The following is a 57,671-nucleotide window of genomic DNA, read 5'->3' as shown; positions in this document are numbered from 1 at the left end:
CTTCTATACCAGATACATTTTCTGGCAAGAAAATAGAATCAAAACCAGCAATCGGAATAATTATCTCTGCTTGCTCAATGTTGTTAAGCCTTGCAACCGCTGCACCTGTATTCACAAACTGACCTAGGCCAACGTCTCTAGATACAACAAGCGCATTAAATGGGGCAACGACTTCACAGTTGTCTAAATCACGCTGTGCTCGGCTCAATGCAGCTTGAGCGGATTTAACCGCAGCCTTCGCGCTCAGGAGTTGGGGCTTGCGAAGGAACAGGTCGGTGTGTTTTTTGTTAGGAAAGCGTTTGGCCTCATCGGCTGCAACATCCGCTAATGCTTGCTCTTCAATCAATTGCGCCTGTGCACTAGAAAGCGCTGCCTCAGCTTGTAATACAGCGGCTTGATAATTGTCTGTTTCTATTTTTAAGAGCACATCGCCTTTGTTGATCACACCACCGGCGACAAAGTTTGGATGCCAATAGTCTATTTCACCTGAAACCTGCACTGACAGCATGGTTTGCTCTAAAGGCTGTACTTCGCCATAACTGTTAATCACCACTTGGTGATCTTGAGCTTGTAAAGCTTCAACCTCAACGATAGGCCTTGTGTCAACGACATCCGACTCTTCATCGCCTTTTGCCACGGCATTTATTCCCATAAACCCAGCGATACCGATACCCAACGCAACGAAGGGTAATATCCATTTTAGTGTGTTTGCTTGCATGACCGCACCTATTGATAATTTCCTACTGCTATCTTATCAAGATTTGTGTCATGCAGGGTGTGACATTTGTAAGAATCTGTTACAACTCTTCAATCTTTTTTAAACTGTCGATAGACATGGTGTATATCTATAAAAAACAGTAAGCTAAAGATAATGAGCAATGCCAATAAGTAGCAAATTAATAATATTGGCACCGTATTTGATATAACACTGGCAACCATTAAAATTACACTTGTTGCCATCAGTGTTGCTAGCAAAAAATGCCTCAATCGAAGTAACACTTGCTCACGCATCAAATGCTTACCTTTCGCGCCTAATTGCTGCTTAATACGCAACACAGGACGCTCACTGTGAGCAAGGTTACCAAGCAATCCATATAAACCTACAACGACTTGAACGATAATTAAAAAACACAACCCAACGCCGCCGAATAAGCTGAGCTTCGCAGACTTATTAAGCTCTGCGACTTGGGACGCAAGCGCATCAAACCGACTGATGTTTTGTGTGATTTCTTGACGTTTCAGTACATGAACAACCTCTTCTTTGCGCATAACGTGACCGGCTCTGAGTTTTATCAGTAAATTGGTCTCATAGTAGTTATGTGGGAAATACACGGTTGCAGGAGCCCCCGTTTTATGCGTGAAGATGTTATCCACTATACCAAGTAAACGTACTGGTGCTTGATTTCCTTGATAAATCCATTTCCCAATATCTGTCTCACCCAGTGCGAGTAGGTGCGCTGCCGTGCGATTTATAATTGCTCCATTGCGTGCATCTATATCCTGCTGATTAAAATCACGCCCAGCTAAGAGTTGCATGGATAGCAAGTCAAAATAGCCAGCACCAACAAGCTGCGAATTCATCGCAATATGTTCAGCACTTTTAGGGGTCGTCCCCACACGCGCGACATAACTTGTATTGAATGGCGCAATCGCACTCAGCGCCACAGCTTCAACTTTTGGATGGGCCAGCAATGCTCGCTGATTGGCGAGAAACACTTGTTTGCGAGCACTCACCTCTGTACTACTTTGGCCCCATGAATATTGTTGGCGCTCAACAAACATCACTCCACTGGGATCAAGGCCCGTTGGAACAAATAAGCGATTTGCAAAATATACAAATAGCCAAAAACTCAAACACAGTACAACTAACCCCACACTCAGCTGAATTACTAATACGCTGCTGCTTAGCCATACTGGCAGCTGCTTTGCTTGCCCTTTTCCGCTACCTTGAAGCTGGTTATGTAAACGGAAAAACGATAGCTGAGCAAACCCACAATGCGCAAAGCCAAATGATACGGCCAGTGCAATCGCGATCATGATTAAGTGATGCCACCAATACAAGTGCAGCCAATTCATATGCGCATAGGTATCCGCAGAAAGCACCCGAATCATGGCTATACCAAACTCACTCAGTAATATGGCGCCCATTGCCGAGACCAAAAACACCGTGCCAAGTTGACGATAGTGCGCCTTGCGCAAAACTCCCTCTTTAGCACCTAGGGTCACTTTCAATGCCAATTCTGTTTGCTGTTTTTTGAAGTCAAGCAAGTAATAGACAAACAGGTTAACTAAAGTGATGAATAATAACGCTAACCCACCTAACAACAGCCAATTGCCGATACTTTGAATCTCACCTTTTATCAGTCCTTTCAACGGCTGATATTCAAAGCTCAATTGCATCCCTTTGCCATGACCCATACTAACTAAACCCTCACTAAACTTTTTATTGAGGTGTGCAACCACATCCTTGGCCACGGGTTTAATCAAGGTCCCCGCTTTAAGCCGGCCTACCACAAACGTTTCGTGTCGCACTGAGAGGTGTTCAGACAGTGGTTTTTCACGGTCAACCACGCCAGTAAAATTAATAAAAATATCTGTTTGATGATTTGCACTTTTTAATTGTGGGATACGTTCACTACATTCAACTATCCCAACGACATGGTATGTCTGCTTATCTAATTGAATGGTGCGCGCAAGAAGGTCGCTGGCTGTTCGCCACGGCTCGTCACTCTTTTTCAAAAAGCGATGTGCAAAGCATTCACTCACGACGACCTCTTTTTTCACGCGAGTGTCATTCGGATGTTGACCAAAGTAGCGTCCTGCGCGCAACGTCAGCCCAAATAACTCAAAATAGCTAGAATAGGTATATGCCACATTAACGCGTGGTTGTGCTCGATGCCTCTCTAACAAGCTCTCAGCAAAGAAAATAGGGGCTACTAAATCCAGCTGAGATGTATTGTCAGCAATATACTGAGCAGCAATGTTCGACAAAGCTTTATTCATGATAGGCTGCCCCTGTTGATCAGCCATAGAACCTTGCAACCAAACAATTCTATTTGCATCCTTATAAGGCAGTGGCGCATACGCATGCCAAGCAATTAAACTCACCAACACCCCACCCGCAAGGGCAAGCGCCAGCAAAAACACAAATGGCAAAGTAAATCTGACATTATTTAATAGTGCCAAAAACGCACTGCGCTGTTCATTCCACATCTGGCGTTTCCTCTCGCTACAACGACCATAAACCTGATGGTGATGGCACCGCTGATCTGTGCACCGTACCGAGCAATTCGCCATCAAAAAGCTTAATTTGCCTTGACGCCATATCTGCATAGCGAGCATCGTGGGTCACCATGCAAATAGTCGTGCCCTGCCGATGCAGCTCGCCAATCAAAGACATCACAGCATCACCACTTTTCGAGTCGAGGTTGCCAGTCGCTTCATCAACTAACAAAATACTCGGCTCCGTCACCAAGGCTCTAGCAATGGCAACGCGCTGTTGCTGTCCACCAGATAGTTGACTCGGCGTATGCATCATTCGATGAGATAGCCCGACTTTCTCCAAGCACGCCTTCACTCCCTCTCTGACTGTGTGTACGCTAGGTTTTGGTTCTCGATAGCGCAAAGGTAGCGCAGTATTTTCGAATACCGTCATTGAGTCGACTAGGTTGAACGATTGAAAGATAAAACCAATGTGATTATTTCTAAATTCTGCTCGCTGATCTGTTGTCAATGAATCAATGGGATTGCCTGCTAATAGATAACGGCCCGAAGTGGCAGGCTCTAACAGTCCCATAATGGATAATAAAGTCGATTTACCACACCCTGAAGGACCCGATACCGAGACAAACTCTCCTTGAGCAATAGTAATATCGATATTTCTTAACGCATGCGTATGCACATCTGTTGTTTCAAATACTTTGCCGATGCCGGACATCTCAATAATTTTTTTCATGCCTACTCCTATTGAATCACGAGGCTAGCACCTTGCTGAACAAGGTGCTTAAGGTCTGATAAAATCACTGTATCTCCAGCATTAAGGCCTTGCTCAACAATGATATAACGCCCCGATTGACGACCAAATACGACGTCAATTAGCTCCGACTTGCCTTCTTTTAAAACCCGATATATGCGCCCAGTTTGACGGGTGAATGAACCTACAGGCTGACGAATGTATACCACATCTAGTAAATTTTCGACGGTGATTACAGCTTCTACACTCAGTTTCGGCCTTGCGGCAGTAGGCACCTCATTAAGTATTGCAGCCTCAACTAAAACACTGTGATTGGTTACAACTGGGTCAATACGCGAGATCTGTGCCGCAGCGGTTTGTTCTCCAACCTTTATTTCAACCGCTTGCCCTAATTGGATTTTCTGCGCATCCGTCTGGGCGACTTGCAAGACAGCAGTCAGCTCATTTTGGCTGCCCATCGATGCAATAATACCGCCTCTTAGCACGCTTTCGCCTAACCCCAGCGGCATGCTCTCTATGACGCCATCACTCGGCGCGCGTATTTCAAGGGCCATAATCTTGCGATTTAAAGCCTTCAACTCCTGCGCTTTTAGTACGACTTTGTTTTTTGTGATGGCCAATTCTTTGTGATGCATATCTTGTAATTGCACAATACGTTCTTGTGCATTGTTTAACTGCAACCTTAGACTGTCCCGTTCAGCTTGCGTCTGTAAAAATGACAATTGAGATACAACACCCTGTTTTGCCAAATCTTCCTGCGCTCGATAACGAATTTGTAATGTCGCGAGCTTGCCACGGATGCTGGCCAACTTCGCTTGTTCGGTAAGTACCTCACGATGCTGTCTAATCTTATCTAATTCATATTGTATTTGGACTGCCTCAAGGTGTTGCTGCATTTTCGTTAGCCGCAGGTCCAAATCATCATTACTCAGTACCGCTATCACATCTCCCTTATTAACCGGCTCACCCGCCTTTCGCATAATTGCCATGACAATACCGGCACTTGGTGTCGTAATCGTTTGCTGACGGGCACTCTTCAGTATGCCAAACGCCTGCACTTTTATAGCTAATGGACCTCGCACCGCAGAATCGAAGATTAGCGACTGACGGTCGACATTCACCGTCGAGTCCAATTGACTCCAAAACACCACAAGACTTACGGTCAAACAGACCAGTCCCATTAAAACACCGCGATATTTTCGCGCTTTAGCGTACCGACGCGGCGCTAGGTTTATATCCATACATTATTCACTCTTCATAAAAGTTCGACATCAAAAGTGATATCGAGTGACTGCAGAGCGAGAAACGTACCAAATTTAAAAGCCATATATTTCAGAAACTTAAAATAAGCCGTAATATTTACATGTCTCACATTCGAAAATATCGCGTGTCAATTCCGTAATTGCAACGGCGTAATATCTGAGTTATGCATAAGTCGCTGCACACACTCGCCACTTGGGTTTAGCTTCTTTTTATTTTGTTGATAATCAATCGAATTTCTGACATAAAGTAGAGGTCGTTTATCATCTTGAAGGAACTATTTTTATGATGAAAAGCTTGGTACTACTCCCTATATTTTTTCTTTTAAGTGCTTGTAATATCTCAAAAGAAGTACCTGAAACAACCATGCCTCACGTCAACACACTCTTTAGTGAAAATACATTTCTACCTCAACCAACAATTGAAGAGTCTGAAATATTCTTGCTGTCAGAACAAGAACAACAGAAGTTTATGGCCTACTTTAATGAAGAAGTAAATCGAGGGATAAGGGCTGATAAGGCAGTCTTTAACTATCTTGAACAACGCTTAGACCAGTTCACTTATGACGGCGAAACATTAACAGCGCAGGAGTCTTTAACACGAAATGAGGGAAACTGCATTTCACTGGCGATATTAACCCAAGCCTATGCCAATTTAGCGCAAGTAGAGACAACCTTTAGAGAAGTTGGAACTATTCCGGTCTTTCGCAAAGACAATAACACCATCCTAATTTCAAATCACTTCCGCACTAAGTTATTAGCACCTAAAGTAACTACTTCTCCAAACGAATTTGAGATTATCCGCGCAGGTACTGTCGTTGATTACTTTCCAGCCCAAGACAGCTTTTTCATAGATACGGCAAGTTATCAGGATTTAGTTGCTAAATATTATGCCAATAAATCCGTTGATGCTTTGCTGGATGAGCAGTTTGATAAAAGCTACAGCTTATTAACAAAAGCACTTAATTATACCCCTTATGACCCTGAGCTTATTAACATTGCCGCCGTTTTACATCGCCGAACAGGTCAACAAGCCCAAGCATTAGAGATTTTTGGATACGCAAAAACGCATCAACTTATTAGTCAAAATTTACTGGCAAATTATCTATCACTGGCAAAAAAACAAGCAGACCATGTACTTGTTGAGTATCTAGAAGCAAGTTTAGATAGCAGCGCTACAACTCCCTTTGACAAAATTCAGCTGGCGCAACGCTCTGCAAAAAAAGGCAAATATAACAAAGCAATAAAAGAGCTTAAAGATGTCATCATTGAAGCCCCCTACATTCCTGAGCCCTATTTCGAACTTGCGCGTATTTATTATGCGAAAGGCGAAATCGAAATGACTGAACGTTTACTCGCATTGGCGGTTGAAAAGTCTTCCGATCCTGAAAAGCGCGCACTTTTTCAAGCTAAACGAGATGCGATCCCAAGCAACAAGTAAAAACACACACAATAAAAATATTTGATTATCATTTTCTTTACAATTGGGTTTTATAGGATTATTTTGTTTTGTGGATGTTTAATTTTTATTCAACACCACACTAACAAGGAACATAAATGAAAACTCGTTATTTACTATCAGCGCTCGCGCTCGCATCCGCGAGCAGCGTTGCGCAAACAACTGCGCTCACCGAAGCACAAATGATGCAATACACCAGCAAAACAAGCATGGCTACCATTGGTAAACGTGCTGAATTAAATTTAGAAATTCAGCCTCAAGCCATCGCGACATTCTCTGGTGACAATGCAACTCAAGTTATCACCCAAAAAGTCTCCCACCCTAATGCGAGCTATTTAAAGCTACATTTTAAAAACATTAGCTTAGCGGGCGGTGGCAAATTGGTGGTCCGTTCAGAGGATGGCAGTGAGCGCTATGAATACACTGAACAAAATATGCGTGCGGCAACACTCAGTCAAGGCGATGATGGTGTCACTAGTTTCTCTGCCATGTCTATTTCTGCGGACACCGCAGTTGTAGAGTACACACCTGGCACTCAGAACACAGTAAGTCAAAACGCCATCATCGATTACTATGACCATGGTATTGAAAATGAACTACACATGGCGCCCGCAGCGGACGTAGGGATCAGCTCTACCTGTGGTGCGATGGAAAGAAAGGACGTCCAGTGCTGGGCAAGCAGTCACTCTACTGAATTTGAGCGTAGCCGCCCTGTTGCACGCCTGCTGATGAATGGTAGTGGATTGTGCACAGGCTGGCGTGTTGGCCCAGATAACCGCATGTTTACCAACAACCACTGTGTAGAAAGTGCGTCAGAGTTATCCAACACTGAGGTTTGGTTTAACTATCAACATACGTCGTGTAATGGCTCGACACTTGAGACCGTGGTGAAAGTAACAGGTAAAGACTTTCTATCAACAGACTATACCCTTGATTATACGTTATTCACGATTAACGATTTCGCCAAAGCTCAACCATTTGGTTACTTTGGCTTAGATGTGCGCAATGCGACACAAGGTGAGCGCATCTATATCCCTCAACACGGTTCGGGTAATCCGAAAGAGCTGTCTATTGAGTCAGATCGCGACACCGATGGCTTATGTTCAGTTAATAATGCCAATGCCAATGGCAGAGGGACTGGTACAGATCTAGGTTACTACTGTGACACCATAGGTGGTTCTTCTGGCTCACCTGTCCTAGCGGCGTCAAGTAATAAGGTCATCGCGCTACATCACTTGGGCGGCTGCCATAACAAGGGGGCAAAAGTCAGCTTGATTTGGCCAAAAGTGGCATCACACTTCAATAACCAAATCCCTGATGGCGACAACAATAGCGACCCTATGCCTGTTGCTGACTTCTCGCTCAGCTGTAATGCGCTAAGTTGTAGTTTTGATGGCAGTGCGTCAAGTTCTCCAAATGGTGCAATTAGCCAATACGAGTGGAGCTATGGCGACGCTTCAAGCAATGGTTTTGGTGCTACTGTCAACCACAACTATGCTTCCTATGGCGTGTACAATGTCTCGTTAACGGTAACAGATACAAGTGGCGCATCAGCCACAACATCAAAACAGGTCACATTGGTAGACCCTAATAACGACCCTGCGAAACTCATCAATGGGGTTGCCAAAGAGGGGTTGAGTGGTGCGCGATCTGATACTGCATTCTATTACCTCGACCTACCAGCCGGTGCATCTAATGTAACGGTGAGTATTTCTGGCGGCTCTGGTGATGCCGATCTGTATGTACGAAAAGGTGACAAACCGACCACATCAACTTATGACTGCCGCCCTTATCGCTGGGGTAATAGTGAAACATGTAACATCACAGGTGGCGCAGGTAAATACTGGATTATGTTGCGTGGATATAGCGCATATTCTGGCGTAAAACTTATTGCCAGCTACACTGAATAAGTCAATTAGTTCTAACAAACCAACCAATTGTTAAGGCGGACGTCAGTCCGCCTTTTTATGCCGCATGAGTAGCTTACATAGCATGCCAGAGACCAAACCAGGCGCGCCATTCATCTTCAAATTCATCACTGACCACTCGACTGAGCCCGATATCCAAACGCAAGTTAGATACCCCTGCAGGTGCAAACTGTGCCGCTGAGCCCAACACCTTTCGACTCAGATCAAGTTGCCACTTAGCACCCCAACTTTGTGCGATGAATTCGCTATCTAAACGATGACGCTTGATAAACAAACGTGGCATCCCAAGCTTCCAGCTAGTGGCAAATTCATACCCTAAATAATGTTGCCCTGTGGCAAAGAAATAAGGTAATTCGGCACTTTGTACTATCGCGGCGCCAATACCATTATAAATACTGTTCACATCATACCCTCCAAGCTGTAACGCCGCAGAGGTTCGATATCGATTGCTGGACTTCAAAAAAAAGGGCCACTCCCAGAGCTTGGCATACCCCCCTAGTGTAAATCGATGTCCTTGGTTTTCTCCCCAAATATGAGCCGCATCCATACTCAACCCAAATGCGAAAGATTGCCGGTCATACCTATATGAAAGCTGGCTACCGAGCCAATAGCTGTGGTGCAAGCTGGATGCGTGTTTCTCAGCATGCCAACCGAGACTGGGTTGCCAGTGCCATTTATCGCCTTCTCTTAAAGTAGTGAGCTCAAGGGTATTTGACCAGCCGTCAAAATGCGCTTGATCTGTCATCCGTTCATCAGCTTGTTTGTCGGGATTTAAATCAAAAACCCGCAGCGCGTTATGGATTTGAATATTGTCAGTAGAGTATTGTAGATCAGCATAAACTCCTCTTAAGAAGTCGTTGCTGGGACTCGCATTCACACCCAGTTGCCAGCGGTACTTTTTCAGTATATCTGAACCCGCCATGCCAACCCCTAAGCTGTATTCACTTGCTGAAGCACCATGCGCCGCTAGCGTCACAGCCCAATCCTGATCTAAAGCTTGATAAGGCTCGATAGGAAACTCACCCACTGATCGCACTTTATCAGACTTAACTGCGCTGTTCGGTGTTTGAGTTGTTTCAATTGGAGGCCGCTGCGGCGACACGGACAGTGCAGAAAGCTTGGTACCATAGGCTGTGCTCTCTAAAAATAATAGCTGCTCTTCCAGGTAGCCGACGACTTCTTCATATACATGATATCCAGCACTGAGCTGACGCAAAATTCGCTCAGATAAATCATACTGGTAGACACCTAAGCCGCCCTGGCGTCCAGCAATAAAGTACAGCGTATTCAAGTCATGATGCCACTTTGGTGCCGTAACATATTGCGTATTTTTAGGAAGCGGGACTATTGTAGCTTGCTTATGCGGCGCATCAACAGATGTAATATGCACCTGCCACCCCAGCTCTGGCGTTTGCTTCATAAACGCTAGTTGGCGTCCAGCACTATCCACTACCGGATAATCAAATACGGTGTCCAATTTACTTTCAAATAGGCGGGTCACTTCCTGTGTCTGTAAATTAAAGCGAACCAATTGTGAGAACCCATTTAAGACTCGCTCAGCAATGACCTCTGTTTGATTGACGATGGTAAAACGGCGCACCCCCAAATCATGGGATACACGTTCCGCGTGATCACTTGAAATATGCCAGCGATATAAATCGTTGATAAGGCTGCCTGATTGGCTTTTATTTCTTACTACAAAATAAAGCGTTTCTTCGTCTAGCCATTGTGGATAGGAGACACCTGAGAAATTAATAGGCGTATAAGCTGCCAATACTTCGTGTAAAAATGATTCTGGTTGCTTATCGGGGATGTCGTTGGGGTCACGCTCTAACAGCGCAGCTTGGCGCTGTGTAAACTTAGCCATTGCTACGTCATTCTTCTCACTGGCATACACTTTTAAGCGTGTATTACCCTGTTTATCCGTTTCAACCACAACAAACTTACGCAGGCTTGGCGATAGCTGAACATCACGAGCGGCAAAAGAGAAACGCATAAATTCATCACTCGCAACGGGTTCCATCTGCTGTTCTTCTTGCATTGCTTGGTAGGTAAACTCAGCAATAAAACGACGGTACAACTTTTGTGCAGTTTGGCCAAACACACCGCTGAACGCAGACTCAAAACTACGAGGTTCAACTGCCACAACTCGAGTCCACACGGCGTCCAACGTTTTTTGACCATAACCCGCCTCTAACCAAGCCAAAAATCGAGATCCGAGTAAATATGCCATTGCGCTGGCGCGATAACTTCCATCACCAAAATTCAAAGCGGCATAGGGTAACAAAGCCCCCTCGCGAGCAAACACTCGCAGTAATGCTTCACTGTAATTATCAAACAGCCGACCTTTACCAGTCAATTTAGATTCTTGCAATGTGGCATACCCCTCTGCGACCCAACGCGGCAATGCAGCGGTAGCCAAATCATAGCCGTCATTTAAATCCCGCAGCCACTGCTTGTAACTATGCCTACTAGGTTGAGATAAATGCACTAAGTGAATGTATTCATGCAGCACTAATAACTCTAACCAACTTTGGTGATGGGCGATTTCCATGTCTGATTGCGGCGGCGTAACATACAGCACCATAAAAGGACTATCTGAACTGGGCAGCGCATACCCATTAGGTAAATTGAAGGGATCTAAGATGATTGCATCGGTTATAACATGGAGTGCACGGGATTGTTGCGCCAGCACATCTGAACGTACTTTCTCTAATTCAGATGCCGTGGCTTGAGCCCATATTTGATGCTGGGGTTGAAAGTGTACCTTAAAATGTGGCGTAGAAATGGTTTGCCATTCACTGCCATGTGCCACAAACGGGCTCAGCCAAAGCCCAGCCACAAACCACAGTAGCATGCATTTTTGCATTGATTATCCCTTGCACGATTATCTCACTTATCAACAGTAAGCCAATTTTCACACTCACGAAAGGGTTAATCGTGACGAGCCATCGCTCCTAGAGAAGTAAACAGCGTTAAAATAGCACCAACTACGACAAATGCCACCATGGAAAATAAGACACTTAAGCCAAGTGTAAACTTCGCCACGGCCATGGCTGCCGCGACACTCCACACACTTAAGCGGCTTAGCCAAAGCTTGGTATGACTGGGTAGTTGTATGTTCTTAAGAACAAAAGTCATGAATAGAAAAGCTAAAAACGGATACAACACTAACATAATGCACTCCTCGCAGCGTTAGCCAAGTCATTGTGTGGTGCATGCACTATGCACAACCACTCTGAGTTAGGAATTGAATTATATAGTAATGAGAATTATTATCAATTGGGCAGTGCGATTTTTATTTCTGCTCCGTGTAAACCATTGCTTACTGAAAAGCTTCCACCATGCTGCTCGACTATTTGCCGGCTTAACGTAATACCAATTCCCTGACCACTCGACTTGGTTGAATAAAAAGGCGTCATAGCATTGTCTATATTCACAAACCCTCCTCCTTGATCAGCTATAGAAATTACGATGTGTGCTGCCTGATAAACCGCACTAAGCTGCACTAAACGCCCCGTAGGATGCTGCGTTAAATTCGCCTCAAAAGCATTTTTAAGGAGGTTGATCAATGCTTGTTCAAGTAACTGAGGATCGCAATAGCAATGACGCACAGAGCAGTCCAAGTCGATATGTTGATCATCATACATTTCACTGCATAGCTTTTTGATGGACATCAATAAATCGTATAACACCACTTTTTCTCGACGTAAATCTAGCGGTTTAGCGATTTGATTATAGCGGGAAACAAACTGCTGGATGTGGGCGCTACGCTGTTCGATAACAGTCAACGCATTATGATCCCGAGGCTGTGTTACTTTCGCTTTCAGGCTTTGTGCCAAGGAGCTGATTGGCGACAACGAGTTATGTATTTCGTGACCTATGACTCTGAGCAGTCGTTGCCAAGCAGCTAATTCTTGATGCCTTAGTGCTTTACGAATATCGGTTGCAATGATCAAATGATGGCGTTGTCCTTCGTCAAAAAATTCACTGCTGTTTAAGGTCCAGTTGTTACGTAATGTATTGCGGATAAAGCTCCACTCTCCTTGCTTATTCACCAATTCTAACTGCGCACTTGTGCGCCCCTTGGCACTCTGCCAAGGTATATGATAAATCAGCTCAAAAGCAGGATTTGCATAACTGAGTTGATCATTCTCATCGAATATCCAAATCGGGCTAGGTAATTTATCGATTAATTGGTAAACAACGAACAGCTGGCGATTGTATTTCGCTTTATCTCGATGTAACTGCTCACTGAGCGCGACTAAGCGACTTTCAAACTCAGCCACTTCACCGGACAAAAAGTGCGGCTTGAGCTGATGGTTAAAATCGCTTTGTTGCATTGCTTCAAGTTGCATATTCGCGCGTTTAAATACGCCTACAATGCGCTTTTTCAGCCAACGCGAAATAGCTTGTAACGCCAAAAAAGCTGCGGAGCTAAGTGTCACTGCAATATAAGGTGAAGACAGCACAAAATTTACCATTACAAACAACAGCATGACAACAAAGCTATTCAGCACCAGCATATAGAGCTGTATTTCACGCTCTAAATTAGCTTTCATTTTTTAGCCCGTATTTATCGAGCCTTCTGTATAGCGAGGATTTACTGATACCTAAACGTTTAGCAGAACTATCCACCACACCGTTTTCCTCAGACAAGACCTTTGAAATGGCGGCCTTTTCTATATCTGCGAGTGTTTGTTGCTGTGAGTTTAAAGCATCATGATGTGTTGAATGTCCAGCGACTGGCCTTGCCAAGCGCAGCTGGCAATCATGTAACTCGATTTGGTCACCTTCACTCATTAGTAACGCACGTTCCATGACATGGCTGAGTTCGCGAATATTGCCAGGCCATGGGTAGCGCAGTAATGCCGCCACCACTTCTTGACTGAATGGCTTCGCTATCATCTGGTATCTAATCGCGTGGCGTTCCAACAGGTACTGTGCAAAAGGTGCAATATCTTCTTTTCGCTGTCGCAGAGGAGGAAGCTCAAAAACAAAGGTGTTAATGCGATACAGTAAGTCATTGCGAAATGCACCTTGTTCAACCAGTGCATTAAGATTGGCATTCGTCGCACAAATGACACGTACGTCACTTCGCAACGTTTCGCTGCTACCGAGTACTTCATATTCTCCTGACTCTAATACGCGCAAAAGTTTGGCTTGCAAAGGCAAAGATAGCGTTGCGATTTCATCCAAGAACAATGTCCCGCCATCGGCGATCGTAAACCGACCATCTCGAGTGGCTTTCGCATCCGTAAACGCCCCTTTCACATGGCCGAATAGCTCACTTTCGAACAGGCTAGCGGATAACGCGCCCACGTTAACACTTACCAAAGGCCCGCTTGCCCTAAGAGACTGCGAATGTAAGCCTTCTACCACATGGCTTTTGCCCACACCACTTTCTCCACACAGTAGTATGGTCGCATCGGTTTTCGCTATCCGAGCTAATTTAGCCTCGAAAGATCGCATTATCGGCGACTGCCAATCATACGTACGCTGATTCTCAACCGTACTAGACATCTCAGCTTGGCAGTCTGCTAAGCGTGATCCTTGGCGCTGGCTTAGCGTTTGCTGCTGTTGAATTGAGGCGAGTAATTCTTCGTTTTGCCAAGGTTTTTCAATAAAATCACAGGCCCCCAATTGCAGCGCCTGCACAGCTAACGAGACACTACCCCAACCTGTCAAGCAAATAACTGCGGGGGGCTTAGACCGAGTATGTAACCAGCTTAAAAAGCTCAGACCTTCGTCACCAGAGGTAGTATCCCGCGTGAAATTCATATCGAGTAAAATAAGTGATATCGCTTTTACACTCAGTAATTGTTTAGCAATATCGGGGGATTCGGCTTCAATGACATCAAAGCCCTGATCTTCTAAGAAGTAAGCGATGCTGAGTCGTACTTCTACGTTGTCGTCAATGATCAATATGGTCATCGTTAATACTGCGTATCCCAACCTTTAAATATCGCTAGGATACGCCAATCAACTAGATTCTAAAAGGTTACAGCCAGCGAACTTTTGTCGTCAGGGTGTGGCTTTGACCCGGCTCAACCGTTGCGATGTCTTCTAATACATTAGCAGCTTCCAAACACAACATGCCCAAGTACTCTTCGTCTTGGAAGTTACTCAAGCGCTTAGACTTTTCGATCCACGGGTTCCACAGAACACAAGAAGCGGAGTTTTCTCGCGACACTTCAATAATGCCATCAGGCGTGCGAATTGTTTGTACCGGTGTCGCTTGTGTGTACACCATATCGGTTTCACGGGCAAACTCAACGATGCTATCCTGCTTAAACGGACCCTCTCCAAACTCGATATATTGTGCGCCCTGAAGTCCATCGACTTGCGTTACCTTAATGTCTGACGTAGGCAGGTAAGTGTGTAAGGCTTGAGTCAGTGAAAATGGCTCGCTGCCTAGGTTAGTGTTAGTCAACCTCACCTCTACAGAATCATTCAGTATAAACTCAACTTCTAATCTAGACTCGTGAGGCCAATATGTCTTGTCCACCTGAACCATAGGTAAAGACAAAGAAATTCTGACTTCTTGTGCCGTTTCGATGACTTTCTCTGCTCGCCAAACGACCTTTCTAGCGACACCATGCGCTGGCCAGTCTGGGTTTTCATGCGTGCCAAACCAAGGCCAGCAAATAGGAATCCCCCCTCTGAATGATGTTCCCTCTTGATAATCTTCATCAGCAGACACCCACATCAAATCAGCTTTACCAGTCGGAATAAACTCCGTAAGTTGCGCCCCCTGAAGAAAAATCTTTGCTTGGCATAATGGACTATTTACCTCAAAATACTCTAGTCCAGTCTCGGTTCTTGCTAATTTTACCGATTCGGAAAATTCCATGATCCACCTATCAATTGTCTCTAACTATCCTTACATTACCGAGCCACTTTCACCGAGTAAACCACAATTACACACTATGAATGATCTTCAACAATTTTGTTCAAAATAGCGGCATTTTTTACATTTTTATGCACTCAAACTTTGAATTTACCAACCAATTCTGTGAGTTGATGCGACAAGCCCGTCATTTTCTCCCCATTGTCACAAGTATCACTGGCAATCGCGCTGACACTATCTGCGGCATTTTTAATCTCTACTACATTGCGATTGATGTCTTCCGCAACATGCTGCTGCTCTTCTGCCGCCGTAGCAATTTGGGTATTTAAATCACTGATATTCTGAATCGATTGTGTTATCTCAATAAATTGATTTTGGGCAGAATGCGTTAGCTCGACGGTTTTTTCTGTTCTGGTTAAACTGTTTTTCATATCGCTCGACACCCCCTCTGTCATTTTGCGTAGCTTGTCTAATTGGGAGGCGATTTCTTCTGTTGATTCTGAGGTGCGTTGTGACAAAGCCCGTACTTCATCGGCCACGACCGCAAAGCCTCTGCCGTGCTCCCCTGCTCTGGCTGCCTCAATGGCCGCATTCAGTGCCAATAAGTTAGTTTGCTCAGCTATCCCACGGATCACACTCAATATCGACATAATGTTTTCGCTTTCACTGTCGAGTTTTGTGATGTCTGTCGTAGCGCGATTAATCACATCGGACAGATCCGCCACACTATGAACCGTTTCTGTGATCACGGTTTGGCCAAGTTCAGACGCATGCTGCGTTTGCGTAGCAAGTTCTGCAGCATTGGCGCAACTAGACGCAACTTCATTAGCTGTGGCTGCCATTTGGTTAATTGCCGTCGCAGCCATCTCTAATGCTTGTTGCTGTGAGCTTGTGGAGCCCGTTAATTCATCGGCTTGTCCTGCCGTTGCCAGCGCTGTTTGATTGACCTGTTGAGCACAGTGATTTATTTGCTGTACCAATTGCGCTATCAGATTGAGAAATTGGTTAAAGCTCTCTGCTAGCCTGCCCGTTTCATCTTGGGTATTCACGTCTAGTCGCTTGGTTAAGTCCCCGCCACCTTGAGATATCGCCGTCAAGCCATCACTCACATTCACAATGGGTCCTGAAAGTAAGCCCGCAATATATGTTGCCAACACAATGAAAACAGCCACTAAAACAAGACTAATCACAATGAGTGTCCACATCATATTATTGGCCGTACTCATCACTTCTTGTTGCTCCACAAAGGCAATAAACTTCCAGCCCAGTGTTTTTGAAGTATAAATATTTGAGAAGTATTCAGTGCCATCTATGGTAATTTCAAACAATCCATCGGGGCTGCGGTTAAGTTCACGATACAAGCCATTTTCTACTTCGTCGATGTGTTTAAAGGTGTAATCAGGGTGCTTTGCATTTACCAAAATCGTGCCGGTATCTTCTTCCAGCATCAAATAACCGGTTTCACCTAATTTGATGCTTTTAATAATATCGGTTAAGCCCTTTAAAGAGACATCCATGCCCTGAACGCCCACAAACTGGCCATTAGATTTCACCGCTTTTACCGTTGAAATGATAGCCGTATCATCGGGTTCCCAATAGTAGGCGTCAGTAAGCGATGTTTGTCCATTTGCGCGCTTGCCTGTGGTGTACCAAGGCCTTACACGGGGATCATATTGTGCACTCACCTGCCCTTTAGGCCACTGAATATATCCCCCTTCAGGGTTGCCAAAGTAGATGTATGAAATGCCCGGATGGGATCGGCCAAACTGATTATATAAATCAAAGAGTCGCTGCTCCACGGCTGTGCCTGTATCGGGTGTCATTTGTTTTGCACTGGGGTTATCAATGTATACGGAAACATTAGTACCGCCATTTTGCACATCCGGGTGGCCGGATAGGTAAGTGACATTCTTCGCCACTTCATCAAAAAACATGCTGATCCCATTGTCTATTTGCTGCGCCTCTCGGCTACTCATTTCAACAAATTTATCAATGGCAAGCTGTCGAGTTTGACTGATCACAATGGCGGCAATAATGACGAGCGGGACAACAATGGCAGTGATGAATGCGAGGCGTAACTTTTGCGAAATATTCATAGCGAAAACTTCCTGTGAGCATTCAAAAAATATAGTTGTAGATCCTCAACTATACAAAAAGATTAAAAATTTTCAGTGGGCTCAGCGCTTAATCCCACTGTGCAAACTAATCAATAGTCAACTACGCTTAGGAGCAATAGCCACTGTTATATGGATGTCCTCCCATGCCGCTTAATCCCAAAGCATGTCTTGTCATCGCACTTGTACTGCAAGCGGGTGCTACGCCTGCTTTAGCCTCAGATGAAGAGCTGGCAGAGCTCAAACAGCAGCTGCTCAAGTTACAACAGCGGATCACCCAGCTTGAGAAAACCAAGCAAGCTGAGGCTAAACAAAAAGCTAAGGCTAAAGAACAGGCCTCTAAACCAAGCATCAAAGTCGGCGGTGCAGTGCGCACAAACTTCAGTCATACGTCATACGACGATGACAATAAAAATCGAGGTGGCGATTTTGAGTTAGATGTATTTCGTATAAATTTTTCAGGCAACATTGGCGGCTTTGGCTTAAATGCCGAGTGGCGGTATTTCGATTATATGACTGCTGTAAAGTATGCCTACCTCTATTATGACTTTGCTCAAGACTGGCAAGCGCAAGTTGGTTTAACCAAAGTGCCATTCGGTAACTGGCCATATAATTCCCATAGTTGGTTCTTTGGCACAACCTATTATGTTGGGCTTGAAGACGACCATGACATGGGTGTGCTATTCAAACGTAAACTTGCAGATAACTGGCAACTCGATCTCGGTTTCTTTAAAAACGATGAACTAGGCGGTGTAGATGGATATGTAGAAGATCGCAGCGACCGCTACTCTTATGACATTGTTGGCTTTAGAGCCCCCACAGATGGTATCTATGACGACCCCACACAGCCACTTGGTGAATACAATACCTTTTCTGGGCGCTATGGTTATCACTTCAAGCACAGCGGCGGTACCACCGAGTTAGGCGTTTCGGGTTTAATGGGGGACTTGCATAATGGGGTTTCAAAAGCGGGAGATTACCAAGCCTGGGCGGTACATTTAAACGCCAATATCGGACCGTGGAATTTACAACTACAACACGGCGAATATGACTATAACATCGCCAATGTCGATCGCATTGCAGTGGGCGCTTACGCGTTTTATGACTCAATCGCGGCGCAAGCGACCATGTCCAATATGAATATTGCTTATAGCATGAAAGTAAAATTGGGCCCAATTAACTCTCTGCAGTTTTATAACGATTTTGGCATTATCTATGACAAATCGGACAACAGCAGTGATACTTGGATGAATGTGACTGGAGTGTCTATGTCTGCGGGCGCTTTCTTTTCTTATTTAGACTTTGTCAATGCGAAAAACCAGCCATTCGTCGGTGGCTCAATTGCAGGTGACAGCGACGATACTGAGCGCCGTTTTAACTTGAACTTTGGTTACTACTTTTAAACACCTGATACCGAGCAGGACAAGAGACGAAATTTATTCACTAAAGTGCGACTTTTTTTCCGTCATGAGGATATTTGTTTCTGAGTTGCACTTTATTTACAATAAAAATATCAACCACATGTTTTTTATAATTAATTTTGTAAAGCTAGTTTAATTAAAGTGCCCTTGGATGGTTCCAAACCATAACAAATATTACGCAACAATCTGACATTTTATTATGCCTGTTACCACATAGATACAAGCCACTTACAAGCCGACAAAAGATGCAAACTTCCCCAATTTGCACACATATATTTTGTACGTTAGGCTTGCGCCTTTGTTAAACCTCATCCCTCGGATTATCTAACCCATGTCAAGAAGTTCCAGACATACTTTAGCCCTGTGCAGCACACTTTTGATGGTTCCAACCGTCGCATTATCAAACACCGATGAGCTCTCTGAATTGAAGCAGCAACTTGCTATGTTGCAGCAAAAAATTGAAAAAATCGAACAACAACACACAGAGCAAGCAGAATCCGATCCGGGTATCAAAGTGGGTGGTGCAATTCGCGTAAACTACTCAACCAACTCCTATGATGAAGATGCTAAAAACCGAGGCGGAGATTTTGATTTTGATGTATTTCGCTTTAACTTTTCAGGCGAAGTTGCAGACATCGGGCTAAATGCCGAAATTCGTTTCTTCGATTATATGAGTGTCGTTAAATATGCCTATCTCGATTATGATGTGACATCACAGTGGCAAGCACAACTCGGGTTAACCCAAGTGCCATTTGGCAATGACCCGTACAACTCACATAGCTTCTTTATGAGCCCCAACTATTTTGTCGGTTTAGAAGATGATTATGATATGGGCCTAGTGATGAAGCGTAAAGTTGCCGACAACTGGCAACTGGATCTGGGTTTTTTCAAAAATGATGAGCTTGGCGGGATTGATGGGTATGTAGAAGACCGCAAAGACCGCTATTCAATCGATATTGTCGGTATCAGAGATGCAAACGAAGGGCTCTATGATGCACCTAAAGCTCAACTAGCTGAGCAAAATACCTTTGTTGCGCGCTACCATTACCATCTAGAACATTTTGCTGGCTCAACCGCACTGGGCATGTCAGTACTGAGTGGTGGACTGCATGACGGCCAATACAGTGCAGGTGATTACCAAGCTTGGGCACTGCATATGAACAGCCAATTCGGAAACTGGCACTTGCAGCTACAGCACGGTAAATATGATTACCAGCTAGATAATATAGATAGAATAGCAATTGCTGCGAACGCAACTTACGACACCATGCCGACTGAGGCCACGATGTCGAGTGCCAATATCGCCTATAACTGGTCCGTCAATTATGGTCCCGTTACACATCTACAGCTATATAACGATTTTGGTACCATCTACAATAAGTCAGATAATTCTGCAAACACTTGGATGAATGTGACTGGCGTCGCTGTTACCGCAGGCCCCATTTTCTCATACATTGACCTTGTTCACGCGAAAAACCAACCATTTGTAGGGGGGACTATCTCTGGACAAAGTGAAGATGTTGAGCGCCGCTTCAATATCAACATTGGCTACTACTTCTAGCCCTTCATATTGTCATGCAAATTCTCCATATTTGCATGACATTCCACACCCAGCTTGTTATATCGGAATAAATTACTGCGCTTTTCGTCTATAATGGAGAAGCAACTGCTGTTAAAATAACATGTGTTCGATTTTGTATTATTCGTATGTTTAAGCGAGTGATCAGACTTCCGCAGGTGCACAGGTCACTTTTTAACACAGGAGAAACAGCCCAGTATGAAAAAGCTCTTCAATCGCTGTTTCTGGTTACATGCTGCGGGCATCATTTTTGTAGGCTTAGGTTTTATCGGTATGGCGCTGCCCGTTATGCCCACAACCATCTTTTTTATTCTTGCACTCGCTTGCTTCTCCCGTTCATCACCAAAGTTTGAAAACTGGCTACTGACTCATCCCAAATTTGGCCCTTCACTTATCGCTTGGCGAGAACATCAAGTTGTACCACCCAAAGGCAAATGGGGAGCCGGTATTGGCATGCTCATTGGCTATATTTTATTGTGCTTAAGCCAAGCCCCTTGGTATGTTCTGGTGATCGTGGCCATTATCGAAGTTTCTGTACTAGCTTACCTACTCACACGTCCTTCACAGCCACCGGTCACCAACACTTAAATTTAGCGCACGATACCTGCACTCGAATATGGGGTGAGCGCTTCCATAAATGCCACCAGCGCTTGTCGCTCTTTTTGAGTTAAAGAAAGCGGTTGCAGCAAAGGCGAAGTAATTGGTGCGAGTGGATCTTCAGGATCTCCACTAAAACGAAAGCCCCCCGCGTTATAGATTGCCATCACGCCTTCCATGTCTGCTAACAGCCCATTATGCATCCAAGGTTTGCTATTCATAACACCGCGCAAACTAGGCGTTTTAAACTTCCCTACATCACTTGCTTTGCCCGTTACCAAATAGCGCCCTAAATCTTCATACTCGCGCTTATAGTAGGTCAACCCAATATTGTGAAAGCCATTGTCACTAAGCAATGGACCATTGTGGCAGTTCATACATCGAGCTTTAGTTCTAAAAAGGTGCAACCCCCATAACGCTTGATCGCTGAGCTTTTGACTATAGGCCTTTTGCATACGCGGGTTTGCTTGCGTTTTTGCCAGTAAAAAGTAATCAAAATCAGAACGTCGTGACACAATCGTGCGCTGGTATGTCGCCAATGCCTTTGCCACGTGCTCAGCGTTAATTGGTGTCGTATTAAAAGCATGCTTAAATGCTGACACATAATCTGGATCGTCATTCAGTCTTGCAACCATTTCTGGCAATGTGAAGTTCATTTCTAGCGGGTCTTGAATAGGCATGAGCGCTTGTTGCTCAAGGCTGTTTGCGCGTCCATCCCAAAATAGCGTATGCCAAAACGCCGCATTCTCAATACTGGGGGCATTGCGCTTGCCCGTTTGCCTGTTGTGACCAAACGAGACGGTTCTGCCATCAGCCCAGCCAAGGTCGCGATCATGACAGCTCGCACAGGCAATCTGCCCAGAGCGAGATAGCTTGGGGTCAAGAAAAAGTCGTCGTCCTAACTTGGCTTTGTCACGACTAAACGGGTTCGACTCAGGATGAACAACGCTTGGTAAAAGACCCAATTCACGGTGCTCAACACCTTCACTGAGCTCTGGTTTTGGCCAGTTTGTGGGCGCTTGGTGATACCAGTCTCGCAACGTTTTAAAGTCTACGTCAGCAAATACGGCTGGAGAAACAACCAAACAAAAAGTAATTAGAAAAACTTGATACATAGGTGACTTAGTAGTGATAGCGGTGCGCTAAAATAAGCACACCGCGAAGGCTTGTATAAATTGCGTTACTTGACGCTCAGCGCTCTAGGCTCTGCGGCCAATAGTTTTTGCGCTTCTAATTGTTCAATGGCATGTTTGCTTACTTCAAGGCATACGGCCGTATCTTCTTTTCTCGCTTCGCTTAATTGGCTACCCAACTCGCCAAAACGTTCGAATTTAATTGCATGAACATCTTCACTTGGTTGATAACAAAGCTGTGCGATAACTGCCACGCCTAACATTGAAATGGACATATTTTTTCCTCTAAATATCTAGTTTCACCCCTAACCAAAAGCGTCTGCCAACTTCAATACCGGTCGACAAGGGCGCAATGATATAGGTACGTTGATTAAATAGGTTTTCAATCTCCAAACTGAGACTAAGTTGATACTGCTGAGTATTTAGCAACATATACTTGATGTTGCTATTGACCGTCGTGACGCTGGGCCGGCGTCGTTCAAAGTAAACCGGATAGGCTTTTTGAGCCGGGCTGCAAGTATCACAAATACTATTAGCTTGGCTTGCGTTACGCGTATACGACGCCTTGTACATAACATCTTGTGCAGCGCTATAGCGTGCCATCATAGATATCTGCCAATTGCCAAAGTGACCACCCCAACTGATATTGGCGATAATTGGACGATTAAAGTCTTGCTTTTGCAGCTCCAAATCATTGAGGCTCATTAAGTGGTAAACAGTTTCAACTTCCTCTTTGGCAGTCACTCTTTCTACCGCTAAAAAAGCCAATTCATCACTATCAAAGGCGTCATTGGCCACTTTTTTTTCGCCACCTACGGACAGGGTTGGATCTCCATCAAAAGAAACCGGGTCGATTTCATTACTGACTTTAGACAAGTTAATTTCTATGTGTTGGTTATCATATCTGGCCATCCATGATGCACTCAGTCTTTTATAGCGATACGCGCCCTCGTTGCCAGCAAATAACGTCGCTTGACCTACTTCATTATGGCCTTGTATACGGTTAATTCCATCTCGGCCAAAGCGATTAAGCCACTTCAGTTCCAACGTGCCACCTAATAACTGGTGGCGATAAGCTAGTGCCAACTCATCTGTATACGGTGTTCGAATGCTGCCATATTGATAAACAAAGCCCCGTGACACTTTCGAGGGCAACCACTGCGACAAACGACCATTCTGTAAATGTCTTACCTCAAAATGGCTAGGCTGCTTTGCTTCATTGAGCTTGTAATCTAACTGATCTTGGCTGTAATACCGGTTAGCACCAAAGACCCACTGCCCTTGATCAGAAAATACCGACCAATTACCACGAAAACGCGGCGCAAAGTTGTGGTTTTTAACAAAGTCGTTGTAATCATAACGGCCACCGACAGTGATTGTTAAATCTCGCCATTGCCACTGGCCTTCCGCATATGCGCTGAGATTATTAATTCGCGCACTGGCATCACCCTTGGGGTTCAACTCTCTATACGCGAAAAATTGCCCACTCTGCATTACATTATTGCTCAGTAGCAGTATATCCTCAGGCTGCGTTAAATCGAGCTTACGGCCCAATTGCGCTTCAAGTTGAGATACAGGAACCCTGTATTGCGTTTCAACACAATCAATGGTGTAGCCAGAACAATTTACTTCAGGGCGCACCACTGCACCATTGTATATAATGGCTTCTTCGAGGCGGTTAAACTGTGCAAATTGCTGCTTAAGTTCAAAGCCAAGTTGCCAACTCAATGCACTGCCAAGTACGGAACCATAATCAAATTCATAGTCTTGACTAAACGACAGTGTATGTTGAGATTTTTCAATATCGCCAAAGCCGCCCTCTAGGCTAGACTCATAACCCAATTCACCGCCCCAAGACTTACCAGGCAGACTGGTCCATGCAAACCAATAAGGTGCCGTATCTTTATTATTCTCGCTGGCTCGCCAGTTCAGTTGAGAATCCATCGTGCCCCAGCTGCGCTGTGCCGACCATTTTAAATTGAGGTTGTAGCCTCCTCCGTCAACAATATAGTCACTATTGACGGCGTTTTCGCTGAAGTACTCCCCTTTAAACGGTGAGTAACTGGCACTGACCGTTAAATCATCATTGGCGGTCAAGGCATGGTCAAGTTTTATGAAGCCGTTATAGTTCGTTTGTTTTTGCAATCGCAAACGCCCTAATTGGAATAAAGTCTCCTGCGATTCCAACATATTGAATTGCGCGACCAGACTAGTATCCGAGCCTATCGGTGCTTTTACATATGCACCAATATTGTGTTTTTTGAAATCTGGCTCTGACAACACATCTTGGCCGTCGTACCAAGGAGAGTAAAACCGTTTATATTCAACTGCAGACTTGTTGGTTCCTCTAAACGAGAGACCAAATTGCAAATCATCCCCGGCTTTCACAGTATCCGCTTCTACAACACCACCACTAAACTGGCCATATCGAGCCGGAATATTGCTATCAAACACTTCAATACTGTCCACCAGATCCAGATTCACAAACGTCTCTTGACTATGACCCATAACATCTTGTAAATAATTGCGATTTTCGCTGTTCTGCTCATTACCGAGTAGTGAGTTATTGTTTACTCCATCAATAAAGTATCCGGACTCTCGCCCACCAGCCCCCGACAGGGATACCTCCGCTGGGCGAATATTACTCAACTGCTCCGCACCTAACATCGCCTCTGAGTATTGCACCCCAGGTAAAATTCCCAAGATATCGGTTAGATTGCCGTTACCCGATCGATAATCTCTCAGCAGCTGACTATCCAAGGTATATGAACCTTCACTTGAAATCGATATGGGGTTCGGCTTATCACCCCTTACTTCAATTTGCTCAATGTAGTCGCGGCGACACCGCTGTGCATCGTCCTTACAAGCGATGTAACGGCTGTCCTCAATCAGCGTTTCCGCTTCTTTTTGCTCTTGCAGCGCTGTACCAGCTAGAGGTTCGTTTTGTGCTGATGCAAATCCGGATATGAAGGGCAGCAGCAAGCTGCCAGCCCTTGTTGGTGTAAATACCTTCATTATTGGCGCTTGCTGTCTAATGGGTAAGTATCTTGCGCGTCTTCTACGCCATCATTGTCACTATCCGTGTCCAGCATTAGGCCAGATGCTGTTATCATCTCTTGCGTCGCATGTTCTGCAAAGAAGTTAACCAGCCCGTCACCGTCGGTGTCTACATGTGCAATCGCAGAGTGCTTAAACGCATCTTGAGTTGCATAATGCAGGGACACGCTAGTAAGAATACCGTCACGCTCCACATCACCCAGTATCGCATGTTCAGACAGTTCAAGTGCACGTTCAGGCTGTGCCAAGCGCACCAGTTGTGAAGAGAAGTTTGTCAATGCAATGATACGCTGTTGCTCAAGAGTCTCCTCTAGGTCATCAATATGCGCGTTGATTAGGCTCGTCCATGCGTTGCGCGCTTTTTGGATAGTCGCCGGATAATCAGCATGCATGCCAGCTAACTGTTCAATTTCGCCTAAATAACCAACTTCTGATCCTTTCGTGCGGAGGTAATCAAATGCTTCGTAAGTTAACGTAAAGCGTAAACTCGCATCTAACGTGGCATCAAACTTTTTAATGCGCGCAATAGCTTGCTCAAAGTAAACTAAGCTCGCCGTTAATTGTTTACCAGCAGCAAGTGCTCTAGCTACACGTAGCATGTACTTGCTCGCTTCATCGTCTTGCGCTTGTGCAATCTCCGCATCCAATAACTTCAGCATCGCTGTTTGCTCACCTGCCAACGCAAATTCGCCATAGTATGGTAGTAGATTAATCTTTGCATCAATGCGGTCATCAAGCTCAATGTCTGTGTCTGTCACATACAACTCAGATGCGATTGTGTGACACGTTAGCAATGCAGACTGTGCCGCAGTCTTGTACTGTGTATCCCCTGTTAACTGAGCAATACTGAGATACTGACCGATGATTGTTTCGCACCCTGTGGCACCCGTCGTAAGCGCGGTCGAGTGTTTGTTTGCTTGCAGATACTCATCGCTACTTAAAATGTCTAACCCCGCTTTTAAGTAGGCCGCAGCATCCGAGTAAAACCCTTGCTCTTTGATGTAAATTGCCGCACCCGGACTATTGATATTGTATGAAATCAAGTCAACAAATAAGGCGCGCATTTCACGTCCTTGCTCGTTTTTAAGCAGCTCCGCTAACACAGCCAGTTTATCTTCGCTGTTTCTTACTTTAGCCAACACAGCAGCGCCATCAGCCTGATCTTTAGCCCAGCCATACTTCCAATCTGTGGTCTCAAACTTACCCAATAACAGATTCACATCTTTTTCTGGATAGAGCAAAACAAAGCGAGGAATGGCATCGATCAAGCCAAACGGATATTCGTCCATCGTGACATCGGCATACTCATCACCCTCTAAAACATGGTTTTCGTCATACCCCACAATGCCGTATAGCGACAACATTTTCGCCAAAATTGGTTTGGCTTTTTCAAATTCGTTGAGGTTTGTGTAATGGTCAATCACAAAAGCCAAAGCCACTTGTAATATTGAGTGGTAAGGCTTGCCTTCATTGCCGTTTAGGTTGTTTCTAGCATAGCTAACAGGCATCTGTAGTGCATAACGATAAAGCCTTTCTAGCTGCCCATTCGCAGCTTGCCTGTCAGTGTCGTTCAGGCTACTTTGCCATGTGCTAACGAGATCACCGGCATGATCTGAAAATGAAAAGTAAGTGCGCATGGCTGCTGTAGAGTTACCCGCAATCACAGAAGAAAACGCGATATCTAGAATGTTATACGCCTGATCAGCGAGTTCCTGTTGGCCAGAGCGCTGATAAGAATACGCCAACGTAGTGTAAAAGCTTTGGTCCTCACCATAAAAGTTTGTAATCCCTTTAGAGGCCATATATTCCGTGTAAAGCTGGTTAGCTGATTGTCTCAATGTATTGGCTGCATCAAGCTTACCTTGCTCAATATACGCATTTGCCACATACAACTTAGCCCAAGCTAAATCTTGAGACTGCGTTATATTGTCTTCAGAAAGGGCTTTGTCCACTTCGTTCTCTAATCCAGCAATTGCAAAACCTCGTGCAATATTTGAATAAACCTGCCCTTTGTTGATGTCGCTACTGAGCTTTTCTGCCTGCACTTGTGCCTTGTTTAAGTGCGACTCATCACTGGCAAAATAGTAATACGCACGGTCCGTGTTACTTGTTAGACCCAATGTGATCTCTAACTCTTTTTCGACACTGCCACCCTGTGCATCTGTTACGACAACCACAACGCTGTCAGTTGCCGCCGATAATTGTGCTGGTGTGTACGTGACTGCACCGGTTTGTGCATCAACCACTAATTCACCATTTTTCGGTGCCGTTTTGATGCTGTACGTGAGGCTATCTCCATCCACATCACTTGCGTTTAATTGGCCGACTTTAGTCTCCCCACCAAGCACTTGTAACTTATCCTGCTCGATGACAGGCAAGTCATTTACAGGACTGACAGTCACACTCACTGTTGTCTGCGTGGTATTTTGACCGTCACTGACAGAGATTTTAAAACTGTCTTCACCATGATAGTTTGCTTCTGGTGTATATTTTATCGCACCACTCTGTGCATTTACTTCAACAATCCCGTGCGCTGGCGCATTGGCCAAAGCATACGTTAAAGACTGCTGCTCTTTATCAGTCGCCGATATGGTCAAGCTTTGTGTGCTGTCTTCTTGCAAAGAAACTGTGTAGTTTTGACTTGAAAAAGTAGGCGCTGAATTACTGTCTGAGCCACTTGAACCACACCCGGTTGCCAACAACGCGGCAATTGTTACTGATAAAAATTTCAACTTCATAGTTAGGTCCTGAATAAAAAATACGCGCAGATCCTAATAGAAACAATTATCATTTTCAAATGTATTTATCTTTGCATTATTTTATTTTTTGTGGCTAATTGTTGCATTTATGTTTAATTGGGCAGGAAATTACCCACACATTTCATTGCATGTGTGGGATTTTTATTATCAGAACGTATAACTTAGAGTCAGTTTATAATTACGACCAAGCTCACTAGGATCGCTCGCCTCTCCTGCTGGTGCACGAACATAGCGCTCATCGGTTAGATTATCGATACCTGCTCGAACCACTAACTCGGATAAACTACCCGTACCTTGATACTTCGCCGTGAGATTAAAAAGCTGATAGGAGTCAGTACCATAGCCTCGACTTAGGTAAAATTCAGTCAACCGTCGTTGAGCGCGATAAGCCAGCATTTGTGCACCCAAGTCCAAGTTATCCAGTACCTGATATTGCAGGCTGAGATTGAGCTTATCTGCTGGCGCCTCAGAGTATGGCTGCTTATTGGTATCAACTGTGCCGAGGAAAAAGTTTGGTACCCCATACGCATCCATGTTGATAGTTGAGTAGCCAACGTAACTGGAGAACTTGCCCAGTTCATAGTGCATTTCAACTTCCCAACCGCGACTGATCAGCTTGCCGATGTTCTTTGCACTGTAATCCCGATGCGTCGCAACCGGCACCCCATTGGCAGGCTCTGGCCCAGGTGAGCCCTGCTGCTTTTCACCACTGCTATCGTAATAGTACATAAAGGGCACGTTATCGATAAAGTTGATAATCTCATTGTCAAAGTAAATCACTTTTAGCTCAAAGGAGTCGCCCCAATTCATTTCATCCACAAAGACACCAAAGCCACCTTCTAGGTTTTCAGACTCCTCTGGCTTTAAGTCCGGCTGAGGCTCGTAATAGCAAAACTTGCCGCCGATATGACAGCGCCACTCATCTTTTTTGTATAGCTCTTGCGCCGAAGGAGCACGGAATGCTTCGCTATATTTTGCATATATATTAATGTGTTGGGTAGCTTTGAAGGTCAGACCAAGCTCATTGGACAGCTCACCGTCGTCATGCTCAGCAAACTGCGTATAGAGATCATTACTGCGCTTGTAGCTGTCATAGCGAACGCCCGCTGTCATTAAAAGCTTGTCGTTCAACAATGACACCTGATCTATCACTGACAGTGACAGGTTATGGGCATCGCTGTCACCATACTTCGTAGTGACACCTTCATCTGGCGCAAACTCGGATTGGCTAAACTCTTCGTAGTCATAATTGAGTTCCACTGCAACTTGATGGTCAAAGTCGTGGCTCAAGTCAAACAGGTTAGCCAGCCTTACTCCATAACGCTTGGTGCCGCCTTGTTTGTGACGAGTAAAGTCAATTTTACGCTCGCCACGCGTGATGTAACCTATCGTTTGTTTCTCATAATCTTTGTCTGAGTACACAAGCTGTGCGTCGAAATCGATATAGCGGTTATCTGGCTGATAAACGTAGGTCGACGTTACTTCAATGTAGTCGTTGTTAAAGTCTTCACTGAGTGTCGGATAAGCAAGCCCATAACTGGCATTTAACCTATAAGGCTGATCATCAGAGCGTGTTTCAGACCAGTCGACTTTGCTCTGCACGCTATGTCCTTTACCGATAAACCACGTATTTTTTAACGCGATGTTTTGACGCTCTGAGTCATTTTTGATCTTATCTAAGCGCGCAACGTCATCGATTTCTTGCTCGTCGGTACTCTGTGCATTCGAGCCAACGACATCAATGTCGGAGAAGGTCACGCGACTCATGTGTAGCACAGTATCCATATTGTCGCTTAGAGAAAATAGCGAGCCTGACACGAAGTTACTGTCCGAGTTACTTTGATGTGTCAGTGTTAATTGTGAACCGAAGCCCGTCTGGCCACTTAGGTAGTCACTGGCATCTTTGGTTACTAATCGAATACTACCACCAATGGCCCCCGAGCCCACAGTGAGAGAATCAGCACCTCTCAACACCTGCACCTGTTTTAATTGGCTTGGGTCAATACCCAAACTGTTGATTGCCGTAATATTTTCATTGCCATCAGATTCAATTTTACGCTTTACATTGTCCACAGAAATATGAATGCGTTCGCCGTATAAACCTCGAATACTGGGTTGCGTGGCAAGTGGCGTAACACTACCTGAGAGCTCGACACCAGGAATTTCCCGCAAAATTTGCGCTAATTCGGCTTGCTGGCGTCGTGACATCGCCTCGCTATCCATAGCAGTGATCGAGCCTGCAGCGTCTTTGTTGATGACAGATAACTTGTGGCCGTGAACTTCAATCACATCGTCTATTTGGTTTGGTTTTGTTGTTTGCGCATAACTTACAGACGCATTGATCGCGCCCAAAACGCCAATACTGAGCGCAGAAAGAGTGAGTTTCATGTCCTTATTCACCTAGTTTAAATGATAATAATTATGAATCGCATTTGAAATGCGCGATTAGAATAATTAAACTAAGCGCTTAACGCAATAAGCAAATAACTTATAGTTATAAATAAATCGGAACACGCAAACTAAGAAAATAGCGTGAGTAATTTACAATCACTTCGATTTTAGCGTAACTTAAAACACCTCAAAATTTGATTCACGAGAAAGGGGACACTATGAAAACAAGTTTAATATCAGCTATTTTTTTGCTAACGCTGACGATGAGTATGGACGCAAACAGTAAAACGTATAATGGTGGTGCTGACAAATCAAAGCTGTTACCCATTTCATCCTTGCTCAAAGATGCACAGCGCTATACCACCGAGTCTGCGACCATTGCAGGCACCGTGACGCGGGTATGCCAAAAACGCGGCTGTTGGATGCAATTGGCCAGTGATGAAAAGTTTCAAACACTGATGGTCAAAGTACGTGATGGTGATATGGTATTCCCAATGACCGCTCAGGGGAAAACAGCGTATGCAACCGGTACATTAAAGCTCATCCCTTTATCTTTGGAGCAGACCAATCAAAGGCGTCAAGCGCAACAGTTAGCACCCGTTGATAAACCAGAAACCTTACACCTGTTTACGCCAGTCGCCGTGACAATTGAGGACTAAGGTTTAATATGTCTTGGTTTAAACTCAATCGCAGCTTACATCGCGACATTGGCTATTTTTGTATCGGCATGACATTAGTATTTGCTATCTCTGGTATTGCGCTTAATCATATTCATCAATTTAACTCTAATTACCAAGTATCTAGAGAAAGCCATACAATCCAGCTAGACAGTGACCAACTCGAAACCCCCGAATTCGAAGCTAGACTCCTTCAAAAACTCGCACTATCAAATCCTGTTAAAGCACGTTTTTGGCAAGATAGAAATACGTATAAACTCTTTTTGGAAGACACCACTCTGTACTTAAATCCACACACAAACCAAGTCTTAGTAGAGCAAGTAAAACCACGATTTTTACTTCGCCAACTGAACTTTTTGCACCTCAATGAAGCAAGGGCAGCTTGGATGTGGTTTTCAGACTTCTATGCACTCTTACTGATCTATTTAGCTCTGTCATCGTTATTTATGGTGAAAGGTAAAAAAGGCGTATGGGGCCCAAGAGGGCTGCTAGTCATAGCGGGGTTTGCCGCACCAATCGGGTTTGTGGCCTTTTATTCGAGTTAGACCTAGGCGCGTCCAACATAGTGCAAGCTGTAATGGTGTGTAATAACACTCTTCAATCTCACTGACTAAATTAAAAGCTAGGGTGCTGACATTGTGCGCAGCTTTTATAATTCTCTGAGAGTGAGGTGCTCCATGTTAAACTCACAATCCGGTATTCAAGGCTTGTTTCTGGCTAACTTCTTTCTTGGCATCAAATCCAAGGCGCAAGTGCATTTTAATATATCCCTGCTCGTTTATGTGCGAAATAAAACCATTTCAGGGCGCGGTAAAGTGTTTATTCCTACCGCGTCAGAGCAGGATATTATCTCCAATCTTTACGGCGAGTTTCATTACCAGCGCGCGGCAGACAAGTGCTATATCGTACTTGATTTGCTAGGACACCAACCTTGCTTGGGGATACCGCCAACCTGTAAAGCCACCCACAATACCAAGTTAAACATTCTGCTCGATGATAATTGGCAAGTGGGCGAAGCAGGCTTAAGTTACCTCGACCCGATAAAAAAAAGCTGGCACACCATTGACCAATTGCCCGTCCGACAAGTGGACCACAGCAATATCGCCGATTTATCGCAGCTTGCCATCCAAGTTAAGAACGCCCATAAGCACTAAAAACCCAAACCAATCGCAATACGATTCCAACTATTGATTTGCAACGCGATGGCGATAACCGCAAGACATTGCTTTTCATCTAGTGGCGTATTATCAAACTCTGTGATGGGCTTTACTTGTGTAACCTGTTTAGCAAGCCGCAAAGCCGACGCTTCAAACTGGGGTAACAGTGCCAAGTTAGACTCCGCAAGCGCTTTGTGAAAGCGCGTAAATTGCGCGTGGCTGGTGGTATCTTTTAATGCATCTTCGTGCATGATCTGGCAATACTTACATCCGTTTAATTGTGATATATAAAGTCGGATCAAATGCACAGTTGAGCCTGTTAAACACTGTTCAGCTTGAGTACTCAACCCACCTAATGCTTTGTGAATGTGAGGGTATTCGGTAAGTAAATACGGTTGTGAAATCATTTTAAGCTCCTTATTTGTATTCTGATAAGGAGCTTAGGATTTGCCGCAGATAAAAAATTGGATATTTACGACATCCATGAAGCATTCAGCATATTAGAAAGTTAAGTTGCTGATTTTATAGACCCAATTGGTGTAGCCAGAATAATGATGATGGCACCAATCATGATAGCCACATCGGCAATATTAAAAATACCGGTGCGCAAAGAGCCAACCCCAACATTAATAAAGTCGATAACCGCGCCTTGGTTCAAGACTCGGTCAATTAAATTGCCTAAGCCACCTGCAAATATCAGCGACAGTGACGTAAGCTGAAGCCGAGTTAAATCCCGAGTTCTGAGCATGTACCCCATCAGCGCTATTAAAAAAAGCCCTACCGCAACAACAAATAACAGTGTTCTTTCAGTGGCCGTGAAGCTGGCACCAAGACTTAAAAAAACACCCAAATTTTCAGTGTAACCAATTCTGATTAAATCTCCCCAGTAGCTTGTCATTTGCCATGCCACTAAATAGTCACTTGCCCACCATTTTGTACCTTGGTCGATAAGTAAGCAAATTGCACATACCAGCGAGATATGCACCGCTTTATTGTCAGTCATTGTTATGCTCCCGTTGCTCAGTACTTCACTATAAAAAGCCATTGGTGAACATAAAATGACAAACAGATAAACCCCTCAATAATTTTATTTTTAGTATTTTTATCAATAGGCTAAGTCATAAAAGCGCGCCATATTGATACTGCTGTCAATATGGCAAACTACTGGCGGCCGCCAATATCAGGTCACAAAGCGGTTAAAGTTGGTATGTAAGTCTATAATCCTTTTCGCAATATTCTGGTTTGCATCGGCGGTTTCACTCGCCCCTTGTGCGGTTTCTTTGGCCAGCTCGTTAATGTTGTTGATATTTTTATCTATATCAACCGCAACCATAGACTGCTGCTCTGTAGCCGTGGCAATTTGTGTGTTCAAATCATTGATTTGCTCTATCGCACCTGAGGCTTCATCCAACATGGCCTGAGTTTTTTCACTCTTTTCAAAGCAGTTATGGGCACTCACCTTGCCTTTTTCCATACTGTTGACCACTTTGTTCGCCTCTGTTTTTAAGCGATCTAATAAGTCTTGAATGTCAGCGGTGGATGACTGTGTACGGGTCGCTAAGGTTCTTACTTCGTCGGCTACCACAGCAAACCCTCGGCCACTTTCACCCGCACGTGCGGCCTCTATCGCCGCGTTCAATGCCAGTAAGTTAGTTTGCTCAGAGATGCTTTGAATGGCCTCTAACACCGAGCTGATATTATTGGTTTCTTCCACCAGCTCTGCGATGTCATCTGAGGCAAGATTGAGCTCAGAAACGAGGTTTTCAATTATTTGATTGGTCTGGGTGGCGATTTGTTTACCCGTTTGCACCTTTTCACGTACTTTCGCGGTGGCTTCTGCGGCATGTGCAGTACTTTTTGACATATCCTGGGTTGTGGTGGTCATCTCATACACGGCAGCGGCGACCATTTCGGTCTGGTTTTTTTGCTCCGTGACGCTTTTTTCAGTTTGACGCATCACACTCATCGCTAATTCCGACGAGTCACCTAAACTGCGCACGACATCATTGGTACTCATGATGGTTGCGCGCAAGCCACTTATAAATTTATTAAACTCTCGTGCCATCACGCCCGTTTCGTCTTTTGCCGACTCATCTAACATGACCGTCAAATCGCCGTCTCCACTTGCCACCGACTTCAAGCGCGCAATAAGCCCATCGATTGGGGTAGTGATTGAGCGGCTAATGATAAAGGCCGCCACCAGTGCAACGAGTAACGCACCGATGGCCGAAATTGATATCAGCTTAATCGCTAAAATTTCGTCTTGCTCTGCTTTTAAGGTGGCTTTTTGCGTAAACGCTTGTACGTTTGCCAGTACAGCGATGAGTTCGTCTTTAAGCTGATCTTCTTCTGCTTCAATTTTTTTAGCCATGGGCATCAACTCCAAAATGGTCTGATTGGGGAGTTGATTTAGCAACTGCTTAAGATCTTGGGTGGCTTGAGCATAGTGTTTTGTGATGACTTTAAGTTCTTGCTGCACTTCACGAAACTTGCTGGCAGCCTCTTCAGAATGCGCCATGGTAATGGCTTGTGCTGAAAACGCCGTGGTGTCGTCAATTTCTTTTTCCACTTTTGCCATCGATGTGAGCAATTTCTGAGACAGTTGCTGTACTTTACTGTCATAATCTGATGCACCGCTGTCTGATAAGGATTTATACAACAGTAATCGTTCAAATAATATGGCTTGCTCTAGTTGATGTTCGGTGATTTGCGTAAGAAAGTTATTCAATGGAATATCTTCCTCTGCAATATCAATTAGCTCATATCCTATCTTGGCCATTTGTACCAAAGCAATGGCACTGACGAGCAATAACATGCCAAGTTGCACCGCAGCCATTAGGTAGATACGTTTAGCAATACTGAGATGGTTCATACACACGACGCCTTATTTTATTGAGTGGCACTTACTCAGGCACTCAACATGTTTTAAAATAGCAAAGTAACTGCACCGAAAACTCCGGGTGATTTTGCAAAAATGCGTACTTATCGTCCTGAGTTAAAAACTCCGAAAACCCGTCTTCATCGCGCATCTTTTCACTATTTAAGCACTTGAACCCCATTTTCCAGTGAGCAAATACACGCTCTGATACAGCTTGCTCGTGCAATTTATTGATGCGCTCATGACGAGGGTCTTTTGATATCACTTCAAACAGAGCCCGAACTTCCTCTTTTTTGCCTTCTAGTAACTGAATAAAGGTGCCTCTGCCATCATAAAGCAGCAGGCCTGTGATCCCGTTAGCGACATTGCGCTGGCGAAATTTATTCATCATTTTGGCTAGTTCTAATTCTGTATGACGCTTTTTTGCTTTACTGATATAAACTAGCTGAAACATGAATTAACACTCCGCGCGATATCGCTTTTACAGCTTTACTCAGACTTTAGTTCTTAATACGCCTTTTAACATCTAGCACACAGCCTTTTAAAATACCAAGTGTGTATTAAAATCAGTGACTAACATTTAGCGCACTTTAAAAAAGCTAATTGCACTGTGCATACCCGCAGATAACGCATCTAATTTTTGGGTCGCATTGCGATTAGTTTCAGTCACTTCGATGGCATTATCTGACATCGCAGAGATAGAACTCATCGCATCAGACACCTCAGAAATTGCACTCACTTGCTCAGCGCTGGCTTGTACAACTTCGCGTACCCGCTGTAATGAATCACTGGCTTGTGCATCAATGCTTTGCAATAACTCTGTTGCCTCTTGGATAAGCGCCTTACCATTTTCAACTTGCGGCTGTGTTTGCTCCATGGCCTCTACTGATGCCGAGGTCTCTTTTTGGATCTCGCCGATCATGGCCTCAATTTGTGCAGTCGCTTCGCCGGTGCGCTTGGCAAGCTGCCTCACTTCATCCGCAACCACAGCAAATCCACGTCCAGACTCACCAGCTCGGGCAGCTTCTATTGCCGCATTGAGCGCGAGCAAGTTTGTCTGTTCAGAAATCCCACTAATCACATTGGCGATTCCGCCTATTTGCTCAGTATTGGCTTCTAACTTTTTAATTTGTGCCACGGTGGCATTGACAGTGTCGGCTATACGGACAATTTCGGAGGCACTTGCCGCGATGGCGTCTCGCCCTTTATCTGCAAATTGTACGGTCGATTCTGAGTTTTCTTCCGTTTTGGTAGTCAGCTCGCTGACGTGATCGATGCTACTGCGCAAATGTTCCAACCGTGCAACGGTTTGTTGCGTCAAGGACGCCTGCTGCTGAGCGGCTGCATGTATATCGTCTGATCCCGATGACACAACTTTGGCTTGCTCAGCAAGATCCGATGCACCGCCCACGACATTCGAGACAATTTCGGTTAACTGTAATTTCATCTCAAATAGCTTTGCCAACATGCTGTTGGGGTAATCGGTGGCCATATGCTGCGTTAAGTCCCCCTGTGCAATAGACGACAGTGCACGCTCCGCTTGGCGAACTTCTCCCCCCAACGCCTCTCTGATGCTTTTTGCAATCATAAGCCCGATAAACACACTTACGGCAATTGCTAATAGCGTTGCGGCGATCATAAATTGAGCGAACCCGCCCGCTACATCTCGTGCTTCAGGCGTTGCCAATTGATTCGCTTCTTCTTGATAGTCAATAAATTCATTGATGCGTGCAAGCCAAGTGATAAACGCTGGGCGCGCTTGATGTAGCACCATATCATCCACCTCTTTGCCTGCGCGCTTAAGTGCAATGATTTCTTCGACAAGAGGGCGTGTCGTTACTTTGATATCTTCAATGCTTTTCAAAATACGGCGCTCTTGATCATTGAATGGCACCCCCCGCGACTTCATTTGCGCCATGCTATTTTCCGCCTCAACGTAAAAACGCTTCAATTGCATGATTTCTTGCTCAAATTCACCTAATTCCGTTGTTGAGTCAGTAATAGCAACATCTCGAATGGCAATGGCGGTGTCGTGAACGCTGCCCCTAAAATTAATGGCATAGCGCTGTTTCACCGAGTTGATGTCGGTCATTTGTGCCAAGGTATCGTCAATGAAGTTAACATCTTTGATCCCGATCCCCGTCAGCAATATCATCAAGCACAATATTGCGCCATAACCAACAGACAATCTCTGTCGTATTGTGAGCCCAGCTAGAAAATTCATTAATTCACCTTTTTGTCACATCCGCTCTGTAAATTTAGGTCCGATCAGCATTTGGCGCCAATTATCAGTGCGGCAAAATTATGTTTATTTTAGTCATTATTGTTTACTAGACCCTACTCCGCACCAATTACTCACGCAATATTTAAATCAAATTTAAAATAATTTATTACTTGAAGTTCAGAATCATAACGCGCTAACATAAATAATAATCATTATCATTAAGCCAAATTAAAGTGAATTACACCAGTCTGTATTTATCTAACGTCATTATTGCCACCACGTTACTCGCGTCACCATTCGTTTATGCCAAAAACCAACAACAAAGCTTGGAACATATTGAAGTACAAGGGGTACAGTCACGATTGCAAGCACGCGGTATCCTAAAAGACAGCATAGCTAAAACTGAGCTTATTGATGCACAGCAGCTAAAAAACATGCAAGCTGCAAACCTCAGTGAGGCCATTGATAAAGCGTTGGGAATTCGGGTCTCCAATGAGTGCTCTATGTGTGGTGCAAAACGTATTATGATCAATGGTATGAAGGGTGAGCACACCAATGTATTGGTTGATGGTATCCCACTGCACACAATGCTCTCTGGATTTTATGGTATGGACAGCGTTGCGACTGCCGGTATCGGTACCATAGAAATCGCACGCGGTGCCGGCGCTTCACTCACTGCGCCCGAAGCCATCGGTGGCACGGTTAACTTGGTATCTCAAAAGCCAACCAAGAATAGCGCAGAGTTAGACGTTGCTTATGGTAACCAGGATTATCGTAAACTCTCTATGGTTGCAATGGGGGTAAGCGGTGATGAAAAAAGCACCGTCAGCATGATCGCGCAGCATGATAGTCGCGCCCAGTTTGATGGCGATAACAATGGCGTAAGTGAGTCCCCACTATTAGAAAACCAGTCATTAGCAGTAACACTTACTCACGATTTCTCGCTAGATACGACGGTCAAGGCCCGCTATGGTCGCAGCCAATCTGAGGTCTTTGGCGGACCAGTTATTGGAGATACCACCCGCTCTATTGCAGAAACACTCTCCAGTGTAAGCAAGGGAGAAGCTGACAATCTGTTTGTCGATAATGATGTGCGAAATCGCTACATTGGCAACCCGTGGGAAACCGCAGAATGGGTTGATACCCAACGCGAAGAATGGCTTTTCACCCTACTTCACGGTCTTAATGATAATCTCGCGCTAGATATCAGTTATGCCAACGTTGAACACATACAAGACTCTTTCTACGAAAGCATCGATTACTATGCTGAAGATGACATGCAGTTTGCGGCTGCAAAGCTCTACTACACGTTGAACAATCAGCACTTGATTACTGTGGGTATAGATCATCGCGATGAAACCATGCGTAGCCATACCGAGGCACTGGCAAACAACCCGCTTTATATGTCAGATAGCTTTGATTACACCGTTTCTGGCTTGTTTATACAAGACACCTACACGCCATCTATCGATTTTGAACTGGCACTGGCCATACGGATCGATCAAATTAATGCAGATTTTATTGCGAACCACGCTATTGGCGATGAAATCGATGAAACCTTGGTGTCACCGCGCTTAGACATACGCTGGTTCCATCATGAGAATTGGACCTCACGCTTTTCTGTAGGCCAGGGTTATCGTGCTCCCCTGTCATTTTTCGAAAGTGATCATGGCATTTTAGATGCAGAGAAAGGGTACCTCGTAGACGTGCACGATGTAGAACGTTCATTAGGCTACAATTATTCACTGAATCACACAGCAGACAAACTAAACGCCACCCTCTCTATTGCCTACACACAAGTCGATAACCTTGCCTCATTGACACACAATGCAGCTGGCACTCCCGTACTGGGTCAATTGAGTGAACAAGCAGATGTCTTGGCATGGGACTTCGCGATTGGTTACCAGCTTACACCATCCTTACTGGTAGGTGGCAGCTTTGAAGCTTATCAGTACAACGATGTATTTAAGTCTTCATTTGGCATTGCCCCTACGGAGCAGCGCGCAAGTATTAACTTAGATTATGAATTTAACGCGTGGGGCCTGAGTGCCAATTACTTGTTTGTCCCTAGCAGAGATCTGGCCGATTACGGTTATGCGGCATTCAATGATCAACAAGCCACACAAGCCAAAGAAACCAATGTAGGTAGTTACGGCCTGCTCGATTTTAAGGTGACATATACCTTAAATAAGCAAGTCGAGCTGTACTTTGGCATCAACAATGCGCTCGACTACAACCAAGCCGCCGATGAAGACACACCCATCATGTTTGATAACGAAGGCGGCTACGATGTCACCTACATATACGCCCCACTGCGTGGCAGGTTGGCCTATATCGGCTTCGACTATGACTTTTAAACAGGTATTTACTACATTCCCTTTGCTCGTGGCATCTTTTTTTAGTGATGCCACGAGTCCTTTTTACGAATTAGAGCTCACACCCTTAACACCGCACGTCCCTGACTCTTTAGCGTACTATCAAGGTCAGGTATTGGCACTCATGCTGATACAGCCAAATTGTAGCTGGTGTAAAAGGCAGCACAAACTAATACAACAGATGTACGATGCACAGTCACAAGATTGTCAAAAGTTTTCGGTGTTAATGATGGCAACTGGCGCGCAAAAGCGCCAGCTTAAAAGGCTGAAGGCACAGTATCAATCGCAGTTTGCGATGGCGAGTTTACCTAATTCATTGGCTAACTTGCTGGAGAGTAAAAGCACACCACAGTTGTTTATACTCGATTCACAGGGAAATCTCGTCACTTACCATATCGGCTTTATGCCCGAGACCTCTCTTCGCGCGCATATGGATCCTTTGACGAAGAATGCCACATGCCGCATCAAATCGGCGCTGGTTAGTTAGCTTTACCTAACCAGCTTAAAAACCCTTTAGCATCAGCTGCATTTTCAAATGCAATATAGCTCAAGCCATCTTGGTGTTTTACCGCCATACGGCGCTTGTTCATAGAGATAGATTGGACCGGCAAAGTGATCGCCACCTGCTGTCCTTGGTATAAGTAAGACATAATAAAACGCTCATAAATTAATTTTAATATCTCATCGCGTTTTTACGCGGATCAATATTGATTTACATGGTGCCTTATTAAGGTCTGCTGAATAGGTGCATCGCAAGACGATGCTCAACGGAATCATGTTTTTACATGATTGAAAACTTGATAATTTCAAGACAGACGCATTAAGGCGCTAACTTTAAAACTATGACTGACTGGATCAAGGTAAGACATAAATATTGCTTGTTAATGTGAGTCAAACAAGCAAGTCGGCCAGCATACGTTAAATAAATAAAATATACAAGAGAAAAATGATATTAATATGGCAATTTGCGTTTTTAATCTTGCTTTTGCCGCTTATTTCCCTCACAAGTCAAAAAAGCATACGTCACGTACTATGCTAGATGTGTGCAAACTGTTCACTAACTTGCCACAAAACTGGATATAAATCATGCAATACTAACGCAGTAAAAGTATGTTAAGACTATACTTAAGCCTGCACCGTGCTTAAAAGTTTAATTGCCGTTGGAGGGGTCTTGTGCACAGACTTGAAAAGGAACTATACGCTCAAATCAAAAAAAGCCCTGAGATCTTCAATTTTATGGTTGAATGCTCATTAGATGGCTTTTGGTATTGGGATTTAGAAAACCCAGCTCAAGAGTGGATGAGCCCCAAACTATGGCAAACCCTAGGCTATGATCCTAGCACTAAACAGCATTTGGTTTCTGAATGGCAACATATCATCAATCAAGATGATTTAAAGCTTGCCATGGACAATTTTGAAAAACACAAAGCCGACCCGTCACACCCGTATGATCAAATCGTGCGCTACACCCATGCCACAGGCAAAACTATTTGGATCCGGTGTCGCGGACTGATTATTCGCGATGAACAAGGTGAACCTGTTCGCATGGTCGGCTCCCATACTGATATCACAGAAATTAAAGAAAGCGAGCGCCGCGCAATTGAAGCACTCGAGGCGCGAGAGCAGTTTTTTGCCCGTATGTCCCATGAAATTAGAACGCCATTATTCGGGATTTTGGGCATTGCGGGGACACTCAAAAGCGCTGTCGTTAATGACAAAATCGCACAAGATATCAGCACCATATTGAGCTGTGGTGAACAACTACAGTCTTTACTCAATGATATTCTCACTCTTGCCAAACTAGATGCAGAAAAGCTCTCCACCAGCATTGAGGTGGTTGATTTAGAGAATGTATTTGCCCATATCAAAGAGCTATACCACGCCACAGCGGAAGAAAAGCAGCTCAAGTTAGAGGTCGCGGCTAACAAAGCATCTGGCATGTTTGTTAAAACTGACAAAGTGCGACTTACACAAGTGCTCAGTAACCTAGTCAGTAATGCCATTAAATACACTAAAACAGGATCTGTAGAAGTAAAAGCCGATTTTAATAAAGACACCTGCACTGTTTCGGTGATAGATACTGGCGTTGGGATCAAAGATATCGAGGCCATTTTTAAAGCCTACACACAAGAAGATACCTCTTATGAAGGTATGGTGAGTGGCAGTGGTTTAGGCCTAGAGGTGGTTAGTCAACTTTGCGAACTACTCAACTATGATTTGAACTTTAGTTCTGAAGTGGATGTTGGCACACATGTCACAATCTCAATGCCTGCGACCCAAGCCCATACGCACCAGGCTGAACAGCCCACTTTATCTGAGTCCCCTTTGGAACTTTCTATTCCTCGCACTTTAATTGTCGACGACAATGCACTCAATCAAGTCATTACGAGCAAAATGCTAGGCCCGTTTTGCGGCCAAATTGAAAAAGCATCCGATGGTTACGAAGCCCTACAGATCATTAGCAAAAGCCCACCATTTGACCTGATATTATTGGATATCAACATGCCTAAAATGAACGGTTATGAAGTACTCGCACTGATCAATACGATGTCTCTCGACTCGCATCCTCACATCATTATGTTATCGGCGGATGCCTTTGAAGCCACACAGCAAAAATGCCAAGAACTGGGCGCGAAAGGCTATCTCACCAAGCCTTTTACACAACAAGAACTATTGGAGGCATTGTCCGATATGCCACGTCCACAATAGCCTATCACGAGCAGTAGTGACTATTATGATCCAGCGCCAACTTCGCACAACTTTAACTACCGTCGTACTTTTCGCACTTTTATTTGTAAGTCACGTGAGTGCCCAAACACTCACCATCGCAATTGGTGAATATCCGCCGTACTCAGGAGAAAAACTCAAACACCAAGGGTTGGTCCCACAAGTAATTCGAGCTGCTTTTGCCAAGCACAATATTCGCGTTCAGTTTCATTTTATGCCTTGGGCACGCAGCTTTATGGAAGCTAAAAAAGGCTATTATGACGCAGCGGCGTTTTGGTACTGCACGGACGCGCGACAAGAATACTTTGCCTGTAGCACGGCGCTTTACGAAGAATCCGCAGTCTTTTTTATAAAAAAGAATAATCCTGTGCCTCTTTGGAACAACTTGGAGGAGCTTGAAAAGTATCGAATTGGCGCAACGAGAGGATATAGCTATACCAATGAGTTTTGGCAAATGGCCAATTCTGGCGATCTAGATGTGAATATTATGACCCGCGATGAGCAAAACTTCTCTATGCTCCTAAAAGGGAGAATTGACCTTTTTCCGATTGGATTATTGCCCGGTATGTATATGCTGGAGCACAGCTACCCTGAGGAAAAATCAGCGCTGACATTTTTACCTAAACCCTTGTTGACAGGGACGCTGCATTTGTTGTTTTTAAAAAACAACCCGACCACCATGCGGTTACTCAGTATCTTTAACGATGGCTTAGATAAAATAAAACAAACTGGCGAATACCAAGCAATCTTGGCACAGTATAATGAAACGCCAATCAATGAGCCGCAGGCCAATGCCCCTTAATACGGTTTACACCCTCTCTGAAAATTTAGATCTCACAGTGCAAGCGTGGTTAGACGCCAAAGGTTTTGCCACTGAGCACTTTACGCAAATTGACGACTTTATTGCACGAGCAGACTTAACACAGCCAAGTTGCGTATTGATGCAATTAGATAGCTCAGTGCAGCATTATGCTAAGGTGATTAGCCAATTGACGGTGCAAAACAGTCCAATGCACGTGGTGATCATCGAATCACATGATACGCTGTTTTCTGGGCAGCACTCTTCGACTTGCTCGTCACTCCCTTTTATTGACTTACCGCCTGACATAGACACGCTGGAAACTGCGGTATTGCGCGCTTTTCAGCTCGCGGCAGAAAAGCACAAGGTGAATACAATGGCACATATTTATTGCCACGAATTCACAGCCAGAGAACTAGAAATTGCTCAGCAACTTGCAAAGAAAAAAACAATCACTGAAATTGCACAGTACTTAGTCTTATCTCCAACAACAGTTGAACGGTATGTTTGCCGCATTAGAGAAAAAACTGCTTGCCAAACAGTTGATGCACTCTTAGTACTGCTTGTCGATTACCCGCCAGAATTAGTTATGCCACGAGCAATGTACTTATAAAAAACGCGGCCTAAGCCGCGATTTTCTCTATACACTTTTAGTCATGTCTCGGTTAACAGAAAATATGACAAATAAAGTGTTTCGCGCCATTGTAGGCATCCTTGGCTGTATCTTCGGCTTTATCTTTTGCAGTATCAAAGGCAGTACCTGCAAAATCTTGCGCCTTGGCACCATAGTTATTAACCGCATCATCAACACTGATTATGCCGCTAAATACCGCTTCTTGGGCTGTGACACCATACTGCCCCATCGCCTGATTAAGTGGCAACATGTTGGTTTGTACAAAACGAATGGCAGGCACATAATATTGTGTAACGGCTTGGTTCACAGTCAGCATATTTGAATTTACCGCTTCAAGCCCACCAATCACGCCATTACCAACGAGATCTGCGGTATCAGCGACTGAGTTAGTATCAATCACCACATTAACATCTACATCAAGGCCAATTAAAACAGCCAGTTCACCGGAGACACCCACTGTCAGCTCACCATCTTCATAACCCGCTGTAGCGCCGGCATTGATGCCCACACCGAGGCCCGCTTCAACGCCACCTTCGGCATTACCACCAACACCTGCCAGTGAACCGCTGGCATACCCAGAAGCGGTGGCCATAATGCCCGCTTCAGCCCCCGCTGAACCCGAAAGACCGTAACACCCGTCGCCATAACATAACTTGCTATCACCTTCGACATTGGCATAAGCAGACAGTGCAGCTGTGCCCTCGGTGGTCGCACTTGTACCTGGCACAAAGTCCACTTCGACTTCTAACGTACTCGTCGCCGATACTGTTGCTTGCGTGCCCAATTTAACATGCTGAGAAATTTGTGTTTTATCTACGGTTAGTTGTGCTTCAATCTCAGCGTCAACTGTCACCTCCACACCGTACTCCTGTGATGCAGAGCCAACGCCATCCACTTCCACAGAGCCTCCCGCAGTTGCCACCGCGCCTGCGCCAATATAGCTTCGCGCTTCAGCGTTTACACCATCAGGGCCAACTGAGAAAGACAGTTCCGCATCCGCCTCAGCATAGGCTTTTGCATTCGCATAGCCGTTAATGCGTGCACCGCCAATCAATTCTTTACTAATTGAAGTCTCAGCGGTAACACCCACTTTGAGTTCAACGGCCTTGTCCACGTCTACGGTTGGAAAGTCAATTGAAAAGGCACCCGATTGGATTTCATCCGCAATCAGTGCAAATACGCCATTACCCATGGCCACTGAGTTGTTTACAACCGCCCCAGCAGGCACACCGGCAATCAAAACCACATTGCCCGGACTGGTATTGACTGACGCTGGCAATTGATATGTCTTGTAGTAATCGGCAATCGCCACGACATTGTCGGTAAAGCGAATGTAGTCAACATCGGTCATCAGTAAACGCGTTACACGAGTCGGATCGTAGCGATAAGTAAGCACCAAAGAGTTACCCACTCGCTCAACCGAATAATTTTTTCGACTATCCGCCACTTGAAAAACGGTGCCGCCGCTGACACTGCGCTCCAGTTCAGCATCATCAATAAATATTTTTTGTTGAGATGAAACAAAATTACCGTCATAACTCGCCGTCAATTCAACATTGACGTAAAAGTCGTGGTGAGCATTACTGACATCAAGTTTTAATCCAATCGCGTCGCTGGCATTAAGATCAATACTGCCACCTTGAATTAAGTACTTGTTGTTTTTATCTAATAACACGACGTCATGCGGTAACCCAGAAATCGTCACCGTCGCATCCTGCGCAACTTTTGGGTTAACGATGACATTCAGTGGCACAGCTTTGCCAACACCAAAACTACTTTTGATATCGCGATACTTACCTTTTACCAAATGCCAAGGTTGATCTGCACTGCCTCTGACATAGCGATCATTCTTTTCGGTCACCACCCAAACACGTCCATCATTATCCACCGCTATTTCTTTGGCTTTGGCACTCAGTTCTCCTTCACCACCGTAACTCGGAATATAATTTGGATCATTAACCGGCACAGCTTTGCTAGTATCGCCGAACACATCTGTGGTTGGGTCAAACGGCGCATTGCTGTCATACCCTTGGGCTTTTTGCGGATCAAAAGCGTCTGAAGGGGTAAAGTACCAAGGCGCTGAGATGCCAAACCGATTTTTCACATACCCTGCGTAATCGATGCCCCAAACCTGACCGTCGGCCCCCACAGCGAGCTTTTTCATAAAGCCATCTTGGGTTAGCCAATCGCCTGATGATTTTTTACCATTGAGTTTGATCTCTCCTTTGAGGCCATTTCTCACATAAACTTCACCATTTTGACCTGTCGCCGCAGCCCAAACGTAACCATTTGGCTGAACTGCCAATTGCGGAAAGAAACCATCTACTTGTTGCCAAGGAGAATCGAAGCGATCGCGAAAATATACTCGCCCATCATCCGTACCGGCCCAAATACCACCATCCTTATCACTGCCAATACTGACAAAATGCATACCTTGATCGACATCAGTATCCACTTTCCAGTCGGTGTTTTTTGAACGACTGAATACAACGCCGCGCTTATTAATGCCCCAATAAATCTCGCTATGATGCGCCACGTGTTCAATTGGTTCACCAAAATCAATACTGCCGCTTTTCGCAAATAACAAATCATCTGCTTTTGGCGGTACCACATACACAAAGTCATAGCGTTGAACGGGTTTTACTGAATAAGGTTGCACATTGCCGGCATGAACTTCTACTTGCAGTGCAAATTTACCAAAGAAGCCTTGTGGGATATTGAGTAGCAGTGCGTTATCTTGTAGTGCTTTTAAATCCACCACTTGCATATAGGTGCCATTTTTGTTTTTCTTTGGCAATAGTGCGTTTCCTTTAATGCTCACACCTTTTGGTAAGCCAGACACCGTTATAGCACGATAGTTCTGCGGCACGCTCAACTGAGGCACGGTAAATGGATAATCCGCAGATGTGGTGCGAGTTGAGCCTGCACGGGCGCCATGAAGGTGCATATAGTCACCTCCTGTTGCATGATCAATCACGCTACCACCGATAATATCTTTCTCGTTTAATGGGTAATTAGCAATCAAGTTAGGGGTGATTGAACTCAAAACGGCGCGATTATTTGCTTTGAGTTGCTTTTGCGTACGCGCTGTATTCCATACTCTAAAATCATGAATAGCACCTTGGAACAGCCCATCTCCATTCCAAGCGCTGCGGCCTATGTAACGATGACGGCGCGGTTCTGTACTAGGCAGATTCATATTGCTGTTAGTCGCAACCAATTCACCATTGATGTAGAGTTTCGCTGTTCTCTTGTCATGTTCAAAAGTCGCAGCCAAATGTGTCCAATAACCAATGGGTAACGCCTTAGGCGAATCAACTACCGTCTCGAGACCATCGCGATATACGCTAAATCGAGGTTTGCCAGTTTTGGCAATTGATGTGGCAAAAATAATGTTGTCTTGGCCGGTTTGGTTGAAAAAATCGAGTAAACGCGCGAAATGCGTCACTTGGTCAACTTTAACCCAAGCTTCAATTGTGAAGCTCCCTTTAACATCAACATTCTTTTCGCTTACTAACTCAGCGTAGTCATCCTGACCATCAAAAACAATGGACGCCGCAACGTCACGCTCCAATACACGATACTCTTCTGCTGCAATCGTTTGCGAAATTAACCCAAATAAAACGACCACCGCATATTGAGTTACCTGCCCAATACAGTGTTTCAACATTATCACATTACCCTTTCTTTGCCTTTGTGTATGAATCATTTGAAATGATTCAAACTATAGAGATTCTCGATACCTAGCTGTTCAGATATCAGGAATGAAATATTCCTATGGGCGGGAGGGTATCACAACATACAATACAAAGTGGTGTGACGAGAAAACAAAAACAATACAAAAGAAGTAGTAAAAGTTTAATAAACGGCTGATTTAGTTTGCTTTTTCACCACAAAAAATGTCTATTTTCTCTCCAAAATTAGAGGTTAATACCAATATAAAGTAAAAATTTGAAATATATATCTAGGTGATTCGGTCTGTAAGGGTAATCAATTTCCTAGGAGTTCACATGCAACATAAAACACTAATTAATTTGGTGACCGGTTTAACGGCATTCAGCTTGTTTACCTTTGCGTTATCGATGATGCTTGGTGGTAATGACCGCTATGTGCAAACCGTTTTGCAATTTTATTCGCTCGACAGTGCCATCTCAGAAGTCCTAGCGGCTCAACTGTTAGGCGGTGTTATCCTTGTCATCAGTGCTCTATTAATATCTAGACAGCCCGCTTTTAAAACCGCTGCTTTTTGGGGGCTTATTGCCGTTGCAACACTATTTTTAGTCACTTTGTTTGGCGAAGCACGCTGGATCCAGTCTCACGGTGGATTTCCGGTGATCGGTTCTGGGCAAGGGATCATTAAATATTTTGCTCTACTACCCATTGCAATATACCTCTTTGCTCGCAGTAAATTCAGCGCCTCACAGCACCTTTGGTTCAACTTCTTTCCAGTTGCATTAGTGCTCCTGTGGATTGGCGGCATGAAATTCTTGGAGTTAGAAGCAAAAGGTATTGAGCCTTTAGTAAGTCACTCACCATTTATGTCTTGGTTATATGACTTATTCTCAGTTCAGATGGCATCTAACCTGATTGGTATCTACGATATTTTCTTTACTGTATTGCTAGGTGCAGCATTACTCTTACGACATAAGCAATTATTTATTGTAGCCGCATTAGGTAGTGGTGCTGTTTTTGTTATGACACAAACATTTTTAGTCACCACACCTGGTGCACTTAGTATGTCTACACTGCTTACTGGTACTGGGCAATTTATCATTAAAGATATTTGGTTTATCTGTAATCTATTAATCCTAAATTACTTGATTAATCAGTCTACTACTTCAAGTGAAAGCACGCTTAAACAAACTGTGCAGCAATCGGCAGCGTAACCCAAATTAAGGCAGGAGGCTTTACCCTACCTGCCTTGTACATTCAGTAGATAATGCTTTTTGAGCCACTTCTTTAACTGCATATGTATTTCTACCTGCATCTTTCGCGCGATACATGGCCTGATCAGCGATATCAAGCAAATGACTTCTTTCATCATTACTTTCAGGGCGCATGGCACACGCGCCAACGCTGACAGTCACATATTGGCTCACTGATGACCTTTCATGACTAATTTCCAGTGCTGCCACAGCTGCTAAACATTTCTCGCAAAAGCCATCGAGCTGCTCAGTATCGGGGAGAATAAAAATAAACTCCTCCCCGCCAATCCGAGCAAAAACATCACAGGCACGCTGTGCCAACTGAGACAAAGCATTCGCAACTAAACATAAACAGCGATCACCTGCGACATGACCATAGTAATCGTTATATTCCTTAAAAAAGTCGATATCAATGACAACCAAACTTATCGGGCTACCGATGCGCACAGCGCGCCGCCACTCTTTTTGCAACTGCATATCAAAGTGGCGTCGATTTGATACCTCCGTCAGACCATCGATTTGAGTCAGAGCAAGTAATCTGGCATTGGCTTTGTCCAGTTCTTTGGTTTTGATTCGCACAGCATGCTGAATTGCGATTTGGCGACGATATAAAAGCCGTACATAAAAAAACATTAGAAATGTCATTACCATGCCGATAAAGAGCACTAAAACTGGGATAGCTGAAATACGGCTCTGCACAAAACGATGAGACGGGGAGGCACTGATCACCCAGTTACGCCCCCAAACGTCTAGCCAAGACTGCAGCTGACCCGAAGATTGTAAACGATTTCGATACAGCGTTTGGGGCTGTGCGGCATCCGTTACATCCTCAATAACAAACTCAATATCCCCTTCATTTTTACCTAGTTTCGAATGCGCGACTAATGCATTAAGTTTGAATACCCCAATCACAAAGCCACGAATATTATCGCGCTTATCAGCAACAGTCAGTGAAAGGTGATCATAGATAGGTCGCAATGCGATAAATGCTTTTTGTTTGTGGGGGTCTTGAACGAGTGTAATACTGGCCGTTACAAGCGGCAGAGCAAGATCTCGCGATGTTTGTATAATTTCTCGCCGTGTTTGACTGGAAAACAAATCAAAGCCAAGTGCAGCCTCATTACCGAAAAGGGGTTCAATATATTGTACTGGGTAATACTGATTACGTATTTGGGCAGCTTGCATTTGTCCCTTTAGTCGCTCAGTAATCGCAAACTGAGCATAGTTTTCTTGGTTTTTTTTCTCAAACTCTTGCCGCGCATCTTGTGTAACTCGTGGCACCCATTGCAATGCCTGGATCCCTGCCTTCGTCGCGAGAATGCGAGAAGAAACATGACGAAACTCAGCTTTACTGGCTTGAGGTTTAACATCAAAGAGTACAGCGAGACTATGCAACGAGGATAGATTGTTCATCACCGTTTCTTTAAATGAATCTACCCTAAGTAAATACTCTTTGCTGAACTCTTGTCTAATGGAGTGCTGCTGCTCTTGATACAGCATATAAACCAATGTTCCGGTGAAAAGACTGCCCGCAACCAACACCGTAAGCTGCATGCAAAGCGCCACTTTCCGCTGTGTGATGTCCATGATAAATCCCTTCATAACCACGCTGTCAATGCAAGTATAGACCACTCAATAAAACATGCAGCGTGCAAGCCAGCCCATGCCACCTTGGATTAAATTCGGCAGACTGTGCTAACTCTGCTATGATCGCGTATCCATGGCAGTATTGCCAATCATAGACAAGGTAAAGGTCCACACCGTTGCCACCTCAGTACAAAGAGAGTATGCATGAACTTTTCTCAACTTGGGTTATCCCAAGTACTTTTAAACACCCTTGAAACTAAAGGGTATAGTTCACCGACCCCAATTCAGCAGCAAGCGATTCCTGCCATATTAAACGGTCAAGATGTGATGGCGGCGGCACAAACAGGCACGGGCAAAACAGCGGCTTTTACCTTACCACTGATTGAGCAGCTGCTTAACACCCAGCAACCTCATGCAAACCAAGCCCGCGTACTCGTGCTTGCACCAACCAGAGAACTTGCGATACAAATTGCAGAAAGTGTTGAAACATACAGCGCCGGCACACGTATTCGCAGTACCGTTGTATACGGTGGTGTTAAGATCAACCCGCAAATGATGCGCTTGCGCAAAGGTGTCGATATTCTCATTGCAACACCAGGTAGGCTGCTAGATCTTTATCAGCAAAATGCTGTGAAGTTTACTGAATTATCGGCTTTAGTGCTGGATGAGGCAGACCGTATGCTAGATATGGGCTTTATCCATGATTTAAAAAAAATCATTCGTCTGCTACCCAATAAACGCCAGAACTTATTATTTTCAGCTACGTTTTCTGGGCCGATCCGCGAACTCGCTCAAGGCCTATTTTCGTCTCCAGTTGAAATATCTGTCGCCACTGAAAACACCACCGCTAAAACTGTCATCCAAAGCGCGTATGCCTTAGATAAAGCACAGAAAAGTAAACTGCTGTGCCACTTTATTACTGAAAAAAAATGGCAGCAAGTATTGGTATTTTGTCGCACCAAACATGGTGCGAACAGGCTCGTCGCATTGTTGGAAAAAAATCATATCAGCGCAGCTGCGATTCATGGCAATAAGTCGCAAGGTGCAAGGGTAAAAGCGCTAAATGGTTTTAAAAATGGCGACGTCAATGTATTAGTCGCCACTGATATTGTGGCCAGAGGCCTAGACATCAGCGAATTGCCATACGTCGTGAATTACGATTTACCCAATACCTATGAAGACTATGTACACAGAATTGGGCGCACAGGAAGAGCTGGCAGTGAGGGCATAGCGGTCTCATTTGTAACACAAGCCGATGCAGACGATTTATATGGTATTGAGCGCTTCATTGGTGCACTCATTCCACGTGCTGAAGAACCAGGGTTTGTACCGCAAAACCCAGTACCTGAAAAGCCGTTGGATACACGCCCACTCAAACCTAAAAAGCCGAAAAAGAAAAAAAATAAAACAGACTCGACAGATAAAGCTACAAGTGATCAGAAGCAGACTAATAGCACACACTCGAAGGAAGGTAAGAGCCGCACTGGGCAACGCCATACCAATGCGCGCAAGCCAAAGCGCAACGCCAATTCACAAGGGGCAAGTAAACTGGGCTCTAAGTCAAAGCCTAATAATAAGCAGCGTAGTGCAAACAAGCCAAATCAGGCGCGAAAAACGCAATCATCAAAGTCTGCCTAATGGTATCGCAAGCCCAGTCTAAATGCTGGGCTTGTCAGCCTTAATTTGCAAGCGGAAGCATGCGCCCCCCAAGTCATGCAGGCCATCTATGACCGTAATATCACCATCGTGTAATTGAACGATAGAGTTTGCAATGGCTAAGCCCAATCCACATCCCCCTGAATCCCGAGATCGACTCGGGTCCAATCGAGTAAAGGGCTCAAAAATACGCACGCGTTTTCCCGGTGGAATACCGATGCCATCATCTTCAATAAAAAATTGCATAAAACCTCCTTCATTACTGACCGTAATATGGCATTGAGCCTGAGCAAACCGCCCGGCATTACGTACAATATTGATTAAGGCACGGCGCAATAAGTTATAATCAGCTATCACATTTAAATCGTCGCAATTAATGCTGAATTTTATATTCGGATAAAAACTTGAAACTTGCTCCACGGCATCTTGTGTCAGATCTTTACAAGATACAGACTGAAATTGCATTGCGGTACTGCCATCTTTCAGTTTAGCGTAGTACAACAGCTCTTTAACTAGTTCATCTAAGCCCAATAAGGCACTTTGCATGGTACTTTTAAGCTCTTCTTGCGTATCATGCTCCGCCCCCTCTAGCATGTCGAGAGCAAACTGTATACGTGCCATAGGGCTTCTAAATTCATGCGCCACACCATGTAACAAATCACGTTGTAGATTTAACTGCTCTGTACTTTGCTGCTCACTTGACGCCAAATACCCATAAAGTTCCGTTAACTGCGCTTGGGGACTTTGCGCTTTTTCTATATCGGCTGGGAGCACTGCTGCCAATTGTGCTCTGAGTGTCAGCTGCGCTCGATACATTGCTATTAAAAAGACAGAAATGCCTACACCATTCACCAAGCATGCCATAAGCCACATAAACCAATCCGCAAACCAGCTTAATACGCTGTGGTGAATAACAGGGCCTATCATGACCACTTGATTGTTACTGCGCATGACGTAAATACTAGCAGTTTGCGCGTCAACAAATACTTGATTAAGTTGTAACTCACTGAGTTGCTCGACTAAAAATGGATCATCGTCAAATTGTCGAGTAGAGAGAATATCTATGGGGTCATTTCTATACTCAGTTAAGGCCTGAACGATGGCTTCATCTCCAATGCCATGAAGGGATTTGAGGTGTATATCAATGTCATCCGCGAGGCGGTTTAAGTATTGCTCATACTGCGCTAATGACGCTTCTTGGACTTCAAAGTAAGCATCTTCCATGAGCCAGCGTGCCAAAACCATATTGATCAAAATCATGACACCTACCCATGTCACTATCAATTTGCCGCTAATCTGCAATGAGATACCCTTTATTTCGTATGGTTTTGATAACTTGAGGCTGCTTAGGATCATCCCCAAGCTTTTTGCGTAACCGGGATATTCGTAAGTCAATGGAACGGTCCATGGCATCATACTCTAGATTGAATATTTTGCGATGCAAGCTATCACGAGAAATGATACTTCCTGCCGATTGGGCAAGTACCCATAGCAACTCAAATTCAGCGCTGGAGAGAATTACCTCCTCATTGAGATAACTCACCGTGCGATTACGCCAATCTAATTGCAAACTCCCATCACATACAACACGCAAGTCTTTATGCTGCTCCTGCAAGCTTGATTGACGCCGCAATTGTGCGCGAATGTGAGCAAGTAACACCCGTGGCTTTAAGGGTTTGCAAAGGTAATCATCCGCCCCAACTTCAAGGCCTGTCACCTCATCGATATCATCAACTAACGCTGTTAACATGATGATAGCGCCAGAGAAGTGGGGACGGATCTCACGACAAATACTTAACCCATCTGTGCCCGGTAGCATCAGATCAAGAATGATTAAATCCGGCTGAATTTTAAATACATGCTCAGCGGCTTGGCGCCCATCATTTAAGACCTCAACCAAAAACCCATTTTGCGCCAAGAATTGGCTGATCAAGGAGGTTAGCTCTCGATCATCGTCTATCAGTAAAATTTTTTGCATAACACCTACTAAGATACAACAAATAGTCTATTCCATCCAAAGAAGCTAATGGGGGCATAATGCCCCCATTAGCTTAGTTAGACTGCTTACACTGCGCATATACAGCTTTGTTGTATTTGCTAGCATATTCATACTTGGCACTGCGACTTTCTCGCGTCGTCGCTGAATATATAACATCCCCCTCATTTTTCCAGTAACGTATGCCACACTGTGCCTTAAGGCTTTTTACATCTTCATCTTCAAATCCGGGTATTACTAGTCGCCGACTCGCGAAGACTAAAAACCGATAATCCTGCTCGGCTTTAGCCTGAGCTATATCACTTTTCAGCCTGACCAATTCGAGTGAATCATGTTTTTGCTGATCAGCACACCCGCTCAGGGCTGATATCAAAGTAGTAAACACCAGAGTTCGTTTTACGCGCGCTCTCATGCCCGCTGGCCCCATTGACGTCTCAATCCAAGTAACATTACGCCCAGAAGTGACCACAAAGAACCACTATCAGATGATTTGTCAGCATTGTCTTTTGGTGTTGGTTCAGGCGTTGGAGTCGGCTCTGTAACTTTCGCTTTCTCTTTTACCGTAATATCTAATTGTCCAGTTGCAGTCGCGCCTTGTGCATCAGATACCGTATATGAAATTTGCTCTTTCCCAGAGAATTCTGCTGGTGCAGAGTAGATAATCATTTGCTCATTGAAAGTCACAACCCCTTTGCCCGCATAATTTACCGCCGTGAGCTTTAACGCATCTCCATCTAGGTCACTATCATTTTCCAACACCTTGAATTGAATTTGCTTTGCACCATACTCCACGCTTGCAGTGTCATTTTGCGCAACAGGTGCATCATTAACCGGCGTAACTGTAATATTCAAATTAAAAGGGTCGCTTTGCATGGTGCCGCGTTTTACGACCACCTGAGCTTGCAAAGTACCGTTAAAATTCGCTTTTGGCGTGATCGTCGTCCCTTGAACCGTGTAATTATCTCCACCAGCAATTTCAATGCTATCAACACTTTGCGCTGTTGCCATGGTTAAGTCACTGGGTTGTACGGTTATAGTTTCATCTTCAGCAACTGTCAGCGGCTTCTGACCCGTGACCTTAGGTTTAACCTCTGCGCCACTATCGTTAGTAATTGAAAAGTCACCATTATTTATAGCAAAGAAAATATTGTCGCTACAACGCACCATTATTCTAGCTTTATCGGTTTTCAAAGCAGGCAAGGCAACCTCGAATTGGCCATTGTTGGCTACCTTACTGGCAAGGGTTGTTGCAAACTGCTCCCCACCATCTACAGATAATAAAATGTCCACTTGCGAACAGTTGACTGGTGCGTTCTCACTACCTGCTGTGTGCCAGCTTACTATTTGTTGGTTTGCTCTCCATTGAGAACTTGCATCAGGGAGTTTAACCGCAAATCCGCTGTCATTGGCAACCACTGAAACTTGCATATCATCCTCTGCAACTCCCCCATTGGCATCTCGGACCACTAAACGAAAATCGAGCTTACGCGTTGTTGTTGCATAAGCCTCCCCATAACTGAGTGAGCCTTTCAACACATCTGATAACTTAGGAAGCGTGCGCTCAGCAGTCTCTGTAGGATTAAACGTTCTGAATATTGGTCGACCTCCCTCATCAACACCATCACTTTCCTTGCTGTCAGACGCACTGCCAATGTTATATTGCTGCCAACTGTAGCTGAGTTTATCACCTTCCGCGTCAGTTGCGCTTCCCGTTAGTTTAAATGGAGTACGGGCTGGGACAATGAAGTCATTCCCGGCGTTCGCGACTGGGCGTTGATTTGTTTTTGGAGAATGCGTACCACAGCTTTTACCCGCTTTTTCACGTGTAAACGCCATCATTTGCTCCAGTGAGTGGGCATGGAAGTATGGATCTGAATTAGCTTGTAAATCTTGCTCATCACAAATTCCCGCGTATCCCATTATCGTTGAACCACTTCCGGGTTCATATGCACTGGTATCGACTCTGTTGCCTGCACACGCACCTGCTGTTCCATTAAAAGTGTGCTCCGCACCAAGTTGGTGACCAATTTCATGCGCAACATAATCAACATGAAATGCATCATTGTCAGGTTGCTCACTTCCTGTCACGCCTTCAGCCTTTAGCTCTGTACAAACAACTTCAAAACCCGCTAAACCGCCACCACCTGTGCCAACAAGGTGACCAACATCGTAATTTTCCAGCCCAATATGCTCATTGATTACGGCACTGACCTTATCTATGTCGGCATCAGTATTATCAAATGGATCACTATTTGCGTCTAAAAAGATTAACTTGTCACTACCTTCTACGAGCTGGAAGCGAATCGCCATATCTCGGCTATAAACATCGTTAAGCCTATTCGTCATCGTCACAAGTGCAGACATGACTTTTTCTTTGGTACCACCATGATAAGCAGCATACTCGCCTGTGGTTGTGACAGCTAAGCGATATACGATTTCAGTATTTGGATAGGTCGCTTTGGATAAACGCGATTGCGTATGCTCTTGGTGATGTGAAGTTTCTGATTGGCTATGCCTGCGAGGTGCCTGTTGGCGTAATTGATTAACCTGCTGCTTTTGTGCCTCTCGATTGTAAACAGAATAAAGGTCTTTTGTGCCTCGCTGAGGGTCGATATATATATGCTTTCCTTGATAGTTAAACATGCCATAAAAGCCACTTTCATCCATATTGAAATGACCTCGGTGCGCAGAATTATGCTTATCTACACCTGTAAAAGTGCGAATATTGACATACTTAGCAGCAAGCTCCGGCGCCATAACTTGAGACGGGAAAAGCTCAAATGTCACTTTCTCCCCAGTTGGCAAGGGCAAAACCACTTCTATAGGTGCTTCGCCAACAACATTTAATGCTTGTTGTAATGCTGGTTCATCTAACGAGTAAACTTTTTTGTGCCCCACTTGGTTGCGGCTTTTATCTGCAAACTGCCAGTAATCCGGTTCAGCATTGGCTGTCGAAGCAACAATGTGGCTTACTAAAATGGCGAGTAGGTGTTTTTTCATAGCAGGATCCTGTTGTCATTGATTGTAAGTGCTATATATGACAATAACTAAGATTGCTTTGGTCTTGGGTAACCAAGTGTGGAGGTTTTGTATCCTACCAGATACAAACAGATATCTTTTAACTAAATCATGATGATAAGGGTAAAGAGTGGACTTGTAGAGCTAAAAAATGAAGCCAGTACCGCACTCCTTGCGGTCGCATACGCAACGCTGTGTTTGCCTATACGTGGCGGCCATCCTTGAAAGATATGTGTAACCATTGGTGTTGGTTTTTATATCTATGCTAGTTATACAACTAGCATCTCAAAACTTGACGCTCAGTTGTCCCTTACTAAGCTAAAAAATTCGTATTTCTAGTTAGAAAAAAGTTCAACTTACCACCGTTTATACGCTCGCTGGCTTATTCTTTTTATACTACTTTTTGCTGCTAGCTGACTTCTGCTTCCTGGCTGACTTCTGCTTCCTGGCTGACTTCTGCTTCCTGGCTGACTTCTGCTTCCTGGCTGACTTCTGCTT

Annotated in this window: 42 protein-coding genes (1 of these 42 running past the window's edge); 15 read left to right on the top strand and 27 right to left on the bottom strand. The window is 44.6% G+C overall.

Features of this window, described 5'->3' with window-relative positions; genetic code table 11:
- The 4 genes from N480_RS04935 to N480_RS04920 all read right to left on the bottom strand — a co-directional run.
- A protein-coding gene (locus N480_RS04935; protein WP_063371434.1) for an efflux RND transporter periplasmic adaptor subunit crosses the window boundary here: on the bottom strand, positions 1 to 718 show its 5' portion. It extends 449 nt beyond the left edge of the window; 718 of the gene's 1,167 nt are visible here — the first part of the coding sequence; it begins with the start codon at positions 716 to 718; its stop codon lies off the left edge, out of view.
- Between the two features lie 89 nt (positions 719 to 807).
- Positions 808 to 3,213, bottom strand: a complete 2,406-nt coding sequence (locus tag N480_RS04930) for an ABC transporter permease (RefSeq protein WP_063371433.1) — start codon at positions 3,211 to 3,213, stop codon at positions 808 to 810.
- 16 nt (positions 3,214 to 3,229) lie between these two features.
- A complete protein-coding gene (locus N480_RS04925) occupies positions 3,230 to 3,955 on the bottom strand; it encodes an ABC transporter ATP-binding protein (RefSeq protein ID WP_196761454.1) in 726 nt (241 codons plus the stop codon).
- A gap of 8 nt (positions 3,956 to 3,963) precedes the next feature.
- On the bottom strand, positions 3,964 to 5,214 hold the full coding sequence (locus tag N480_RS04920; RefSeq protein ID WP_063371432.1) for an efflux RND transporter periplasmic adaptor subunit: 1,251 nt from the start codon (positions 5,212 to 5,214) through the stop codon (positions 3,964 to 3,966).
- Between the two features lie 304 nt (positions 5,215 to 5,518).
- Here N480_RS04920 and N480_RS04915 point away from each other — a divergent pair, with 304 nt between their 5' ends.
- Positions 5,519 to 6,673: a tetratricopeptide repeat protein gene (locus tag N480_RS04915; RefSeq protein WP_081231755.1), complete on the top strand. Its 1,155-nt coding sequence runs from the start codon at positions 5,519 to 5,521 to the stop codon at positions 6,671 to 6,673.
- Between the two features lie 116 nt (positions 6,674 to 6,789).
- Positions 6,790 to 8,601: a PKD domain-containing protein gene (locus N480_RS04910; protein ID WP_063371431.1), complete on the top strand. Its 1,812-nt coding sequence runs from the start codon at positions 6,790 to 6,792 to the stop codon at positions 8,599 to 8,601.
- A 73-nt stretch (positions 8,602 to 8,674) separates the two neighbouring features.
- On the opposite strand, the gene N480_RS04905 is transcribed toward N480_RS04910, so the two are convergent.
- From N480_RS04905 to N480_RS04880, 6 genes are all read right to left on the bottom strand, one after another.
- Positions 8,675 to 11,488, bottom strand: coding sequence for a TolB family protein (locus tag N480_RS04905; RefSeq protein ID WP_063371430.1), 2,814 nt, complete (start codon positions 11,486 to 11,488; stop codon positions 8,675 to 8,677).
- Between the two features lie 65 nt (positions 11,489 to 11,553).
- Positions 11,554 to 11,796: a hypothetical protein gene (locus N480_RS04900; protein WP_063371429.1), complete on the bottom strand. Its 243-nt coding sequence runs from the start codon at positions 11,794 to 11,796 to the stop codon at positions 11,554 to 11,556.
- A 101-nt stretch (positions 11,797 to 11,897) separates the two neighbouring features.
- Positions 11,898 to 13,181 carry a sensor histidine kinase gene (locus tag N480_RS04895; RefSeq protein WP_063371428.1) on the bottom strand — a complete coding sequence of 428 codons (1,284 nt, stop codon included), beginning with the start codon at positions 13,179 to 13,181 and terminating at the stop codon, positions 11,898 to 11,900.
- Entirely contained in the window at positions 13,171 to 14,553 is a 1,383-nt protein-coding gene (locus N480_RS04890; RefSeq protein ID WP_063371427.1) for a sigma-54-dependent transcriptional regulator, read from the bottom strand. The genes N480_RS04895 and N480_RS04890 overlap by 11 nt, the downstream gene beginning before the upstream one ends.
- Positions 14,554 to 14,620: 67 nt before the next feature.
- The gene (locus tag N480_RS04885; protein WP_063371426.1) at positions 14,621 to 15,472 is read right to left on the bottom strand and encodes a D-hexose-6-phosphate mutarotase; all 852 of its coding nucleotides are present in this window, start codon (positions 15,470 to 15,472) and stop codon (positions 14,621 to 14,623) included.
- Between the two features lie 134 nt (positions 15,473 to 15,606).
- Complete coding sequence (locus N480_RS04880) at positions 15,607 to 17,565, bottom strand: methyl-accepting chemotaxis protein (protein WP_063371425.1); 1,959 nt, start codon at positions 17,563 to 17,565, stop codon at positions 15,607 to 15,609.
- A gap of 164 nt (positions 17,566 to 17,729) precedes the next feature.
- Between N480_RS04880 and N480_RS04875 the strand changes: the two genes are divergently transcribed.
- The 3 genes from N480_RS04875 (at position 17,730) to N480_RS04865 (ending at position 21,171) form a co-directional block, all read left to right on the top strand.
- Positions 17,730 to 18,986 (top strand): hypothetical protein, encoded by a 1,257-nt coding sequence (locus N480_RS04875; RefSeq protein ID WP_063371424.1) that lies wholly within the window; start codon positions 17,730 to 17,732, stop codon positions 18,984 to 18,986.
- 349 nt (positions 18,987 to 19,335) lie between these two features.
- Positions 19,336 to 20,565 (top strand): FlxA-like family protein, encoded by a 1,230-nt coding sequence (locus N480_RS04870; RefSeq protein WP_063371423.1) that lies wholly within the window; start codon positions 19,336 to 19,338, stop codon positions 20,563 to 20,565.
- A 216-nt stretch (positions 20,566 to 20,781) separates the two neighbouring features.
- Positions 20,782 to 21,171, top strand: coding sequence for a YbaN family protein (locus N480_RS04865; protein WP_063371422.1), 390 nt, complete (start codon positions 20,782 to 20,784; stop codon positions 21,169 to 21,171).
- A 2-nt stretch (positions 21,172 to 21,173) separates the two neighbouring features.
- Here the strand turns inward: N480_RS04865 and N480_RS04860 are convergent, their stop codons facing one another.
- The 5 genes from N480_RS04860 to N480_RS04840 form a co-directional block, all read right to left on the bottom strand.
- Positions 21,174 to 22,295 (bottom strand): cytochrome-c peroxidase, encoded by a 1,122-nt coding sequence (locus tag N480_RS04860; protein WP_063371421.1) that lies wholly within the window; start codon positions 22,293 to 22,295, stop codon positions 21,174 to 21,176.
- A 65-nt stretch (positions 22,296 to 22,360) separates the two neighbouring features.
- A complete protein-coding gene (locus N480_RS04855; protein ID WP_063371420.1) occupies positions 22,361 to 22,588 on the bottom strand; it encodes a hypothetical protein in 228 nt (75 codons plus the stop codon).
- Between the two features lie 10 nt (positions 22,589 to 22,598).
- Positions 22,599 to 25,328: a TonB-dependent receptor plug domain-containing protein gene (locus N480_RS04850; RefSeq protein WP_063371419.1), complete on the bottom strand. Its 2,730-nt coding sequence runs from the start codon at positions 25,326 to 25,328 to the stop codon at positions 22,599 to 22,601.
- On the bottom strand, positions 25,328 to 28,108 hold the full coding sequence (locus N480_RS04845) for an Ig-like domain-containing protein (RefSeq protein WP_063371418.1): 2,781 nt from the start codon (positions 28,106 to 28,108) through the stop codon (positions 25,328 to 25,330). Before N480_RS04845 ends, N480_RS04850 begins: the two co-directional genes overlap by 1 nt.
- A 168-nt stretch (positions 28,109 to 28,276) precedes the next feature.
- A complete protein-coding gene (locus N480_RS04840) occupies positions 28,277 to 30,517 on the bottom strand; it encodes a TonB-dependent receptor domain-containing protein (RefSeq protein WP_063371417.1) in 2,241 nt (746 codons plus the stop codon).
- A 221-nt stretch (positions 30,518 to 30,738) separates the two neighbouring features.
- Here N480_RS04840 and N480_RS04835 point away from each other — a divergent pair, with 221 nt between their 5' ends.
- The 3 genes from N480_RS04835 to N480_RS04825 all read left to right on the top strand — a co-directional run bounded on the left by N480_RS04835 (position 30,739) and on the right by N480_RS04825 (position 32,351).
- Positions 30,739 to 31,179, top strand: a complete 441-nt coding sequence (locus tag N480_RS04835) for a DUF4920 domain-containing protein (RefSeq protein ID WP_063371416.1) — start codon at positions 30,739 to 30,741, stop codon at positions 31,177 to 31,179.
- 8 nt (positions 31,180 to 31,187) lie between these two features.
- Positions 31,188 to 31,742 (top strand): PepSY-associated TM helix domain-containing protein, encoded by a 555-nt coding sequence (locus N480_RS04830; protein ID WP_063371415.1) that lies wholly within the window; start codon positions 31,188 to 31,190, stop codon positions 31,740 to 31,742.
- A gap of 132 nt (positions 31,743 to 31,874) precedes the next feature.
- A complete protein-coding gene (locus N480_RS04825) occupies positions 31,875 to 32,351 on the top strand; it encodes a DUF1842 domain-containing protein (RefSeq protein WP_063371414.1) in 477 nt (158 codons plus the stop codon).
- On the opposite strand, the gene N480_RS04820 is transcribed toward N480_RS04825, so the two are convergent.
- From N480_RS04820 to N480_RS04800, 5 genes are all read right to left on the bottom strand, one after another.
- On the bottom strand, positions 32,348 to 32,761 hold the full coding sequence (locus tag N480_RS04820; RefSeq protein ID WP_063371413.1) for a carboxymuconolactone decarboxylase family protein: 414 nt from the start codon (positions 32,759 to 32,761) through the stop codon (positions 32,348 to 32,350). The genes N480_RS04825 and N480_RS04820 overlap by 4 nt on opposite strands.
- Positions 32,762 to 32,862: 101 nt before the next feature.
- Positions 32,863 to 33,357 carry a signal peptidase II gene (gene lspA / locus N480_RS04815; RefSeq protein ID WP_063371475.1) on the bottom strand — a complete coding sequence of 165 codons (495 nt, stop codon included), beginning with the start codon at positions 33,355 to 33,357 and terminating at the stop codon, positions 32,863 to 32,865.
- A 177-nt stretch (positions 33,358 to 33,534) separates the two neighbouring features.
- Positions 33,535 to 35,226 (bottom strand): methyl-accepting chemotaxis protein, encoded by a 1,692-nt coding sequence (locus N480_RS04810; RefSeq protein ID WP_081231754.1) that lies wholly within the window; start codon positions 35,224 to 35,226, stop codon positions 33,535 to 33,537.
- A 43-nt stretch (positions 35,227 to 35,269) separates the two neighbouring features.
- Positions 35,270 to 35,686, bottom strand: a complete 417-nt coding sequence (locus N480_RS04805; RefSeq protein WP_063371412.1) for a BLUF domain-containing protein — start codon at positions 35,684 to 35,686, stop codon at positions 35,270 to 35,272.
- 126 nt (positions 35,687 to 35,812) lie between these two features.
- On the bottom strand, positions 35,813 to 37,456 hold the full coding sequence (locus tag N480_RS04800) for a methyl-accepting chemotaxis protein (RefSeq protein ID WP_063371411.1): 1,644 nt from the start codon (positions 37,454 to 37,456) through the stop codon (positions 35,813 to 35,815).
- A gap of 233 nt (positions 37,457 to 37,689) precedes the next feature.
- On the opposite strand from N480_RS04800, the gene N480_RS04795 reads away from it, so the two are divergent.
- Together N480_RS04795 and N480_RS04790 are read left to right on the top strand one after the other, a co-directional pair.
- A complete protein-coding gene (locus tag N480_RS04795; RefSeq protein ID WP_081231753.1) occupies positions 37,690 to 39,813 on the top strand; it encodes a TonB-dependent receptor plug domain-containing protein in 2,124 nt (707 codons plus the stop codon).
- Positions 39,803 to 40,318: a TlpA family protein disulfide reductase gene (locus tag N480_RS04790; protein WP_063371409.1), complete on the top strand. Its 516-nt coding sequence runs from the start codon at positions 39,803 to 39,805 to the stop codon at positions 40,316 to 40,318. Before N480_RS04795 ends, N480_RS04790 begins: the two co-directional genes overlap by 11 nt.
- Here the strand turns inward: N480_RS04790 and N480_RS25230 are convergent.
- Positions 40,311 to 40,481, bottom strand: coding sequence for a hypothetical protein (locus N480_RS25230; protein WP_155732763.1), 171 nt, complete (start codon positions 40,479 to 40,481; stop codon positions 40,311 to 40,313). The genes N480_RS04790 and N480_RS25230 overlap by 8 nt on opposite strands.
- A 523-nt stretch (positions 40,482 to 41,004) precedes the next feature.
- On the opposite strand from N480_RS25230, the gene N480_RS04785 reads away from it, so the two are divergent.
- The 3 genes from N480_RS04785 to N480_RS04775 are packed head-to-tail and all read left to right on the top strand — an operon-like array spanning position 41,005 to position 43,970.
- Positions 41,005 to 42,540, top strand: a complete 1,536-nt coding sequence (locus tag N480_RS04785; RefSeq protein WP_063371408.1) for a PAS domain-containing hybrid sensor histidine kinase/response regulator — start codon at positions 41,005 to 41,007, stop codon at positions 42,538 to 42,540.
- A gap of 25 nt (positions 42,541 to 42,565) precedes the next feature.
- Positions 42,566 to 43,360: a substrate-binding periplasmic protein gene (locus N480_RS04780; RefSeq protein WP_063371407.1), complete on the top strand. Its 795-nt coding sequence runs from the start codon at positions 42,566 to 42,568 to the stop codon at positions 43,358 to 43,360.
- Positions 43,320 to 43,970 (top strand): LuxR family transcriptional regulator, encoded by a 651-nt coding sequence (locus N480_RS04775; RefSeq protein WP_081231751.1) that lies wholly within the window; start codon positions 43,320 to 43,322, stop codon positions 43,968 to 43,970. The genes N480_RS04780 and N480_RS04775 overlap by 41 nt, the downstream gene beginning before the upstream one ends.
- Positions 43,971 to 44,022: 52 nt before the next feature.
- Here N480_RS04775 and N480_RS04770 read toward each other — a convergent pair whose 3' ends face one another.
- Positions 44,023 to 47,661 carry a LamG-like jellyroll fold domain-containing protein gene (locus tag N480_RS04770; RefSeq protein ID WP_063371405.1) on the bottom strand — a complete coding sequence of 1,213 codons (3,639 nt, stop codon included), beginning with the start codon at positions 47,659 to 47,661 and terminating at the stop codon, positions 44,023 to 44,025.
- Between the two features lie 340 nt (positions 47,662 to 48,001).
- On the opposite strand from N480_RS04770, the gene N480_RS04765 reads away from it, so the two are divergent.
- Positions 48,002 to 48,877 (top strand): DUF417 family protein, encoded by an 876-nt coding sequence (locus tag N480_RS04765; RefSeq protein ID WP_063371404.1) that lies wholly within the window; start codon positions 48,002 to 48,004, stop codon positions 48,875 to 48,877.
- A 21-nt stretch (positions 48,878 to 48,898) separates the two neighbouring features.
- Here the strand turns inward: N480_RS04765 and N480_RS04760 are convergent, their stop codons facing one another.
- On the bottom strand, positions 48,899 to 50,503 hold the full coding sequence (locus tag N480_RS04760; protein ID WP_063371403.1) for a CHASE domain-containing protein: 1,605 nt from the start codon (positions 50,501 to 50,503) through the stop codon (positions 48,899 to 48,901).
- Between the two features lie 204 nt (positions 50,504 to 50,707).
- Here N480_RS04760 and N480_RS04755 point away from each other — a divergent pair, with 204 nt between their 5' ends.
- Positions 50,708 to 52,141 (top strand): DEAD/DEAH box helicase, encoded by a 1,434-nt coding sequence (locus N480_RS04755; protein ID WP_063371402.1) that lies wholly within the window; start codon positions 50,708 to 50,710, stop codon positions 52,139 to 52,141.
- An 18-nt stretch (positions 52,142 to 52,159) separates the two neighbouring features.
- On the opposite strand, the gene N480_RS04750 is transcribed toward N480_RS04755, so the two are convergent.
- From N480_RS04750 to N480_RS04735, 4 genes are all read right to left on the bottom strand, one after another.
- Positions 52,160 to 53,419: a sensor histidine kinase gene (locus N480_RS04750; protein WP_196761453.1), complete on the bottom strand. Its 1,260-nt coding sequence runs from the start codon at positions 53,417 to 53,419 to the stop codon at positions 52,160 to 52,162.
- A 31-nt stretch (positions 53,420 to 53,450) separates the two neighbouring features.
- A complete protein-coding gene (locus N480_RS04745) occupies positions 53,451 to 54,137 on the bottom strand; it encodes a response regulator (protein WP_063371400.1) in 687 nt (228 codons plus the stop codon).
- Positions 54,138 to 54,210: 73 nt separating this feature from the next.
- Positions 54,211 to 54,567 carry a hypothetical protein gene (locus N480_RS04740; RefSeq protein ID WP_063371399.1) on the bottom strand — a complete coding sequence of 119 codons (357 nt, stop codon included), beginning with the start codon at positions 54,565 to 54,567 and terminating at the stop codon, positions 54,211 to 54,213.
- Positions 54,564 to 57,155 (bottom strand): reprolysin-like metallopeptidase, encoded by a 2,592-nt coding sequence (locus N480_RS04735; protein ID WP_063371398.1) that lies wholly within the window; start codon positions 57,153 to 57,155, stop codon positions 54,564 to 54,566. The genes N480_RS04740 and N480_RS04735 overlap by 4 nt, the downstream gene beginning before the upstream one ends.
- Positions 57,156 to 57,671 lie beyond the last annotated feature (516 nt).

The sequence above is a fragment of the Pseudoalteromonas luteoviolacea S2607 genome (genome assembly GCF_001625575.1).
GTDB lineage: Bacteria > Pseudomonadota > Gammaproteobacteria > Enterobacterales > Alteromonadaceae > Pseudoalteromonas > Pseudoalteromonas luteoviolacea_E.
This window is presented reverse-complemented; position numbering and strand designations above follow the sequence as displayed.

Bases quoted from the DNA above. Each gene is read 5' to 3' on its own strand.
- N480_RS04735 (WP_063371398.1), bottom strand. From the start codon at position 57,155: ATGAAAAAACACCTACTCGCCATTTTAGTAAGCCACATTGTTGCTTCG.
- N480_RS04910 (WP_063371431.1), top strand. From the start codon at position 6,790: ATGAAAACTCGTTATTTACTATCAGCGCTCGCGCTCGCATCCGCGAGC.
- N480_RS04880 (WP_063371425.1), bottom strand. From the start codon at position 17,565: ATGAATATTTCGCAAAAGTTACGCCTCGCATTCATCACTGCCATTGTT.
- N480_RS04805 (WP_063371412.1), bottom strand. From the start codon at position 35,686: ATGTTTCAGCTAGTTTATATCAGTAAAGCAAAAAAGCGTCATACAGAA.
- N480_RS04925 (WP_196761454.1), bottom strand. From the start codon at position 3,955: ATGAAAAAAATTATTGAGATGTCCGGCATCGGCAAAGTATTTGAAACA.
- N480_RS04830 (WP_063371415.1), top strand. From the start codon at position 31,188: ATGTCTTGGTTTAAACTCAATCGCAGCTTACATCGCGACATTGGCTAT.
- N480_RS04890 (WP_063371427.1), bottom strand. From the start codon at position 14,553: ATGACCATATTGATCATTGACGACAACGTAGAAGTACGACTCAGCATC.
- lspA (WP_063371475.1), bottom strand. From the start codon at position 33,357: ATGACTGACAATAAAGCGGTGCATATCTCGCTGGTATGTGCAATTTGC.
- N480_RS04900 (WP_063371429.1), bottom strand. From the start codon at position 11,796: ATGTTAGTGTTGTATCCGTTTTTAGCTTTTCTATTCATGACTTTTGTT.
- N480_RS04840 (WP_063371417.1), bottom strand. From the start codon at position 30,517: ATGAAACTCACTCTTTCTGCGCTCAGTATTGGCGTTTTGGGCGCGATC.
- N480_RS04870 (WP_063371423.1), top strand. From the start codon at position 19,336: ATGTCAAGAAGTTCCAGACATACTTTAGCCCTGTGCAGCACACTTTTG.
- N480_RS04825 (WP_063371414.1), top strand. From the start codon at position 31,875: ATGTTAAACTCACAATCCGGTATTCAAGGCTTGTTTCTGGCTAACTTC.
- N480_RS04745 (WP_063371400.1), bottom strand. From the start codon at position 54,137: ATGCAAAAAATTTTACTGATAGACGATGATCGAGAGCTAACCTCCTTG.
- N480_RS04860 (WP_063371421.1), bottom strand. From the start codon at position 22,295: ATGTATCAAGTTTTTCTAATTACTTTTTGTTTGGTTGTTTCTCCAGCC.
- N480_RS25230 (WP_155732763.1), bottom strand. From the start codon at position 40,481: ATGTCTTACTTATACCAAGGACAGCAGGTGGCGATCACTTTGCCGGTC.
- N480_RS04810 (WP_081231754.1), bottom strand. From the start codon at position 35,226: ATGAACCATCTCAGTATTGCTAAACGTATCTACCTAATGGCTGCGGTG.
- N480_RS04905 (WP_063371430.1), bottom strand. From the start codon at position 11,488: ATGCAAAAATGCATGCTACTGTGGTTTGTGGCTGGGCTTTGGCTGAGC.
- N480_RS04790 (WP_063371409.1), top strand. From the start codon at position 39,803: ATGACTTTTAAACAGGTATTTACTACATTCCCTTTGCTCGTGGCATCT.
- N480_RS04915 (WP_081231755.1), top strand. From the start codon at position 5,519: ATGATGAAAAGCTTGGTACTACTCCCTATATTTTTTCTTTTAAGTGCT.
- N480_RS04820 (WP_063371413.1), bottom strand. From the start codon at position 32,761: ATGATTTCACAACCGTATTTACTTACCGAATACCCTCACATTCACAAA.
- N480_RS04875 (WP_063371424.1), top strand. From the start codon at position 17,730: ATGCCGCTTAATCCCAAAGCATGTCTTGTCATCGCACTTGTACTGCAA.
- N480_RS04750 (WP_196761453.1), bottom strand. From the start codon at position 53,419: ATGATTTTGATCAATATGGTTTTGGCACGCTGGCTCATGGAAGATGCT.
- N480_RS04845 (WP_063371418.1), bottom strand. From the start codon at position 28,108: ATGAAGTTGAAATTTTTATCAGTAACAATTGCCGCGTTGTTGGCAACC.
- N480_RS04885 (WP_063371426.1), bottom strand. From the start codon at position 15,472: ATGGAATTTTCCGAATCGGTAAAATTAGCAAGAACCGAGACTGGACTA.
- N480_RS04775 (WP_081231751.1), top strand. From the start codon at position 43,320: ATGAAACGCCAATCAATGAGCCGCAGGCCAATGCCCCTTAATACGGTT.
- N480_RS04835 (WP_063371416.1), top strand. From the start codon at position 30,739: ATGAAAACAAGTTTAATATCAGCTATTTTTTTGCTAACGCTGACGATG.
- N480_RS04755 (WP_063371402.1), top strand. From the start codon at position 50,708: ATGAACTTTTCTCAACTTGGGTTATCCCAAGTACTTTTAAACACCCTT.
- N480_RS04850 (WP_063371419.1), bottom strand. From the start codon at position 25,328: ATGAAGGTATTTACACCAACAAGGGCTGGCAGCTTGCTGCTGCCCTTC.
- N480_RS04770 (WP_063371405.1), bottom strand. From the start codon at position 47,661: ATGTTGAAACACTGTATTGGGCAGGTAACTCAATATGCGGTGGTCGTT.
- N480_RS04920 (WP_063371432.1), bottom strand. From the start codon at position 5,214: ATGGATATAAACCTAGCGCCGCGTCGGTACGCTAAAGCGCGAAAATAT.
- N480_RS04865 (WP_063371422.1), top strand. From the start codon at position 20,782: ATGAAAAAGCTCTTCAATCGCTGTTTCTGGTTACATGCTGCGGGCATC.
- N480_RS04895 (WP_063371428.1), bottom strand. From the start codon at position 13,181: ATGAAAGCTAATTTAGAGCGTGAAATACAGCTCTATATGCTGGTGCTG.
- N480_RS04855 (WP_063371420.1), bottom strand. From the start codon at position 22,588: ATGTCCATTTCAATGTTAGGCGTGGCAGTTATCGCACAGCTTTGTTAT.
- N480_RS04740 (WP_063371399.1), bottom strand. From the start codon at position 54,567: ATGAGAGCGCGCGTAAAACGAACTCTGGTGTTTACTACTTTGATATCA.
- N480_RS04760 (WP_063371403.1), bottom strand. From the start codon at position 50,503: ATGGACATCACACAGCGGAAAGTGGCGCTTTGCATGCAGCTTACGGTG.
- N480_RS04765 (WP_063371404.1), top strand. From the start codon at position 48,002: ATGCAACATAAAACACTAATTAATTTGGTGACCGGTTTAACGGCATTC.
- N480_RS04780 (WP_063371407.1), top strand. From the start codon at position 42,566: ATGATCCAGCGCCAACTTCGCACAACTTTAACTACCGTCGTACTTTTC.
- N480_RS04930 (WP_063371433.1), bottom strand. From the start codon at position 3,213: ATGTGGAATGAACAGCGCAGTGCGTTTTTGGCACTATTAAATAATGTC.
- N480_RS04800 (WP_063371411.1), bottom strand. From the start codon at position 37,456: ATGAATTTTCTAGCTGGGCTCACAATACGACAGAGATTGTCTGTTGGT.